The sequence below is a fragment of the Salmonella enterica subsp. arizonae genome, from assembly GCF_008692845.1.
In the GTDB taxonomy this organism is placed as follows: Bacteria; Pseudomonadota; Gammaproteobacteria; order Enterobacterales; family Enterobacteriaceae; genus Salmonella; species Salmonella arizonae.
The window spans coordinates 1-57671 of the sequence record NZ_VXJW01000013.1 but is presented as its reverse complement, the minus strand read 5'-3'; the positions used below and the strand labels follow the sequence as shown (position 1 = coordinate 57671).

Genomic DNA, 57671 nt, shown 5'->3' with positions numbered 1-57671 from the left:
TGATTGAGCGCGCGGAGATCATCCGCGAAAAAGGTACCAACCGCAGCCAGTTCTTCCGTGGTCAGGTGGATAAATACACCTGGCGGGATATCGGCTCCAGCTATTTGATGTCCGATCTGCAGGCTGCCTACCTGTGGGCGCAACTGGAGGCCGCCGATCGTATCAATCAACAGCGTCTGTCGCTGTGGCAGACTTACTATGATGCGTTAACGCCGCTGGCGCGCGCCGGGTGTATTAAGTTGCCTTCTATTCCGGAAAACTGCGGACATAATGCCCACATGTTTTACATCAAACTGCGGGATATCGCCGATCGCAGCGCGCTGATTCATTTCCTGAAAGAGGCGGAAATTATGGCGGTATTCCATTACATTCCGCTGCATGATTGTCCGGCAGGCGATAAATTCGGCAAGTTTATCGGGGACGATATCTACACCACAAAAGAGAGCGAACGTTTGCTGCGCCTGCCGCTGTTTTATAATCTTGCGCCCGTCGATCAACGAACGGTGATTGCTACCTTACTAAATTATTTCTCCTGATATGTCGCTTGCTAAAGCATCCCTGTGGACGGCGGTCAGTACGCTGGTAAAAATTGGCGCCGGACTGCTGGTGGTAAAACTGCTGGCCGTCTCTTTTGGTCCGGCGGGCGTTGGGCTGGCGGGTAACTTCCGCCAGATGATCACCGTGCTGGGCGTATTGGCGGGTGCCGGGATATTTAACGGCGTTACCAAACTTGTCGCGCAGCATCATAATGACCCGGCGCAGTTACGTACCGTGGTGGGAACCTCCTCCGCGATGGTATTGGGTTTCTCTACGTTGCTGGCGCTGATTTTCCTGCTGGCGGCGGCGCCGATTAGCCAGGGACTGTTTGGTCACACGCACTATCAAGGGTTGGTGCGCCTGGTCGCGTTGGTACAAATGGGGATCGCGTGGGCGAACCTGCTGCTGGCGCTGATGAAGGGCTTTCGTGACGCGTCGGGTAATGCTTTATCGTTAATCTTCGGCAGCCTGATCGGCGTAGTCGCTTACTACTTCTGCTACCGTCTGGGCGGTTACGAAGGCGCGCTGTTTGGCCTGGCGCTGGTGCCGGCGCTGGTAGTAGCGCCTGCGGGCATGATGCTGATTAAGCGCGGCGCTATTCCGCTACGCTATCTTAAACCCTCCTGGGATGACGGTCTGGCAGGACAGCTCAGTAAATTTACCCTGATGGCGCTGATTACCTCCGTTACGATGCCGGTCGCCTATGTGATGATGCGAAACCAACTGAAGGCGAATTACAGTTGGGATGAAGTGGGGATTTGGCAGGGCGTAAGCAGTATTTCTGACGCTTATTTGCAATTTATCACCGCCTCCTTCAGCGTTTACCTGTTACCGACGCTCTCACGCCTGACGGAAAAACAGGACATTACGCGTGAAGTAGTGAAAGCGCTGAAATTTGTTCTACCGGCGGTAGCGGCAGCGAGTTTTACCGTCTGGCTACTGCGCGATTTTGCTATCTGGCTGCTTTTTTCCGCCAAATTCACCGCGATGCGCGATCTGTTTGCCTGGCAGTTAGTGGGTGACGTGCTGAAAGTCGGCGCCTATGTTTTCGGTTATCTGGTGATTGCAAAAGCCTCGTTACGGTTTTACATTCTGGCTGAAATTAGCCAGTTTATTCTATTAACGGCGTTCGCTCACTGGCTGATTCCCGCTCACGGCGCGCTGGGCGCGGCACAGGCTTATATGGCCACCTATATTGTCTATTTTTCACTTTGTTGCGGCGTATTTTTACTCTGGCGTAGGCGAGCATGACTGTACTGATTCACGTCCTGGGATCGGATATCCCTCACCATAACCATACCGTGCTGCGGTTTTTTAATGATACGCTGGCCTCCACAAACGAGCACGCGCGCGAATTTATGGTTGCCGGCGAGGATAACGGCTTCACGGAAAGCTGCCCGGCGCTCTCGCTTCGCTTTTATGGCAGTAAGAAAGCGCTGGCGCAGGCGGTGATCGCCAAAGCGAAAGCCAATCGTCGGCAACGCTTCTTTTTTCACGGTCAGTTCAATACCAGCCTGTGGCTGGCGTTGTTAAGCGGCGGTATAAAGCCTGCCCAGTTTTATTGGCATATCTGGGGAGCGGATCTCTACGAAGCGTCCAGCGGGCTGAAATTCCGCTTTTTCTACCCGATTCGCCGTATCGCGCAGGGACGGGTAGGGGGCGTATTCGCGACTCGCGGCGATCTCAGCTATTTTGCGCGCCAGCATCCGGGCGTGCGCGGCGAGCTGCTTTATTTTCCGACGCGCATGGATCCTTCCCTGAATTCACTCGCAATAGAATGCCAACGCGCAGGGAAATTGACTATTCTGGTGGGTAACTCCGGCGATCGCAGTAATGAACACATTACGGCGTTGCGGGCGGTACATCAGCAGTTTGGCGATACGGTGAACGTTGTGGTGCCGATGGGCTATCCTGCCAATAACCAAGCCTATATCGATGAGGTTCGTCAGGAAGGGCTGGCGCTATTTAGCGCTGAAAATCTACAAATTCTTAGCGAAAAAATGGAATTTGATGCCTATCTTGCGCTGCTTCGTCAGTGTGACCTCGGCTATTTTATTTTTGCCCGCCAACAAGGGATTGGGACGTTGTGTCTGCTTATTCAGGCCAATATCCCGTGCGTACTGAATCGCGACAATCCTTTCTGGCAGGATATGGCGGAACAGCATCTGCCTGTCCTGTTTACGACGGACGACCTTAGTGAGCGGGTCGTGCGCGAGGCGCAGCGTCAGCTCGCGTCGGTAGATAAAAGCGGCATCACCTTCTTTAGTCCCAATTACCTGCAACCGTGGCATAATGCGTTGAGAATCGCCGCAGGAGAAGCCGAATGAATTTGATGCAATTCAGCGGGTTGTTGGTGGTCTGGCTGCTCTCTACGCTATTTATCGCCACGCTGACGTGGTTTGAATTCCGCCGCGTGCGTTTTAATTTCAACGTTTTCTTTTCGTTGCTGTTTTTATTGACCTTCTTTTTTGGTTTTCCGTTAACCAGCGTGCTGGTGTTCCGTTTCGATGTCGGCGTCGCGCCGCCGGAAATCTTATTGCAGGCTTTATTATCCGCGGCCTGTTTCTACGGCGTGTATTACGTGACCTATAAAACGCGTTTACGCAAACGCGTTGTGGATGTACCACGCAAGCCGCTATTTACCATGAACCGGGTGGAAACCCACCTTACCTGGGTGATCCTGATGGGCATCGCGCTGGTGAGCGTCGGGATTTTCTTTATGCATAACGGCTTTTTGCTGTTCCGGCTGCACTCCTACAGCCAGATCTTTTCCAGCGAAGTTTCCGGTGTGGCGTTAAAACGGTTCTTCTATTTCTTCATTCCGGCGATGCTGGTGGTCTATTTCCTGCGCCAGGACAGCAAAGCGTGGCTGTTCTTTCTGGTGAGCACCGTCGCGTTTGGTCTGTTGACCTATATGATTGTCGGCGGCACGCGCGCCAACATCATTATTGCGTTTGCTATCTTCCTGTTTATCGGCATTATTCGTGGCTGGATCAGTCTGTGGATGCTGGCGGCGGCAGGCGTGCTGGGGATTGTCGGTATGTTCTGGCTGGCGCTCAAACGCTACGGGTTAAATGTGAGCGGCGATGAGGCGTTCTACACGTTTCTCTATCTGACGCGCGATACCTTTTCGCCGTGGGAGAATCTGGCGCTGTTGTTGCAAAATTACCACAATATTGATTTTCAGGGGCTGGCCCCTATCGTGCGTGATTTCTACGTCTTTATTCCCACTTGGTTATGGCCGGGGCGACCCAGTATCGTACTGAATTCCGCAAATTATTTTACCTGGGAAGTGCTGAATAACCATTCCGGCCTGGCGATATCGCCCACGCTTATCGGATCGCTGGTGGTCATGGGCGGGGCGCTGTTTATTCCGCTCGGCGCGATCGTCGTCGGGCTGATTATCAAATGGTTCGACTGGCTGTATGAGCTGGGAAATCGGGAGCCCAATCGTTATAAGGCAGCGATTCTGCACAGTTTCTGCTTTGGCGCCATCTTTAATATGATTGTACTGGCGCGAGAAGGGCTGGATTCGTTTGTCTCGCGAGTGGTTTTCTTCCTGGTGGTTTTCGGCGCCAGCCTGCTGGTTGCTAAGCTTTTGTTCTGGCTATTTGATAGCGCCGGGCTGATTCATAAACGTACAACTTCGCTCCCTCAGGCACAGGTGGAAAGAAAACTATGACCAATAATGCCGCGGCGCCGCTTTACTCGTTGCGTGGATTACCTCTGATTGGCTGGCGCGATATGCCACATGCGCTGAATTATCTGTTTGCCGACGGCCAACTGAAGCAAGGTACGCTGGTGGCGATCAACGCCGAAAAGCTGCTGACGGCGGAAGATAATCCGGACGTTCGGGCGTTGATAGCGGCGGCGGAATTTAAATATGCCGATGGCATCAGCGTGGTGCGCTCAATACGTAAAAAATTCCCGCAGGCGCAGGTCTCCCGCGTGGCTGGCGCCGACCTCTGGGAAGCGCTAATGGCGCGCGCGGGTAAAGAAGGCACGCCGGTATTTCTTATCGGTGGTAAGCCTGAGGTGCTGGCGCAGACGGAAGAAAAACTGCGGGCGCAGTGGAACGTCAATATTGTGGGTAGCCAGGACGGTTACTTTACGCCGGAGCAGAGCCAGGCGCTGTTTGCGCGTATCCATGCCAGCGGCGCGCAAATTGTCACCGTCGCGATGGGATCGCCGAAACAGGAAATCGTGATGCACGATTGTCGGGAAGTACATCCCCATGCGTTATATATGGGCGTGGGCGGCACCTATGATGTGTTTACTGGTCACGTCAAACGCGCCCCGAAAATATGGCAGAACCTGGGGCTGGAATGGTTATATCGCCTGCTTTCCCAACCGAGTCGTATTACCCGTCAGATGCGGCTGCTGCGCTACCTTCGCTGGCACTATACCGACGACCTCTAATTTTCCCTTCTGATGACTTGAGCAGCGTATTGTGCTTATGGCGTTGCTCATTCACAACATAATCGATGCTTTCTTACTCAATAAATGCATTTTTTTAATGGTTCATTTGCCATTTGTCCAAATTTAAGAAAATATTCGCAACAATCGATGTACCCATAACAATAACCGGTACTACCGGAACCGTTGCAAACACGACATGAGGATTTATGGCAGAGAAAAAAACGGAGCTACAGCGTGGGCTGGAAGCTCGTCATATTGAATTGATTGCCCTTGGGGGCACCATTGGCGTCGGACTCTTTATGGGTGCCGCCAGTACGCTGAAATGGGCGGGCCCGTCAGTGTTGCTGGCGTATATTATCGCCGGATTGTTCGTCTTTTTCATCATGCGCTCAATGGGGGAGATGCTCTTTCTGGAACCCGTCACTGGCTCCTTCGCTGTGTACGCCCACCGGTATATGAGTCCTTTTTTTGGCTATCTCACTGCCTGGTCGTACTGGTTTATGTGGATGGCTGTCGGGATCTCGGAGATCACTGCCATCGGGGTCTACGTCCAGTTCTGGTTTCCAGAGATGGCGCAGTGGATACCAGCGCTGATTGCCGTAGGACTGGTCGCGTTGGCTAACCTGGCGGCGGTGCGTCTGTATGGCGAAATCGAATTCTGGTTTGCGATGATCAAAGTCACCACTATTATTGTGATGATCATCATCGGCCTGGGGGTGATTTTCTTCGGTTTTGGCAATGGTGGCCAGGCGATAGGCTTTGGTAATCTGACCGGGCATGGCGGCTTTTTTGCCGGCGGCTGGAAAGGCTTTCTGACCGCGTTATGTATCGTGGTGGCCTCTTATCAGGGCGTAGAGCTGATCGGTATTACCGCTGGTGAGGCGAAGAATCCGCAGGTGACGTTGCGTAGCGCGGTAGGTAACGTGTTGTGGCGTATTCTGATTTTTTATGTGGGCGCGATTTTTGTTATCGTCACCATTTTCCCGTGGAATGAGATTGGCAGCAACGGCAGCCCATTTGTACTCACCTTCGCGAAAATCGGCATTACCGCAGCGGCAGGCATTATCAACTTTGTCGTGCTGACGGCGGCGCTATCCGGCTGTAACAGCGGAATGTATAGCTGTGGGCGTATGCTCTACGCGCTGGCGAAAAACCGTCAACTACCGGCGGCAGTTGCAAAAGTCTCCCGCCACGGCGTCCCGGTCGCGGGCGTGGCGCTCTCTATTTTGATTTTGCTGGTAGGTTCCTGCCTGAACTACATCATCCCCAATCCGCAGCGCGTTTTTGTTTACGTTTATAGCGCCAGCGTACTGCCGGGGATGGTGCCGTGGTTTGTCATTCTGATTAGCCAGTTGCGTTTTCGCCAGGCGCATAAAGAAGCGATTGCGGATCATCCTTTTCGTTCCATTATGTTCCCGTGGGCGAACTATTTAACGATGGCGTTTCTGGTTTGCGTTTTAATCGGCATGTACTTTAATGAAGATACTCGCATGTCGCTGTTTGTCGGCGTCATCTTTCTGCTGGTCGTGACGCTGGTCTACAAAGTTTTCTGCCTGAATCGTCACGGAACCGCCCATAAGGTGGGGGAATAAGCGACAAAATGCGCAAAGCATAACCAAACGCGCATTTTATTTAAAAAGGCACTGGACAGCGGGGAATGAAGTCCGTATTATCCACCCCCGCAACGGCGCTAAGCGCCCGTAGCTCAGCTGGATAGAGCGCTGCCCTCCGGAGGCAGAGGTCTCAGGTTCGAATCCTGTCGGGCGTACCATTTATTTAGGTGCTTGAGCTGCGGTGGTTTAATACCGCGTAAAAAGTTTCAGTGGTGGCTATAGCTCAGTTGGTAGAGCCCTGGATTGTGATTCCAGTTGTCGTGGGTTCGAATCCCATTAGCCACCCCATTAATAGAGAGTTGTGAAACGCGAAGGTGGCGGAATTGGTAGACGCGCTAGCTTCAGGTGTTAGTGTCCTTACGGACGTGGGGGTTCAAGTCCCCCCCCTCGCACCACGACTCAACGAGTTGAACTAAAAACTCAAAAAGCAGTATATCGGCGAGTAGCGCAGCTTGGTAGCGCAACTGGTTTGGGACCAGTGGGTCGGAGGTTCGAATCCTCTCTCGCCGACCAATTTTGAACCCCGCTTCGGCGGGGTTTTTTGTTTTCTGTTCCTTTTCAAGTAATTATCCCGCACGTGTTGTCATTGTTGACTATTGGCGATACTCCTGTCTTCATTTGTCTCTATTTGGTGACGAATAATACATTGATTTATAATCACTTTATAAAAAATATTCTGTTCTGTCTCCATCGGGCGACACGCTAAAAGCTCGCCTGCGGTGGGGAGATGACAATCGCGTGAATTCTCTACGTTTTTTTAACGCCTGCGCCTGTTTTTTAGCGGTGCAAAGATGGCACGTTATGTGCAATAATATACGGGTAGATGCTCATTCCATCTCTTATGCTCGCCTTTTGGCCTCATAAACTCAGGAATGATGCAGAGCCGTTTACGGTGCTTATCGTCCACTGACAGATGTCGCTTACGCCTCATCAAACACCCTGGACACAACGTTGAGTGAAGCACCCCTTTATGTTGTCATACAGACCTGTTTTGACGCCTGCCCCTTAACCGGGCAGGCGTTTTTTTATGCATCCCGAATGATTTTGTGTAGGCGGTAGGCCCGGTAAGCGAAGCGCCACCGGGCAAGAGGGAATTACTGCGGGGGATTGTTCTGTAATGTCAGCATCAGGCCGTCGCGCCGCATGATGGCGGCCTCTTCCGGTTGATGCAGTCGATCAAGCGCATCGGCAAGCCAGGCATAATCATACGCGTCCGGGCGTTGTTTCAGCGCGGCGCGGAAAGCCAGGGTCGCCTCCTGCCATTCACCATGTTTCATCAGCGACTGGCCGAGCGTGCTCCATAACAGCGGGCGATCGCCTACCGTCTTGATTTGCTGGCGCAGCACTTTCTCCAGTTGTTCCGGATTATTGGTTCTGAGGCGAGGAATGGGCAGCACCAGCCGATCGTCATACTGGCGTTTCAGACCGTCGATGATAATCTGCTGCGCCATATCATGATCGTCACATTCGATCAGATGCTCGGCCATCGCGACCTGAAGCGCCACCTGATGGCGGGTTTTACGGCTTTGGTTTTTCCACCAGGTGCGTAATCCTTCGCTGCCCTGCTCGGCGCGCGCCTGATCCATTAGTCCTATCCACGCCTGTTGTTCGAGCATGGCGCGATGTGCTTCATCGCCGACGTGCGCTTTCGCCATGGACGGGATGATATCCAGTAAAGAACTCCATGCGCTGGTGCGAATATAGGCCTGCTCCGCCAGACGCAGGACTTCCGGGTGACGCGGCGTGACCTCCAGCAGTTTGTCCACGCCGTGACGCGCCGCATGATTTTCATTGCGCGCCAGCTGTAAGCGCACGCGCGTGATCTCGACCGGGATGGTGTCGTTTCCCGCCAACTCTGCCGCACGCTCAAGGTGCTGATTGGCACGGGCTTCATCGCCGCGCTGCTGCGCCGCTTCTGCCGCCAGCAGATAGTTCACCACCGGCTGTTCCGCATGGTCGGCATTTTTTGACATCAGCTTTTCAACCTGCTGATAGTCGCCCTCCGCCAGCTTCAGCAGCGCCTGTTCGGTCTGCTTGCGGGCGCGACGACGTTTCCGTCCGGCAAACCAACCGCGGGTGTGCGCGCCGGTACGAAACAGACGGCGTAGCAACCATTCAATGGCGAATAACACCACCATAGCGACGATGAGAATGATCGCCAGCCCGGTTACGCTGGTTTCAATGTTGTAGTTATCGGTCTGGATTAACACATAGCCCTGGTGACCGGCAAGCATCGGGCCGACCACGATACCCGCGAGCAACAACACAAAGAGCAATAATACTTTTAGCATCATTATTCTCCTTGCGGCGCGGCTGCCGGAGCGTCTGTCTGCGTGGCGGGCGCTTCCGTAGAGGCTGTCGGTTGCGCCAGCAGATTACGCACGCGGGTTTGCATCAATTTTTCAAGTATCGCCTGGCTTTGCAGCGTTTCCGGCAGATCCATGGTGATATTTTGCTGGCTTAATTTATCAACCTCCTCCAGGAAGGCTTTTGTCGCGGCATCGTCAGTATCATAGTAAGCGCGAACCCAGGTTGAAACGTTATCCAGCGCCTGGCGGTAGGTTTCTTCCTGATGGCGTGGGACGGCCTGTGCGGCGACTAACAGGCGGGAGCGAATATTTTCGCGCAAATAGACGTCCTGGTTCGGCGCCAGCAGCGGTACGGCGGTATCATCGCGGCGGCGAATGGTAATAAAGCTGTCCATAAAGTTCTGCCAGCTTTTTTGCAAGTTAACGCGCCATTCGCTTAGCGAACTGGACAGTTCGCTGCTATCTGAATCCATCGGCGAATCATCGGTATCGTTATCCGCCAGACGCAGGTTATCGATTTGGTTAGAGAGCTGATTGAGTTTGAGAATAATGCCGTCGTAGTCGACCTGTGCAACGGATGACAGGCTGGCGATATCGTCAGTAATCGCGCGTCTGGCGGTAATCAGGCTGGGGTCGTTCATGTCCGCCAGGCTAGCGTCAGCGCTTTTGAGCAGCGCAGCGGCGGTAGTGACGTCCTGATCGCTCCACAGCTTGCGTCCGGCGAGTTTTACCAGAAAATCAGCCTGCGCCAGCAGCCAGGTTTTGGCGTCGCTGCCGGAAATGGTGGCGACTTTCTGTTGTAGCTCATCAAGCTGTTTCGCCATCGTTGCCTGTTGGCGATTCGCGTCATCTAACTGCATCGCTTGTTTTTTAATAATCCCTTCCAGCTCCGCTTTTTGGCTCTCTTGGGCCTTTTGCAGGGCGGTCAGTTGATTCGCCAGCGCATCGCTGGTTTCCGTTTGCGTAGTCGCCTGCTGTTTTCCCCAGCCATAAAGCCCAATACCTGCCGCCAGGGCAATCGCGATTGCCACCGCGCTTAATACCAGCGCGGCGCCGTTTTTACTTTTTTTCTCGGTATTCACTGGCTGTGGCGTGGTTTCCACGGTCTCCCTGGTCTCATCAACCACGGCGGAGGATTTTTCTTGTTCCGTCATTATGGCATCCCATTATGAGAGTTATTGTAATGCGCGCAACAGCGCATCGTTGTCGGCGTTATCAGCGACCTTAATATCCTGCCAGCCCAGTTCCCGGGCGAGGTACGCCAGACGCTCACTGACGACCAACAGCCGACAGCGTAGTAACCAGTGCTCACGATACCACTGGGGGATCAGCGACCAGAGCTGTTGCAACATCTCGCCGCTGGTGACAACAAGCGTTGTTACGCCGCGAGCATGCCAGCGCATCGCCTCTTCCGCGCCATCGTAATGTTTTACACATCGTTGATAACATTCACAAAAACTGACTTCGGCTCCGCGAGCTGTCAGGGTTTCGCCCAGCAGCTCGCGACCACCGTTGCCACGCAAAATCAGCGCGCGTTTGCCCGCAATATTTTGTAATTCAGGTAATTGTAGCAAGACTTCGCTGATTTCCCGATCCAATGGATAACGAATATCGAACCCGTTAACGGTATGAAGGGCGAGCGCCGTGGTGCGGCCGATCGCGAAATAGCGCGGCGACGCAGGCCAGTACCGACCCGCTTGCTGGAGTTGGGCGTGGGCGAAGGCGACGGCGTGCTGTGAAAGGGCGAACACCAGATCGTTTTCCGTCAGCGTCGAGAGGCGGTCGGCCAGGGTGGGCAGCTCGCGACCGGCGACAAATTCAATCAGCGGAAAACTCCAGGCCACCTGCCCCAGTGCGCGCAGACGGCTCACTAATGCTTCCCCTGCGGGAGAGGGGCGGGTGACCAGAATACTCATGCGGGCGCCTCGCCGTTATAAACTGCCGTCAGAATCGCGCGCGCGCCGTTTTCCAGCAGTTCTTCCGCAAGCGAGATGCCCATTTGCTCCGCCTGCTCGGGAGAACCACGACGTTCGCCGCGCACCATCACCGAACCGTCCGGCGCGCCAACCAGCGCCCGCAGCCAAATTTCGCCGTTGAAGATTTCCGCATAGCTGCCGATCGGCACCTGACAGCCGCCTTCCAGGCGAGTGTTCATGGCGCGCTCCGCCGTGACGCGCAGCGCGGTTTGCGGGTGGTTCAGTGGCGCGAGTAGTGCGTGTGTGCGCGCGTCGTCAAGACGACACTCAATCCCGATCGCGCCCTGGCCTACGGCAGGAAGCGAAACTTCGGGCGGCAAGGCTGTACGAATGCGCGACGCCAGGCCTAAGCGTTTCAGTCCGGCCACGGCCAGGATAATGGCGTCATAGTCCCCGTTGTCCAGTTTGCCGAGGCGTGTGCCAACGTTGCCGCGCAACGAACGGATAATGAGGTCCGGCCGACGCTCCGCCAGTTGGCACTGACGACGCAGACTGGACGTCCCGACGATACTACCCGCGGGCAGATCGTCCAGACTGTGATATTGATTCGAGACAAACGCGTCGCGCGGATCTTCGCGCTCGCAAATCGTCACCAGCCCGAGACCGTCCGGGAAGGCCACCGGAACGTCTTTCATGGAGTGTACGGCGATATCGGCGCGCTTTTCCAGCAGCGCGATTTCAAGCTCTTTAACAAACAGACCCTTACCGCCCACTTTCGCCAGGGGAGTATCGAGGATCACATCGCCGCGTGTGACCATCGGCACCAGTTCTACCGTCAGTCCCGGATGGGTTGCCATCAATGCGTCTTTGACATAATGTGCCTGCCAAAGCGCAAGGGGACTTTGGCGTGTGGCAATTTTTAAAACATTGTCTAACATGCTTGTTACCGTCATTATCAATCATTGACCATCCTAACATCCTTATAGAGAGGATGTTAGTTTTCCGGTCACCGTGAGTGAGTGGATAAGGCGTTGTGTCGTCAATGGCAGTGAATAATGACGAGAAACCGCCAGCCCGTATTTAAGAATTTACACGCAGCGAACGGTGCTACACTTGTATGTAGCGCATCTTTCTTTACGGTCAATGAGCAAGGTGTTAAATTGATCACGTTTTAGACCATTTTTTCGTCGGTATTAGATAAAAATATGCAGACGAGAAAGGGCAACGGTTATTTTTGACATACGGTTTATCCCGAATGGCGACGGCGAGGTACTGACCTGAACCATGACGGGTAGCAACATCAGGCGATACGTCTTGTACCTCTATATTGAGACTCTGAAACAGAGACTGGATGCCATAAATCAACTGCGCGTGGATCGCGCGCTTGCTGCCATGGGGCCCGCTTTTCAGCAGGTTTACAGTCTTCTGCCGACATTATTGCACTATCATCATCCACTGATGCCGGGTTACCTTGATGGTAACGTTCCCAGCGGTATTTGCTTCTACAAGCCTGATGAAACCCAACGCCACTATCTGAACGAACTTGAGTTATACCGCGGTATGACGCCGGAGGACCCGCCGAAGGGCGAACTGCCGATTACTGGCGTTTACACTATGGGCAGCACCTCTTCCGTCGGGCAGAGCTGCTCGTCTGATTTGGATATCTGGGTGTGTCATCAGGCCTGGCTCGATGGCGAAGAGCGCCAGTTGCTGCAACGTAAATGTAGCTTGCTGGAAAGCTGGGCTGCCTCGCTTGGCGTTGAGGTGAGCTTCTTCCTGATCGACGAAAACCGTTTCCGTCATAATGAAAGCGGCAGTCTGGGCGGGGAAGACTGCGGTTCTACGCAGCATATCCTGTTGCTTGATGAGTTCTATCGTACCGCTGTGCGCTTGGCCGGGAAGCGTATACTGTGGAGTATGGTGCCGTGTGACGAAGAAGAGCATTATGACGACTATGTTATGACGCTCTACGCGCAGGGTGTATTAACGCCAAACGAATGGCTGGATTTGGGGGGCTTAAGTTCGCTCTCCGCCGAAGAGTACTTTGGCGCCAGCCTGTGGCAACTGTATAAAAGTATTGACTCGCCGTACAAAGCGGTGCTGAAAACACTGCTGCTGGAAGCCTACTCATGGGAATACCCCAACCCACGACTGCTGGCGAAAGATATTAAACAACGTCTGCATGACGGTGAAATCGTATCGTTTGGACTCGATCCCTACTGCATGATGCTGGAACGGGTCACTGAATACCTGACGGCGATTGAAGATCCGACTCGGCTGGATTTAGTCCGCCGCTGCTTCTACCTGAAAGTGTGCGAGAAATTAAGTCGCGAGCGTGCCTGCGTAGGCTGGCGTCGGGAAGTATTAAGCCAGTTAGTCAGCGAGTGGGGATGGGGCGACGCGCGTCTGGCCATGCTCGATAATCGCGCGAACTGGAAAATCGATCAGGTGCGGGAAGCTCACAACGAATTGCTCGACGCAATGATGCAGAGCTACCGTAATCTGATTCGCTTTGCGCGGCGCAACAACCTCAGCGTTAGCGCCAGCCCGCAGGATATCGGCGTACTGACGCGTAAGCTGTACGCCGCCTTTGAAGCGTTGCCGGGTAAAGTTACGCTGGTGAACCCGCAGATATCGCCGGATCTGTCCGAGCCGAATTTAACCTTTATCCATGTGCCGCCGGGGCGCGCCAACCGTTCAGGATGGTATCTCTATAATCGCGCGCCGAACATGGATTCCATCATCAGCCATCAGCCGCTGGAATATAACCGTTATCTTAATAAGCTGGTCGCGTGGGCATGGTTTAATGGCCTGCTGACGTCACGGACGCACCTGTTTATTAAGGGCAACGGTATTGTCGACCTGCCTAAGCTACAGGAGATGGTCGCCGATGTTTCGCACCATTTCCCGCTGCGTTTGCCGGCTCCAACGCCGAAAGCGCTCTACAGCCCCTGTGAAATTCGCCATCTGGCGATTATCGTTAACCTCGAATATGACCCGACGGCGGCGTTTCGCAATAAAGTGGTGCATTTTGACTTCCGTAAGCTGGACGTTTTCAGCTTTGGCGAAGAGCAAAACTGTCTGGTAGGCAGTATCGATTTGTTGTATCGCAACTCGTGGAATGAAGTACGTACTCTGCACTTTAACGGCGAGCAGGCGATGATCGAAGCGCTGAAAACTATTCTGGGGAAAATGCACCAGGATGCCGCGCCGCCGGATAGCGTAGAGGTGTTCTGCTACAGTCAGCATCTTCGCGGCCTGATTCGCACCCGCGTCCAGCAACTGGTCTCCGAATGTATTGAGCTACGTCTTTCCAGCACCCGTCAGGAGACCGGTCGCTTCAAGGCGCTGCGGGTTTCCGGGCAGACGTGGGGCCTATTCTTCGAACGCCTGAATGTCTCGGTGCAGAAGCTGGAGAACGCTATCGAATTCTACGGCGCTATTTCGCATAACAAGCTGCACGGGCTGTCGGTACAGGTGGAAACCAACCATGTGAAATTGCCGTCAGTGGTGGATGGCTTCGCCAGCGAAGGGATTATCCAGTTCTTCTTTGAAGAAACGGGCGATGAGAAAGGCTTTAATATTTATATTCTGGATGAAAGTAACCGGGCGGAAGTGTATCACCATTGCGAAGGTAGCAAGGAAGAACTGGTGCGCGACGTCAGTCGCTTCTATTCGTCATCGCACGATCGCTTCACGTATGGCTCCAGCTTTATCAACTTTAACCTGCCGCAGTTCTACCAGATAGTGAAAACCGATGGCCGCGCGCAGGTGATTCCATTCCGTACACAGCCTATCAACACCGTACCGCCCGCAAACCAGGATCATGACGCGCCGCTATTGCAGCAATATTTCTTATAGTTAGCGCGCCGGATGGCGACGCTGGCGCGTCTTATCCGGTCTACGTTCGGCTCCGGTAGGCCCGATAAGCGCAGCGCTACCGGGCAATAAAGCACTTAGCGGAAGCTCACCGCCTCGCCCGCCTGCTGTGTCGCCGCCTGCTCCAGCAGATCCCAGAAGGTTGCGCCGCTGCGGTCGCAAATCCACTCGTCGCCTTTCAAATCGAAATGATAGCCGCCCTGTTTAGTCGCCAGCCACACCTGATGCAGCGGCTCCTGACGGTTGATAATGATCTTACTACCGTTCTCAAAGCTGAGGGTCAGCACGCCGCCGTTGATTTCGCAGTCGATATCGCTGTCGCCGTCCCAGTCATCGAGACGTTCTTCAATGGTTAGCCACAGGGTGTCAGCCAGGCGATGAAATTCACTGTCGTTCATTGTCGTTTCCCGTTTTTTCGTGATGTCGGCAGTATAACCTGGAACAAAAGGCGTTGCAGTTTATCGCCAAACTCTTGCTTTTACGCCTTCTCCTGCGATGATAGAAAACAGAAAGCATGAACTTACAGGCAATCCATAATGAAAAACGTGTTTAAGACACTCGCTGTACTCCTGACTCTGTTCAGCCTGACGGGTTGCGGTTTGAAAGGGCCGCTTTATTTCCCGCCAGCCGATAAAAATACGCCGCCGCCGACGAAAAAAGTCGATTCACAAACGCAGTCCACGCTGCCCGATAAGAACGATCGCGCAACGGGAGATGGCCCATCCCAGGTCAATTACTGAGGATAATTTTCTGTCCCCGCGTGAACGGAGTGAATGATGCAATTCTCTAAAATGCATGGCCTTGGCAACGATTTTATGGTCGTCGACGCGGTAACGCAGAATGTCTTTTTTTCGCCGGAGCTGATTCGTCGATTGTCCGACAGACACCTGGGCGTAGGATTCGATCAGCTACTGGTGGTTGAGCCGCCCTATGATCCTGAGCTGGACTTTCATTACCGCATATTCAACGCCGACGGCAGCGAAGTCTCGCAGTGCGGTAATGGCGCTCGCTGTTTCGCACGATTTGTTCGCCTGAAAGGGCTAACCAATAAACGCGATATTCGGGTCAGTACCACGAATGGCCGGATAGTGCTGAGCGTCACGGAAGATGAACTGGTGCGGGTGAATATGGGAGAGCCAAACTTTGAACCCGCGCAGGTGCCTTTTCGCGCCAACAAAGCGGAAAAGACGTATATTATGCGTGCAGCGGAACAAACCATACTATGCGGCGTGGTTTCAATGGGCAACCCGCACTGTGTCATTCAGGTTGATAACGTCGACACGGCGGCCGTTGACACCCTGGGACCGGTTCTGGAAAGCCATGAGCGTTTTCCTGAACGCGCCAATATCGGCTTTATGCAGGTTGTAAGACGCGAGCATATCCGGCTGCGTGTCTATGAACGCGGCGCAGGGGAGACCCGCGCATGCGGCAGCGGCGCGTGCGCTGCCGTTGCAGTAGGGATTCAGCAAGGACTGTTGGCTGAAGAGGTACGCGTGGAGTTACCGGGCGGTCGACTGGATATCGCCTGGAAAGGTCCGGGTCATCCGTTATACATGACTGGCCCGGCGGCACATGTCTACGACGGATTTATCCATTTATGAAGCAACCAGAGGAAGAACTACAGGAAACGCTCACGGAACTGGACGATCGAGCGGTCCTCGATTACCTGCGCCGTCACCCTGAGTTTTTTGTCCGTAATGCCCATGCCGTGGAAGCGATGCGTGTTCCCCATCCCGTGCGGGGAACGGTTTCGCTCGTTGAGTGGCATATGGCCCGCGCGCGTAATCACATCCATGCGCTTGAAGAAAATATGACGTTGTTGATGGAACAGGCCCATGCCAACGAAAGCCTGTTTTATCGCCTGCTGCATCTACAAAGTCGTCTGGCAGCCGCGGATAGTCTGGATGAGCTGCTGATGCGATTTCACCGCTGGGCGCGCGAGCAGGGGCTTGCCGGCGCGACGCTGCGTCTGTTCCCGGATCGGTGGCGACTTGGCGCGCCATCGCGCTATACGCATCTGGCCTTAAACCGACAGGCTTTCGAGCCGCTGCGTATTCAGCGACTGAGACAGTCGCAGCATTATCTTGGCCCGCTAAATGGCCCGGAACTACTGGTGGTTTTGCCGGAAGCGAAAGCGATTGGTTCAGTCGCGATGTCAATGCTGGGCCGTGACGGCGATCTCGGCGTCGTGCTTTTCAGCAGCCGCGACGTTCATCATTATCAGCCGGGACAGGGGACGCAGTTTTTGCAGGAGATCGCGCTGATGTTGCCGGAATTGCTGGAACGCTGGATTGCACGCGTATGACGGATGTTGCGCTTTCTCAGGATGTCTCGCGGTTTTTACGCTACTTAGGCGTGGAGCGCCAGCTTAGCCCCATTACCCTGCTGAATTACCAGCGTCAGCTTGATGCCATTATCGCTTTAGCCGGAGAAGCCGGGCTGAAAAGCTGGCAACAATGTGACGCTGTGATGGTGCGCGGTTTTGCGGTGCGCAGTCGACGCAAAGGGCTTGGCCCTGCCAGTCTGGCGCTACGTCTCTCGGCATTGCGTAGCTTTTTTGACTGGTTAGTCAGCCAGGGCGAGTTGAAAGCCAACCCGGCGAAGGGCGTCTCCGCACCGAAAGCGCCGCGCCATCTGCCGAAAAATATCGATGTCGACGATGTTAACCGCCTGCTGGACATCGATCTCAACGACCCACTCGCCGTCCGCGATCGGGCGATGCTGGAGGTGATGTACGGCGCGGGGCTGCGTTTATCCGAACTGGTTGGTCTGGACATAAAACACCTCGATCTTGATACCGGCGAAGTGTGGGTAATGGGCAAAGGCAGCAAAGAGCGACGCCTGCCGATTGGCCGTAACGCGGTGACGTGGATTGAGCACTGGCTGGATCTGCGTGGCCTGTTCGCCAGCGATGAAGAGGCGTTATTTCTGTCGAAGCTCGGCAAGCGTATCTCCGCGCGTAATGTCCAAAAACGGTTTGCCGAATGGGGCATAAAGCAGGGGCTGAACAGTCACGTGCATCCGCATAAACTGCGCCACTCGTTCGCGACGCATATGCTGGAATCAAGCGGCGATCTGCGCGGCGTGCAAGAGTTGCTGGGTCATGCCAACCTTTCCACCACCCAAATTTATACTCATCTTGATTTTCAACACCTTGCTTCGGTGTACGACGCGGCGCATCCGCGCGCTAAACGGGGGAAATAATGCGTTTTTACCGGCCTTTGGGGCGTATTGCCGCGCTCACCTTTGACCTGGATGATACCCTTTATGATAACCGTCCGGTGATTTTGCGTACTGAGCAGGAAGCGCTCGCTTTTATGCAAAATTATCACCCGTCGCTACGTTCGTTTCAAAACGTCGATTTACAGCGGATACGGCAGGCGGTGCGTGAAGCGGAGCCGGAAATCTATCATGACGTTACCCGCTGGCGCCATCGCGCGATAGAGCAGGCCATGCGGGATGCGGGATTATCGGCGCAGGAGGCCATTGCCGGCGCGAATGCGGCGATGATGCATTTTGCCAAATGGCGCAGCCAGATTGAGGTTCCGCAGGCTACCCATGAGACGTTACAGCAGCTTGCGAAAAAATGGCCGCTGGTGGCGATCACTAACGGCAACGCCCAGCCGGAACTGTTTGGCCTCGGCGATTACTTTAAGTTTGTACTGCGCGCCGGCCCGGATGGGCGTTCCAAGCCGTTTAGCGACATGTATTTCCTGGCGGCGGAAAAACTGCATGTGCCGATCGGCGAGATCCTACATGTCGGCGACGATCTGACTACCGATGTGGCCGGCGCTATTCGCTGTGGGATGCAGGCCTGCTGGATTAAACCGGAAGATGCCGACCTGATGCGAACGCAGGACAGCCGTTTACTGCCGCATATCGAAATTTCGCGGTTGGCATCTCTCACCTCGCTGATATAATCACCAGTAGTTCTGTATAAATTCCCAGTTATTCTGGCGGATGGCGCTATGCTTATCCGCCCTACGATAAGTAGGCCCGGTAAGCGAAGCGCCACCGGGCGTTTTTAGTTTTCATGTTTTTACGCGGCGGTGCCAATGGACGTTTCTTACCTGCTCGATAGCCTTAATGATAAACAGCGCGAAGCGGTGGCCGCGCCACGTAGCAACATGCTGGTGCTGGCAGGCGCGGGAAGCGGGAAAACCCGTGTGTTGGTGCACCGCATCGCCTGGTTACTGAGCGTAGAAAACAACTCGCCGTATTCCATCATGGCAGTGACCTTTACCAACAAAGCGGCGGCGGAAATGCGCCATCGTATTGGCCAGTTGATGGGGACCAGCCAGGGCGGAATGTGGGTAGGGACGTTCCACGGTCTGGCGCACCGCTTGCTGCGTGCGCATCATATGGACGCTAATTTGCCGCAGGATTTCCAGATTCTCGACAGCGAAGATCAGATGCGTTTGCTTAAACGCCTGATTAAGGCGATGAATCTTGATGAGAAGCAGTGGCCGCCGCGTCAGGCGATGTGGTACATCAATAGCCAGAAAGACGAAGGGCTACGCCCGCACCATATCCAAAGCTATGGCAATCCGGTGGAGCAGACCTGGCAGAAGGTGTATCAGGCCTATCAGGAAGCGTGCGATCGCGCTGGTCTGGTGGATTTCGCCGAGCTACTGCTGCGCGCTCATGAACTATGGCTGAACAAGCCGCACATCCTGCAGCACTACCGCGAGCGGTTTACCAATATCCTGGTGGACGAATTCCAGGATACCAATAACATTCAGTACGCCTGGGTTCGTCTGCTGGCGGGCGATACCGGGAAAGTGATGATTGTCGGCGACGATGACCAGTCGATCTACGGCTGGCGCGGAGCGCAGGTAGAGAACATCCAGCGTTTCCTCAATGATTTTCCCGGCGCGCAGACCATTCGTCTGGAGCAGAACTACCGCTCGACCAGCAACATCCTCAGCGCGGCGAACGCTCTGATTGAGAATAATAATGGGCGTTTGGGTAAAAAGCTGTGGACTGACGGCGTTGACGGCGAACCGATATCGCTGTACTGCGCTTTCAACGAACTGGATGAAGCGCGCTTTGTGGTTAACCGCATCAAAACCTGGCAGGACAACGGCGGCGCGCTTGCGCAATGTGCCATCCTCTATCGCAGCAACGCCCAGTCGCGCGTGCTGGAAGAAGCTTTATTACAGGCCAGTATGCCGTACCGGATTTACGGCGGTATGCGCTTCTTCGAACGTCAGGAGATCAAAGATGCGCTCTCTTATCTACGTTTGATTGCCAATCGCAACGATGATGCCGCGTTTGAACGCGTGGTGAATACCCCGACGCGCGGTATCGGCGACCGCACGCTGGACGTGGTGCGCCAGACCTCGCGCGATCGCCAGCTAACATTGTGGCAGGCGTGCCGTGAATTGTTACAGGAAAAAGCCCTGGCCGGGCGTGCGGCCAGCGCGCTACAACGCTTTATGGAACTGATCGACGCCCTGGCGCAGGAAACCGCCGACATGCCGCTGCATGTGCAGACTGACCGGGTGATCAAAGATTCCGGTCTGCGCACCATGTATGAGCAAGAAAAAGGCGAGAAAGGCCAGACGCGCATCGAAAACTTAGAGGAACTGGTGACGGCGACGCGGCAGTTCAGCTACAACGACGAAGATGAAGATTTGATGCCGTTGCAGGCCTTCCTCTCTCACGCGGCGCTGGAAGCGGGCGAGGGGCAGGCGGATACCTGGCAGGATGCGGTACAACTGATGACGCTGCACTCGGCCAAAGGCCTGGAGTTTCCACAGGTGTTTATTGTCGGCATGGAAGAAGGGATGTTCCCCAGCCAGATGTCGCTGGATGAGGGCGGGCGTCTGGAAGAGGAGCGTCGTCTGGCCTACGTCGGGGTTACTCGCGCCATGCAGAAACTAACGTTAACTTATGCCGAAACGCGTCGTCTGTACGGTAAAGAGGTCTACCATCGCCCGTCGCGTTTTATCGGCGAGTTGCCGGAGGAGTGCGTGGAGGAGGTACGTCTGCGCGCCACCGTCAGTCGTCCGGTGAGCCATCAACGAATGGGAACGCCGCTGGCGGAAAACGACACAGGCTATAAACTCGGCCAACGCGTGCGCCATGCGAAGTTCGGCGAGGGAACTATTGTCAACCTGGAGGGCAGCGGTGAGCATAGCCGGTTGCAGGTGGCTTTTCAGGGGCAAGGGATCAAATGGCTGGTGGCCGCGTATGCGAAGTTGGAAACGGTTTGACCGACTCTCATATTGCCGGATGACGCGTCTTATCCGGCCTACGCGCGGGCTAACATTTTGATTTGTAGGCCGGATAAGGCGAAGCCGCCATCCGGCGATATTGTGATGTTAATGTTCTGAAATCATAGATAAATACCCTCTCTCTGCTAACCTTTCTGCATAAGGGGAAATTATTGCTTTTTCGCGTTTCGTTGCGTGTTGACGGCAAATTTTTGCTGGCGTAACATGCGCCCACGATTACGCTAAGAGGACATTCGCCTTGGACACACCCAGTAGATACTGGCTCATTATCCTGTCATCCAGGATCAACTCCTAAGGCTATCCCTTTTTGCTGATAGCCTTAGCGGTTGTCAGCGACCTTTCATTTTTCCCGTCGCGTTGAGTCAGGCTGTTTAATGGTCTGAAACCCAATTTGTTTCTGTGTGCCCATCTGAGCTGTCCGATATTTTTACGCATTGGGAGTCCCGGTCATGCTGAGCGCATTTCAACTGGAAAAAAACCGACTGACCCGGCTGGAAGTCGAGGAGTCACAAACCCTGATTGATGCCGTATGGATCGATTTGGTCGAACCGGACGACGACGAGCGATTGCGCGTACAATCTGAGCTGGGCCAGAGTCTGGCAACGCGTCCTGAACTGGAAGATATCGAAGCATCCGCGCGCTTCTTTGAAGACGAAGACGGACTGCATATCCACTCCTTCTTCTTCTTCGAAGATGCGGAAGATCATGCCGGTAACTCTACGGTGGCATTCACTATTCGCGATGGCCGTCTGTTTACGCTGCGTGAACGCGAGCTGCCCGCCTTCCGTTTGTATCGTATGCGCGCCCGCAGCCAGGCGATGGTCGACGGTAATGCTTATGAATTACTGCTCGATCTGTTCGAAACCAAAATTGAACAGCTGGCGGATGAAATCGAAAACATCTACAGCGATCTGGAAAAACTGAGCCGCGTCATTATGGAAGGGCATCAGGGCGATGAATACGACGAAGCGCTCTCCACGCTGGCGGAGCTGGAAGATATCGGCTGGAAGGTACGCCTGTGTCTGATGGATACCCAGCGCGCGCTGAACTTCCTGGTGCGCAAGGCGCGCTTACCGGGCGGGCAACTGGAGCAGGCACGCGAGATTCTACGCGATATCGAATCTCTGCTGCCGCACAATGAATCGCTGTTCCAGAAGGTGAACTTCCTGATGCAGGCGGCGATGGGGTTCATCAACATCGAGCAGAACCGCATCATCAAAATCTTCTCGGTGGTTTCCGTGGTGTTCCTGCCGCCGACGCTGGTCGCTTCCAGCTATGGGATGAACTTCGAATTTATGCCGGAACTGAAATGGAGCTTTGGCTATCCTGGCGCGATTATCTTCATGATCCTCGCCGGGCTGGCACCGTATCTCTACTTTAAGCGTAAGAACTGGCTGTGATTTTAATGCCGGATGGCGCTTCGCTTATCCGGCCAGCAGTTCCAGCGGAACGCCGAGTCATAGCGGTGGTTCAGTTCAGCTACCGCTATACTTTATGGATAGAAAACTCTCTCTATTTGTTTCTCGGGCGTTAACTGGTACTCAAGCTCGCCATCAATAACGGTTACACCAAAACGAGTGTTCCTATCAGGATACTCATCAACGGTTAATAAGTAATCTTTCACGATACAATCAGCATCATCCTTAATGGTTGGAAAGCAATATAAATCTTCATATAGCCCATCGTGATAATCTTTAGCATTAGTAAAGCCGTTGCCAATATCTATCACAAGATAGGTAGACCAGTCCTGATCCAATAAAGGATATTTCCTCTTAAATTCTTCCCGGTGCGTCAGGTACCACCTGATTTTATCTTTGTCAGTCCATGGCAGATGATCCACAACCAGAAAAACTGTCGAGCCAAAATCTGAATAGGCATACAGAACTTTAACCGGACGCAGGGTCCATAAATTATAAGCGCCAGCCAACAAAAATAAATACAGCGCTATTTTTCCGCATTTATTCTTCATCAGTAACTGCCGATTCTGGTGATAGTGTTAAAATTTGTGAAAAAAGGTTTAAAGGCAAAATCTCTGTGCCGCTGTAAAAAGCACCATATGCGGAAAAAACGAAATTCGCGATAAAGCTTATTCTTAATATCAGCAACGTCCAGCCCAAAATGATCCTGCGCAACGAAATGTAATGTAGCGCTCCAGCCTATGGCGTACTTTTGAAAATTCGTGAGAGTTATCTTTTGCGCAGCGATATCGTGAACGCAGATCTCCAGTCCATTGATTCTGTCTTCCAGATTATTAAATTTAGCGAGTTTTGATCTAAGTAATTTTGTTTGAATTTTATGTAATAAAGCAGGGATATAAACTTCCCTTTTATGATTTTTAAATTCATCTTCAATACATTTTTTAATTATTAAAAGAGGGCTGTTATGTGTTTTTATATTTATTCTTTTATGAAAGGCGGAATTCAATTGCTGGCTGTAAAAAAGGCTACCATTTCCATATCTGAAATGCCCGATAAGCTCTTCAATCAAGAATCTATATTCACCATAAAATGAAAACATCCCTGCAAGTTCTTTCATTTCCGTAAATAAAATATCAACGCACTCACTGTGCGATATTTTTATTCCGGAGGTGGATGAGCCAAAATATCCATCTATCCCTACAGGATGAGGAAAAGGGTAACGAATAAGGCGATAAGGATCGACTTTTTCTGATATGTCATTCAGGCCGAGCGCCAGAAGCTCTTCTTCTCCCATGTCGCCACATTGCATGTCACCGGCAGAGTCATCGTTGAAGCGTGTGACGGATTCAAAGAGGGTATAAGGGAGATACATTGATGAATTGAACATATGAGTAATTTCCATTTACCTAATTAATAATCAGTAACTTATCGCTTGCTGCGGATGAATATTACAAGGAAGGGATGGCAGAAAAGTGGCTTCGCTTCACACATCTTTATGAACTATTAAATCATGCTTGTTACTTCAAGTGAGGTTAAAAAGCAGGCGCTACGCCTTATCAGGCCTACGGAATTTATAGGCCTGATAAGCAAACCGCAATCACAATCCTTTACGCGTTCTGCGCTGCGTATAAATCGCATCCATCACGAAAATCGCCAGCGCGACCCAGATAAACGCAAATGTCACCATCTTATCCGCGCCCGGCACTTCGCCATAAAACGTCACCGCCAGTAAAAACATCAGCGTTGGGCCGATATACTGGAAAAAGCCCAATGTAGAAAGACGCAGACGCGTAGCGGCCCCGGTAAAGCACAGCAGCGGAATCGTAGTGACCACACCTGCTGCCATTAACAGCAAGTTCAGCGAGAGTGCGTTTTGCCCCATATGGCTGGTGGCGCTATCGGCGATGCCAAACAGATAAATCGCGGCGACCGGCAACAGCCATAGCGTTTCGACCAGCATACCGGTCTGCGCTTCAACGGCGATCTTCTTACGCACCAGGCCGTAAAACGCAAAACTAAACGCCAGCCCCAGCGCGATAATCGGCAGCGAGCCAAAGGTCCAGAGTTGTACCAGCACGCCGCACACCGCCAGAATCACCGCCAGCCACTGCATTCGACGGAAGCGTTCGCCAAGAAAAATCATCCCCAGCAAGATGTTAACCAGCGGATTAATGAAATAACCCAGGCTGGCCTCCAGCATATGGTGATTATTTACCGCCCAAATGAACAATAGCCAGTTACCGCCGACCAGTACGGCGGACAGGGCCAGCAGGAAAATCTTCTTTGGCGTTTTCAGTAAGCGCTTAACCTGTCGCCACTGCCGGCTGATGCTAAGCAGCGCCACCATAAAGAAAAAAGACCAAATCACGCGGTGCGTCAGGATCTCATCTGCGGGAACGTAATAGATCAGCTTGAAATACGCGGGGGCGATCCCCCAAATAAAATAGGCGGCAAGAGCGAGTAATACGCCCTGCCGTGTTTGTTTTGCGTCCATCCGGAAAACTCGTATCTGAAGTGTAACAACAGTTTACCTGCTTTTATCCCACCATATAAGTAGCGGTGGCGCTGGCGATGTACAGCTGATCTTCATTGTGTAATTCCACGCGGGCGACGGCCACTTTATTCCCTGCGCGCAGCAGGCTACTGGTGGCCGTAAAGCGGTTGCCTCTGCCCGGACGCAGGTAATCGACGCGCAGGTCAATCGTTCCCATCCGCGACAGGCGCTGGCGTAGTTCATCTTCGCTGATGGTTTCGTGGCGAGTTAGCGTGCTGCCGACGCATACCAGTCCGGCGGCGACATCCAGCGCAGAGGCGATCACGCCGCCGTGTAAAATGCTTTGCGCCCAGTTGCCGACCATCATCGGCTGGTTGTTAAAGGCCAGCTGGGCGAACGCTTTCTCATAGCGTTCCAGCTCCAGACCTAACGCCCGATTAAACGGCATGTGGTAGACAAACATTTCACCCACTAATTTCAGAGCTTGTTCAGCGGTAAGTACAGCGGACATAGATTCCTGTCACTTTATTAGTTAATAAAATGTTGATTTTATGCTTCTTGATTGTTGTTTTCTACTTTAAGAAGGGATAACTAACGGCTATGTGTGTAAATATGTAAAAATGGTTGGTAGAGAATAATTCAAGCTGAAAATATTTCGTCAGGAGAACACCAAGAATGCGGGCGATTTTGAGTTGGTTGTTGCCAGCCACGCTATTGCCACTCGCGGCATATGCACAAGAAGCTACGGTGAAAGAGGTTCATGATGCGCCTGCGGTGCAGGGTAGTATTATCGCTAACATGCTACAGGAGCATGATAACCCTTTTACGCTTTACCCTTATGACACGAACTACTTGATCTACACGAACACCAGTGATCTGAACAAAGAGGCTATTCGTACCTATAACTGGTCTGAAAACGCACGCAAAGATGAAGTGAAGTTTCAACTGAGCCTGGCGTTTCCGCTGTGGCGTGGGATACTCGGTCCAGACTCGGTACTTGGTGCCTCTTATACGCAAAAATCCTGGTGGCAGCTATCTAACAGTAAAGAGTCTTCGCCGTTTCGTGAAACCAACTACGAACCGCAGCTTTTTCTCGGTTTTGCAACGGATTATCGTTTTGCCGGCTGGACGTTGCGCGACGTGGAGATGGGCTACAACCATGACTCTAACGGACGATCGGACCCCACCTCGCGTAGTTGGAACCGTCTGTATACCCGTCTGATGGCCGAAAACGGCAACTGGCTGGTAGAGGTCAAACCGTGGTACGTGATTGGTAGTACCGACGATAATCCGGACATTACCAAATATATGGGTTATTACCAGCTTAAAATCGGTTATCACCTGGGCGAGGCGGTGTTAAGCGCCAAAGGCCAGTACAACTGGAATACGGGCTACGGCGGCGCGGAGCTTGGATTAAGCTATCCCGTCACCAAACATGTCCGGCTTTATACCCAGGTGTACAGCGGCTATGGCGAATCGCTGATCGATTATAATTTTAATCAGACTCGTGTCGGCGTCGGCGTGATGCTTAACGATATCTTCTGATCGATGATTGTGTTTTAAACATTGCAGTTTCTCTCGCAGGCGCTGAAAATAGCGCCTGTTTTGATTTATGGTGAACGGGGTTAATGTGGCGCAGGCGGAAGTGTTGAATCTGGAATCAGGGGCCAAACAGGTTTTGCAGGAAACCTTTGGCTACCAACAGTTTCGCCCAGGCCAGGAAGCGATTATTGATACTGCGCTCTCCGGGCGCGACTGTCTGGTCGTCATGCCCACTGGCGGCGGCAAATCCCTGTGCTATCAAATCCCCGCCCTGTTGCTGGACGGTTTGACCGTCGTCGTTTCGCCGTTGATCTCGTTGATGAAAGACCAGGTCGATCAGCTACTGGCGAACGGCGTGGCGGCGGCGTGTCTGAACTCCACCCAAAGCCGCGAGCAGCAGCTTGAGGTAATGACAGGATGCCGTACCGGACAGATTCGTCTGCTGTACATTGCGCCGGAACGCCTGATGCTGGACAACTTTCTCGATCATCTGGCGCACTGGAATCCGGTATTATTAGCGGTGGATGAAGCGCACTGTATCTCGCAGTGGGGACATGATTTCCGTCCGGAATATGCGGCTCTCGGCCAGCTTCGCCAGCGCTTTCCCGCTTTGCCGTTTATGGCATTGACCGCCACCGCCGACGACACCACGCGTCTGGATATTATTCGTCTGCTTGGTCTTAACGATCCGTTAATTCAGATCAGTAGCTTTGACCGACCGAATATCCGCTACATGCTGATGGAGAAGTTTAAGCCGCTCGACCAGCTAATGCGCTATGTTCAGGAGCAACGCGGCAAGTCGGGTATCATCTACTGTAACAGCCGGGCGAAAGTGGAAGATACCGCTGCGCGCTTGCAAAGCCGTGGCATTAGCGCGGCGGCCTATCATGCGGGACTGGAAAACGCTATTCGCGCTGATGTGCAGGAAAAATTTCAGCGCGACGATCTGCAAATCGTGGTGGCGACTGTCGCTTTCGGGATGGGCATTAATAAACCTAACGTTCGTTTCGTGGTGCATTTCGATATCCCGCGCAATATTGAATCCTACTATCAGGAAACGGGCCGCGCCGGGCGTGACGGACTGCCTGCGGAAGCCATGCTATTTTACGATCCGGCGGATATGGCCTGGCTACGTCGTTGTCTGGAAGAGAAACCTGCCGGGCAACTTCAGGATATTGAACGGCATAAACTGAATGCGATGGGCGCCTTCGCCGAAGCGCAAACCTGCCGTCGCCTGGTATTGCTTAATTACTTTGGCGAAGGCCGACAAGAACCGTGCGGCAATTGCGATATTTGTCTCGATCCGCCCAAACAATATGACGGTTTAAACGATGCCCAGATTGCGCTTTCTACCATTGGTCGGGTTAACCAGCGTTTTGGCATGGGCTATGTCGTCGAGGTGATTCGAGGCGCGAATAACCAGCGCATCCGCGATTTCGGTCATGACAAACTCAAGGTTTATGGCATGGGCCGCGAAAAGAGCCATGAGCACTGGGTGAGCGTGATTCGCCAGCTTATTCATCTGGGGCTGGTAATGCAAAATATTGCGCAGCACTCCGCATTACAGTTGACGGATGCCGCGCGGCCGGTACTCCGTGGAGACGTTCCGCTGAAGCTTGCTGTGCCGCGCATCGTCGCCCTTAAACCCCGCGTAATGCAGAAATCGTTCGGCGGTAATTACGATCGCAAATTGTTCGCTAAGTTGCGCAAACTGCGTAAAGCTATCGCTGATGAAGAGAATATCCCGCCATATGTGGTCTTTAACGACGCCACGCTAATAGAGATGGCGGAACAGATGCCGATTACCGCCAGTGAGATGCTGAGCGTTAACGGGGTTGGGATGCGCAAACTGGAGCGCTTCGGCAAAGAATTCATGGCGCTCATCCGCGCGCATGTCGATGGTGATGACGGAGAGTAGTCAGCCCGGCAAAAAAGTGCCAGGATGGTGACTCACTAAACTATTTTCATGCGAGTCATTTTTATGATGATGCTATTTTTCACCGTGGCAATGGTGCACATCGTTGCGCTAATGAGTCCTGGTCCCGACTTTTTCTTCGTGTCCCAAACTGCCGTCAGTCGCTCGCGTAAAGAAGCGATGATGGGCGTACTGGGTATTACCTGCGGCGTGATGGTATGGGCGGGCGTGGCGCTGCTTGGCCTACATCTTATTATCGAAAAAATGGCTTGGCTACATACGATCATTATGGTAGGCGGCGGCCTGTACCTGTGCTGGATGGGCTATCAGATGCTGCGCAGCGCGCTGAAAAAACAGGATGCGACGGTGCCTTCTCCACACGTTGAACTGGCGCAGAGCGGGCGCAGTTTTTTCAAAGGGCTGTTGACCAATCTGTCGAATCCGAAAGCGATTATCTATTTTGGTTCCGTTTTTTCACTGTTCGTCGGCGATAACGTCGGCGCTGCGGCGCGCTGGGGTATTTTCGCGTTAATCACCCTGGAAACGCTGGCCTGGTTTACCGTAGTCGCCAGCCTGTTCGCGCTGCCGAAAATGCGCCGCGGCTATCAGCGTCTGGCGAAATGGATTGATGGCTTTGCCGGCGCTCTGTTTGCGGGCTTTGGCATTCACCTGATTATTTCGCGTTAATTTACCTCCTGGCCGGATAAACATCATCCGGCACTACTATCACGCGTGTCTTGCCGATGCCAGGAGCGCGCCTACCAGCATAAATAACGAACCAAATGCTTTATTCAGCGCCTTCATCTGCTTTGATCCTTTGATCCAGGCGGCGATGCGTTGCGCCAGTGTGGCGTAACCGGTCATCACAATCATATCGACCATAATAGTGGTGACGCCGAGAATGAGGTACTGCGCCAGTTGCGGTTGCTGCGGCATGATGAATTGCGGAAACAGGGCGGCAAGAAAGACAATGCTCTTGGGATTGGTCAGATTGACAAAGACCGCACGTTTGAACAACCGGCCCCGCGATTGCGTCTTGGCTAGGGTATGCAGATCGATAGCGCCTGCGGCGCGCCACTGCTGGATACCCAGCCAGATAAGATAAGCCGCGCCAGCCCATTTCAGAATATCAAAAGCGATAAGCGAGCGCGAAAAGAGCGTACCCAGTCCGACGCCCACCAGTACGATATTTATACTCAGCCCGGTCTGGAGTCCGGCGATAGAAGCCGCTGCGCCAGGATATCCATGGTTGATGGACGTCGTCATGGTATTGATGGCGCCGGAACCCGGAGAAAGACTCAACAGAGTTGAGGTCAGCAGATAGGCGAACCACCATTCAAAGGTCATGTGAAACTCCCTGGTTGTCTGTTTTTGTGCCACAATACGCTACTGCCGCAGTGTTGTGTCAGGCACGACACAGAAAACGATTTTACCTGGTAAACGAGGCCGGATACCCGATGTTTCAGCAGCAAAAGGACTGGGAAACAAGAGAAAATGCGTTCGCTGCTTTTGCCATGGGGCCGCTGACCGATTTCTGGCGGCAGCGGGAAGAGGCGGAGTTTATCGGCGTGGGCGACATTCCGGTACGTTTCGTCCGTTTTCGGACTGATTCCAACGACCGGGCGATCGTCATTTGTCCTGGCCGCATTGAGAGTTACGTAAAATACGCTGAACTGGCGTATGACCTCTTTCATCTCGGTTTTGATATCTTCATCATCGACCACCGTGGGCAAGGGCGCTCCGGGCGTATACTATCGGACCCGCATCGGGGCCATGTCGATCATTTTAACGATTATGTTGAGGACTTAGCGGCGTTCTGGCAACAGGAAATTGAGCCGGGACCGTGGCGTAAGCGTTATATTCTGGCGCACTCCATGGGGGGCGCGATAGCCACCTTGTTTCTGCAACGCCACCGCGTGCGGTGCGACGCTATTGCGCTCACCGCGCCGATGTTTGGTATTGTGATACGCTTGCCTTCTTTTATGGTGCGCCATATTCTCGACTGGGCCGAAGGGCACCAACGTATCCGTGAAGATTACGCCATTGGTACAGGTCAGTGGCGGGCGTTGCCGTTTGGAATGAATGCGTTGACCCATAGCCGCCAGCGTTATCAGCGCAACTTACGTTTTTATGCCGATGAGCCGCAACTGCGCGTCGGCGGCCCCACCTGGCATTGGGTGCGCGAAGGCATTCTGGCGGGTGAGCAGGTACTGGCGGGGGCGAGCGATGATGCGACGCCTACGCTACTGATCCAGGCGGAAGAAGAGCGGGTAGTGGATAACCGCACCCACGATCGTTTTTGTGAAATTCGCGCTGCGGCGGGACACCCTTGTGAAGGGGGAAAACCGTTGGTTATTAAAGGCGCGTACCATGAGATCCTTTTTGAAAAGGACGCCATGCGCTCAGTCGCGCTTAACGCCATTGTTGAATTTTTCAACAAGCCTAATTTATCCAGCGGAAATCGCTTTGCTTAGAGGTTAAATTTTATTATGTATCAGGTTGTTGCGTCTGATTTAGATGGCACGCTGCTCTCCCCCGACCATACGTTGTCCCCTTATGCCAAAGAGACGTTGAAGCTGTTGACCGCACGCGGCATCCATTTTGTCTTTGCCACTGGTCGTCACCATGTCGATGTAGGACAAATCCGCGATAGCCTTGAAATCAAGTCTTACATGATCACCTCCAACGGTGCGCGTGTGCATGATACCGACGGGAATTTGGTGTTTACGCACAATCTGGACAGCGACATTGCCAGCGACCTGTTCGGGGTGGTGAATGCGAACCCGGATATTGTTACTAACGTTTATCGCGATGACGAATGGTTCATGAACCGTCATCGTCCGGATGAAATGCGTTTTTTCAAAGAGGCGGTATTTAACTACTCGCTGTTTGAGCCTGCGCTGCTGGAGCCGGAGGGCGTCAGTAAAGTGTTTTTCACATGCGACACCCATGAAAAGTTGTTGCCGCTGGAACAGGCGATTAACGCGCGCTGGGGCGATCGGGTAAACGTGAGTTTCTCCACGCTGACCTGTCTGGAAGTGATGGCGGGCGGGGTGTCGAAAGGCCACGCGCTGGAAGCGGTCGCTAATGCGATGGGTTACAGCCTGAAAGAGTGTATCGCCTTTGGCGACGGGATGAACGACGCTGAAATGCTTACGATGGCGGGTAAAGGCTGCATCATGGGTAATGCGCACCAGCGTCTGAAAGACCTGTATCCCGAACTTGAGGTGATCGGTATCAACGCGGATAACGCCGTTCCGCATTACCTGCGCGATCTCTTCTTACGCTGATGTGACTGTTTGTTAGTTAACCAGTTGTCAACTTCACTCTTCGCTACAATGGGTGCTTCCTGGTTTAAGAGACATCCATTGTGGCGCTACTCATCATTACCACTATCCTGTGGGCTTTCTCCTTCAGTCTATTTGGCGAGTACCTTGCTGGGCATGTCGATAGCTATTTCGCGGTGCTGATACGCGTTGGGCTGGCGGCGCTCGTTTTTCTGCCGTTTTTGCGTACTCGCGGATACAGCCTAAAAACCATCAGCCTGTACATGCTGGTGGGGGCGATGCAGCTTGGCATCATGTATATGTTGAGCTTCCATGCCTACCTCTACCTGACGGTATCCGAATTGCTGCTATTTACCGTTCTGACGCCTCTCTATATCACGCTAATTTACGATGTGATGAGTAAGCGTCGTTTGCGCTGGGGCTATGCATTTAGCGCGTTGCTGGCGGTCATTGGCGCCGGGATTATTCGCTACGATCGCGTGACCGACCATTTCTGGATTGGCTTGCTTCTGGTACAGCTTTCTAATATCAGTTTCGCCATCGGGATGGTGGGGTATAAACGTCTGATGGAGACCTGCCCCATGCCGCAGCACAACGCCTTTGCGTGGTTCTATCTGGGGGCGTTTTTGGTGGCGGCGGTGGCGTGGTCGCTGCTGGGTAATGCGCAGAAGATACCGGAAACAACCCTACAGTGGAGCATTTTAATCTTTCTTGGCGTGGTGGCGTCCGGCATTGGCTACTTTATGTGGAACTACGGCGCCACCCAGGTGGATGCCGGAACGCTGGGCATTATGAATAATATGCATGTTCCCGCAGGGCTGCTGGTTAATCTCGCAATCTGGCATCAGCAACCCCACTGGCCAAGCTTTATTACAGGCGCGGCTGTGATCCTGGCTTCGCTGTGGGTGCATCGAAAATGGGTCGCTCCGCGCTCCGCACAAATGGCAGATGATCGCAGGCGTGGTTCCGCGTCGAGCGAATAAACGCCTCGGTCACCGCCTGGCGCTGGTCGCCGTCGCGCACGGCGGCATACAGGCGGCTCCACAGGCCATCGCCCAGGGTTTTGGTCACCACCAGACCCTGGCGCTCAACGCTTTCCACCACCCAGTGCGGTAGGGCGGCAATGCCCATCCTGGCCGCCACCATCTGAATCAGTAGCAGCGTATTATCCACGCTTTTCAACGGCGGACTGATACCCGCCGGTTGCAGAAAATGCCGCCAGACATCCAGTCGGCTACGCTGTACCGGGTAGATCAGCAGCGTTTCGCTGGCTAAATCTTCCGGCGTAATCTGCGTTTTGCTGGCCAGCGGATGGTCGGGCGCCAGTACCAGTCGGACTTCAAAATCGAACATTGGCGAATAGTGCAACCCGCTGCGCGGCAAAATATCCGAAGTCATCACCAGGTCCAGCTCGCCTTGTTGCAGTGCCGGTTGCGGATCAAAAGTGACGCCGGATTTGAAATCCATCTCTACCTGCGGCCAGCTTACACGGAAGTTTTCCAGCGCCGGGGTCAACCACTGAATACAACTATGACATTCAATAGCGATGCGCAGACGGGTTTGCTGCGGTTCGTTGCACGCCTGTAGCGCCCGGCTGATTTGCGGCAGTACCTGGTTTGCCAGTTGCAGCAGGATCTCCCCCTGCGGTGTAAAGCGTAGCGGCTGGCTTTTACGCACGAACAGGCGGAAGCCAAGGCGTTGTTCCAGATCGCTGAACTGGTGAGACAAAGCGGATTGTGTCTGGTGCAGCACCGTCGCAGCGGCTGCCAGCGATCCACTATTCCGCAATGCCTGGAGTGTTTTCAGGTGCTTAATCTCGATCATGAAAGTCCTTCACTTCGGCATGAACAAATTGCGCTTGAGGAATATACAGTACCTTTACATTATGGATGTGTAAACATCCAGACGTCCAAAACTCGTCATATTTCGACTTGCAGATGCGTTGGCTTCCTTGCTTACCCCAGTCACTTACTTCAGTAAGCTCCTGGGGATGCGCTGTGTCGCCGCCTTCCTGCAAGCCGAACTATTTAGAGTTTTACTTTCAGATTCAATAAAATAAGAGAGGAAGTAAAATGACAATATTGACTCATACCCTCGGTTTTCCTCGTGTTGGCCTGCGTCGCGAGTTGAAAAAAGCGCAAGAGAGCTACTGGGCGGGGAACGCTACCCGTGAAGAGCTGCTGGCGGTTGGACGGGAACTGCGCGCGCGTCACTGGCAGCAACAGAAACAAGCGGGCATTGACCTGCTACCAGTAGGCGACTTTGCCTGGTACGACCATGTTCTGACCACCAGCCTGCTGTTAGGCAATGTGCCGGCTCGTCATCAGAACAACGACGGTTCCGTGGATATCGACACTTTGTTCCGCATTGGCCGCGGTCGCGCGCCGACCGGCGAACCGGCGGCGGCAGCGGAAATGACCAAATGGTTTAATACTAACTATCACTACATGGTGCCGGAGTTCAGCAAAGACCAGCAGTTCAGGCTAACCTGGACACAATTGCTGGAGGAAGTGGATGAAGCACTGGCGCTGGGCCATAAGATCAAACCCGTACTGCTGGGGCCTGTCACATATCTGTGGCTGGGCAAAGTGAAAGGCGAGTCGTTTGACCGTCTGACGCTGCTGAAAGACATTCTGTCGGTGTATCAGCAAGTGCTGGCTGAACTGGCGAAGCGTGGTATCGAGTGGGTACAAATTGATGAGCCAGCGCTGGTGCTGGAACTGCCGCAGGCGTGGCTGGATGCCTTCAAACCGGCTTACGACGCGCTCGCTGGCGAGGTGAAGCTGCTGCTGACGACCTATTTTGAAGGCGTGACGCCAAACCTCGACACTATTATCACACTGCCGGTACAGGGGCTGCATGTTGACCTTATTTATGGCAAAGATGATATAGCGGAACTGCATCAACGTCTGCCTGCCGACTGGCTGCTCTCTGCGGGCTTGATTAACGGGCGTAACGTCTGGCGTGCCGATTTGACCGAGAAATACGCGCAGATTAACGATATCGTAGGCAAACGCGCGCTGTGGGTATCATCCTCCTGCTCTTTGCTACACAGCCCAATCGATCTTAGCGTCGAAACGCGTCTGGATGCGGAAGTAAAAAGCTGGTTTGCCTTTGCGCTGCAGAAATGCGGTGAACTGGCGCTGCTGCGCGATGCGCTGAATAGCGGCGACACCGCGGCGATTACCGAGTGGAGCGCGCCGATTCAGGCCCGTCGCTATTCAACCCGCGTACATAACGTCGGGGTAGAAAAACGCCTGGCGGCGATCACCGCACAGGATAGCCAGCGTGAGAACTCGTATGAGGTGCGCGCTGAAGCGCAACGCGCCCGCTTTAAACTTCCCGCCTGGCCGACGACGACTATCGGTTCGTTCCCGCAAACCACGGAAATTCGCGGCCTGCGGCTGGACTTCAAAAAGGGCAATCTCGACGCGAATCACTACCGCACCGGCATCGCCGAACATATCAGGCAGGCGATCATCGAGCAGGAACGTTTAGGGCTGGACGTGCTAGTACACGGCGAAGCCGAGCGTAACGATATGGTGGAATACTTCGGCGAGCATCTGAACGGCTTCATCTTTACCCAGAATGGCTGGGTGCAAAGCTATGGTTCCCGCTGCGTGAAGCCGCCGGTGGTGATTGGCGATATCAGCCGTCCGGCGCCAATCACCGTGGAGTGGGCGAAATATGCCCAGTCGCTGACCGACAAGCCGGTAAAAGGAATGCTGACCGGTCCGGTGACTATTCTTTGCTGGTCGTTTCCCCGCGAAGACGTGACCCGCGAAACTATTGCGAAACAGATTGCGCTGGCGCTGCGTGATGAAGTGGCGGATCTGGAGGCGGCGGGTATCGGGATTATTCAGATCGATGAACCGGCGCTACGCGAAGGTTTACCATTGCGTCGCAGCGACTGGGATGCCTATCTGGAATGGGGCGTGGAAGCCTTTCGCATCAACGCGGCGGTAGCGAAAGACGACACCCAGATTCACACCCACATGTGCTACTGCGAGTTTAATGACATCATGGACTCCATTGCGGCGCTGGACGCGGACGTGATCACCATCGAAACCTCCCGCTCGGACATGGAGTTGCTGGAGTCGTTCGAAGCGTTCGACTACCCGAACGAAATTGGGCCGGGCGTGTATGATATTCACTCGCCTAATGTCCCCAGCGTCGAGTGGATTGAAGCTTTGCTGAAGAAGGCGGCGCAGCGTATTCCGGCACAACGCCTGTGGGTGAATCCGGACTGCGGTCTGAAAACTCGCGGTTGGCCTGAAACCCGCGCGGCGTTGGCAAACATGGTCAAAGCGGCGCACAATTTGCGACAGGCGGAATAGTCCATCCTGGCCACTGTGTTTCTCAGGCTGGCGGGCGATGGTAGGTTGGATAAGGCATCATCCGGCACCAATGCGGCGCTACCCTTCGACGGGTAGCGCCCGAGCCTTACCTGACCAACAGTTGTCGCTATCTACCCTTTCTTCTCATTTCCCGCTCTTTCTTTTTCAGAAGCCGACTGTTTGGCACTCATGATAATAAAAATATCCACTGTATGAATAGCAACCAGGCGGATAGCGTAACTGGAAAGCATCGCGATGGGTTATCGGCAGCCCTTGTTGCCACGCAGAGCGTTTTTCCTGCCATGTTCGAATAGCGCTCTCACAGCACAGAACGAAGTTTTCAATTCTGTTATGTTCCCTGACGACGATAAAGTCGTCTTTTCTCGTGGCGCTGTCGGCGTTGGTGAACCTTATTTTTTAACGGAGATGTCTGACATGGCGGTAGCAGGTTGTCACGTAATGGCCAAACCCGGCGGCGCGATTTGCAATATTGATTGCACGTACTGTTTTTATCTTGAAAAAGAGGCGCTGTATCCGGAACGCAATAAAAACTGGCGGATGTCGGACGAGACGCTGGAACAGTTTATACGCCAGCATATTGCCGCGCAGAGCGGCGACCGCGTTGACTTTGCCTGGCAGGGCGGCGAACCAACCATGATGGGCCTGCCCTTTTTCCGCCGCGCGATCGCATTATGTGAAAAGTATGCCGATGGTCGAAAAATCAGTCACGCGTTGCAAACCAACGGCATCTTAATCAACGATGAATGGGCGCGCTTTTTCGCTGAACATCATTTCCTGATTGGTCTATCCATCGATGGCCCGGCGCATCTGCATAATCAGTACAGGCTTAATCGCGCCGGAAAGGGCACGCATGAACAGGTTGTCGCAGCAATGGCGCGGCTTAAAGCGCATCATGTCGACTTTAATACTTTAACCGTCGTAGGAAAACATAACGTCGGTCATGCAGCAGACGTATACGAGTTTCTGCTGGCGGCGGGGTCGCGTTTTATCCAGTTTATTCCGCTGGTAGAGCGAATGAGCACCGATAGCTCATCGGTACTTAATCTGGTGATGCCCGGCGAAAGCGCGGCGACACTGGCGCCGTGGACGGTACCCTCGTGGCAATATGGCGAGTTTCTCAACCAGATCTTTGATATTTGGGTTCGTCGTGATGTAGACCGCGTGTATGTACAGATGTTTGACGTGGCCCTGTCTGCCTGGACGGGGCGATACCCGGTGCTATGCGTGCATTCCGAAACTTGTGGACATGCATTCGCGCTGGAGTCGAACGGCGATCTCTATAACTGCGACCATTTTGTCTACCCGGAGCATTTGCTGGGGAATATTCATCAGCACAGCATCAAAGCTTTAAATAATAGTGAGCGGGCTATTGCGTTTGGCGAGGCCAAGCGGGAGACCCTTACCCCAGACTGTCGCCGCTGCGATTATCGCTTTGCGTGTCATGGCGGCTGTCCGAAACATCGTTTTGCCGTCTCGCCGTCCGGTTATCCTGCGCACAATTACCTGTGTGCGGGCTATAAACACTTTTTTAAGCACGTTACGCCGTATATGAATGTCTGGCGGGAGTTGCTGGCGCAAGGCTATCCGATGGCGTCGATCATGCGCTGGCTGGCGCAGGACGCGCGCAAAGATACCGGGGCCGTCAGTCGTAACGATCCCTGCCCCTGCGGCAGCGGCAAAAAATATAAAAAATGCTGCGGTAAAGCATAGCTAGCGTGACTATGACGCTTTGTTGGGCCAACACCGATTCCGTCGTAGGCCCAACAAACATCGTAACGCGCTGTTATTAGCCTTTTTTTCCACCGTACTGCGCGAACCATTCCAGCATTCTTTGCCAGCCGTCTTTCGCTGAGGCTTCGTGGTAACCCGGACGATAGTCGGCATTGAACGCGTGCCCTGCGTCGTGGTAGACCACGATTTCCGCCTTCGCGTTAGCGGCGCGTAGCGCCTGACGCATGGTTTCCACGCTCTCCTGTGGAATACTGGTATCCTGCCCTCCGTATAAACCCAGTACCGGCGTGTTAAGATCGGTGGCAATGTCAACGGGATGCTTCGGCGAGTTGAGCGACGTGTCGCCCACCAGTTTGCCGTACCACGCTACCGCCGCTTTTAACTGTGGATTGTGCGCGGCGTAAAGCCAGGTAATCCGGCCTCCCCAACAAAAACCGGTAATCATCAGCCGATGCGCATCCCCGCCGTTGCGCGAGGCCCAACTGGCGACGTGATCCAGGTCGGCAAGGACTTGCGAATCCGGTACTTTAGTCACCAGACCGCTCAATAATGTCGGTATATCGGCGAAATCATTGGGGTCGCCTTCCCGAAAATAGAGCTCCGGCGCGATGGCGAGATAGCCTTCCAGCGCCAGTCGGCGGCAAATATCGCAAATGTGTTCGTGTACGCCAAAAATTTCCTGCACCACAATGACCACAGGCAGCGCGCCGTCGCTCGCTTTTGGTCTGGCGCAATAGGCAGGCATGTCGTCGCCCTGAGAAGGAATTGACGTTATTCCCGCGCTAATGGCTTCAGCAGGGGTATGAATCATCGTAGGGGCCTGCGGGGAGGCGGCAGGTGCAAAGCCGGATGGATGTGTCGTTGTCATGGTATTCTCCGTACCCTTAAAAAAATAGCGCAATATTAACTATAGCCAGTGTGTAACAAACCACATTGCCTGAAAGCGACTATCTTTTGTGCAATGGTTGGCGATGTTGATTATTTAATGTGATAATCATCACCTTTTAACAGTAAATCAGTGCAATTGCTTTACGCCATAGTGATTGTCGTCACGAAAATATCTTTATGCCTTAGGTAAAGTGTCTTTTTGCTTCTTCTGACAAACCCGATTCACAGAGGAGTTTTATATGTCCAGGTCTGATGTTTTTCATCTCGGCCTCACCAAAAACGATTTACAAGGGGCCCAGCTCGCCATCGTCCCTGGTGATCCTGAGCGTGTGGAAAAGATCGCCGCGCTGATGGATAAGCCGGTTAAGCTGGCATCTCATCGCGAGTTCACTTCCTGGCGCGCTGAGCTGGATGGCAAAGCAGTTATCGTTTGCTCTACCGGTATCGGCGGCCCGTCTACCTCTATTGCCGTGGAAGAACTGGCGCAACTGGGTATTCGTACCTTCTTGCGTATTGGCACCACAGGGGCTATTCAGCCGCACATCAACGTCGGCGACGTTCTGGTAACGACCGCATCTGTGCGTCTGGATGGGGCGAGCCTACACTTTGCGCCGATGGAGTTCCCGGCCGTTGCCGACTTTGCCTGCACCACTGCGCTGGTTGAAGCCGCAAAATCGATTGGCGCCACGACGCACGTTGGCGTAACCGCCTCTTCCGACACCTTCTATCCCGGTCAGGAACGTTACGACACCTACTCTGGTCGCGTTGTTCGTCGCTTCAAAGGCTCGATGGAAGAGTGGCAGGCGATGGGCGTTATGAATTACGAAATGGAATCCGCTACGCTGTTGACCATGTGCGCAAGCCAGGGTCTGCGCGCAGGTATGGTGGCGGGCGTTATCGTCAACCGCACTCAACAAGAGATTCCGAATGCGGAAACGATGAAACAAACTGAAAGCCACGCGGTGAAAATCGTAGTGGAAGCGGCCCGTCGTCTGCTGTAATTTTCCTCTCTTTTGCAAAGGCCGACGCGTTCGGCCTTTTCTTTTTGCGTGGCGCCTCGCAGGAAATTCCTTTTAAACTGGACGTTTATACAGCACAATTCTATTTTGTGCAGGACAGTGTGGTACCAGGGGAGGTGTTGTGGATATTACTCTTATGATAAGTGCCGTCGTGGCGCTGGCGATTGGGGCAGTCATTGGCTGGCTGGCGACGAAAGCGCACGCCGATCAAATCCGCGCCGACCTTATCGAAGAACGGCGGGAGCTGGATATCGAACTGAGCGCGGCCCGGCAGCAGTTAGCGCAAGAAGCACACTGGCGCAGTGAATGCGAGTTACTTAATAACGAACTACGTAGCCTGCACAGTATTAATACCTCTCTGGAAGCCGATCTGCGTGAAGTCACGACCCGTCTGGAAGCGACTCAGCAGCACGCGGAAGACAAAATCCGTCAGATGATCAACAGCGAACAGCGTTTAAGCGAACAGTTTGAAAATCTGGCGAACCGTATCTTTGAACACAGTAATCGTCGTGTAGACGAACAAAACCGACAAAGCCTGAATAGCTTGCTGACGCCGCTGCGTGAGCAACTGGACGGTTTTCGCCGTCAGGTTCAGGAGAGTTTTGGCAAAGAAGCGCAGGAGCGGCATACGCTGGCGCACGAAATTCGTAACTTGCAGCAGCTTAATGCGCAGATGGCGCAGGAAGCAATCAACCTGACGCGCGCCCTGAAAGGGGACAATAAGGCGCAGGGAAACTGGGGCGAAGTTGTGCTGGCGCGGGTACTGGAGGCATCCGGACTGCGTGAAGGCTACGAATACGAAACCCAGGTCAGTATTGAGAACGATGCGCGCTCGCGGATGCAGCCGGATGTCATCGTCCGCTTGCCGCAGGGCAAAGATGTCGTCATCGACGCTAAAATGACGTTAGTCGCCTATGAGCGTTACTTTAATGCTGAAGATGACTATACGCGCGAGGCTGCTTTACAGGAGCACATCGCCTCGGTGCGCAATCACATTCGCTTACTGGGGCGTAAAGACTATCAGCAGCTTCCCGGGCTCCGCTCGCTGGACTATGTTCTGATGTTTATCCCTGTAGAACCCGCTTTCCTGCTGGCGTTAGATAAACAGCCCGAACTGATAACCGAGGCGCTGAAAAATAACATTATGCTGGTAAGTCCCACGACGCTACTGGTGGCATTACGGACAATCGCCAACCTGTGGCGCTATGAACACCAGAGCCGCAATGCGCAGCACATCGCGGACAGAGCCAGTAAGCTCTACGATAAAATGCGGCTGTTCGTTGATGATATGTCAGCGATCGGCCAGAGTCTGGATAAAGCGCAGGATAACTACCGCCAGGCGATGAAAAAACTCGCGTCGGGGCGTGGCAACGTTTTGGCGCAGGCGGAGGCCTTCCGGGGGTTAGGCGTGGAAATCAAACGCGAGATTAATCCGGATTTAGCGGAACAGGCCGTTACGCAAGATGAAGAATATCGTTTACGATCGATCCCTGAAGGGCGGCAGGACGAACATTATCCCAATGATGAACGGGTGAAGCAGCAGTTAAGTTAACCCATACGGAGTAGTTTAGTCCTGGCGCAGAGTAGGGCAAATTGGCCCAATCTGTTACACTTCTTGAACATTTTTATCGATAAGCAGGCACTGAGATGGTGGAAGATTCACAAGAAACGACGCACTTTGGCTTTCAGACCGTCGCTAAAGAGCAGAAAGCTGACATGGTGGCCCACGTTTTTCATTCTGTGGCGTCAAAGTACGATGTGATGAATGACTTAATGTCATTTGGCATTCATCGTTTGTGGAAGCGCTTCACCATTGATTGCAGTGGCGTGCGCCGTGGACAAACCGTTCTCGATTTAGCGGGCGGTACGGGCGATCTTACCGCGAAATTTTCACGTATGGTTGGGGAAACAGGAAAGGTTATCCTGGCGGATATTAATGATTCTATGCTCAAAATGGGGCGTGAGAAGCTGCGTAATATCGGCGTGATCGGCAACGTAGAGTATGTGCAGGCGAATGCCGAAGCTCTGCCTTTCCCTGACAATACGTTTGATTGCATTACCATTTCGTTTGGTTTACGCAATGTAACGGAAAAAGAAAAAGCGCTGCGGTCAATGTTCCGTGTGTTGAAACCCGGCGGACGTTTACTGGTGCTTGAATTTTCCAAGCCTATCATTGAGCCGCTGAGTAAAGCGTATGACGCCTATTCTTTCCATATCTTACCGCGTATTGGCTTGATGGTTGCAAACGATGCGGATAGCTATCGGTATCTCGCTGAATCCATCCGTATGCATCCCGATCAGGATACCTTAAAAGTAATGATGCAGGACGCCGGATTTGAGAGCGTTGATTATTACAATCTGACGGCAGGCGTTGTTGCGTTGCACCGTGGTTATAAATTCTAGGAGGGTGGAATGCCTTTTAAACCCTTAGTAACCGCAGGAATTGAACGTCTCCTTAATACGTTTCTGTATCGTTCGCCAGCGCTGAAATCAGCCAGAACGCGTTTACAGGGAAAAGTACTGCGTGTGGAGCTAAAGGGATTTTCGACGCCATTAGTCCTGGTATTCAGCGAGCGCCAGATTGATGTGCTGGGGGCATGGGAAGGCGAAGCGGACTGTACGGTAATCACCCAAGCCGGCGTTCTGCCAAAACTACGCGATCGTCAGCAGTTGGCCGCGCTTATTCGCAGCGGCGAACTGGAAGTGCAAGGCGATATTCAGGTCGTGCAAAATTTTGTGGCGCTCGCCGATCTCGCCGAATTCGATCCTGCGGAGCTGTTGGCGCCGTACACAGGCGATATTGCGGCGGAAGGTATCAGCAAGGTCGTGCGTGGCGGGGCTAAATTCCTGCGCCACGGGTTTCAACGCCAGCAGCGTTATGCCGCTGAAGCGATCACTGAAGAGTGGCGTATGGCGCCAGGCCCGCTGGAAGTCGCATGGTTTGCAGAAGAAACCGCGGCCATTGAGAGCGCCGTAGATGCGCTGAATACACGGCTGGAAAAACTGGAGGCCAAATGACGCCAGGTGAAGTACGGCGCCTATATTGCATCATCCGCACATTTTTAAGTTACGGCCTTGATGAACTCATTCCTCGAATGCGTTTTACACTGCCACTTCGGTTATGGCGCTATTCGCTATTCTGGATGCCAAACCGGCACAAAGATAAATTGCTGGGTGAACGGTTAAGACTGGCGTTGCAAGAGCTGGGGCCGGTCTGGATAAAATTTGGTCAGATGCTCTCCACGCGCCGTGACCTGTTCCCGCCGCAAATCGCCGATCAGCTCGCTTTGCTCCAGGATAAAGTCGCGCCGTTTGATGGCCGGCTGGCGAAAGCCCAGATCGAAGAAGCGATGGGGGGATTACCTGTCGAAGCCTGGTTTGACGACTTTGACATCCAGCCTTTGGCGTCGGCGTCAATCGCCCAAGTGCATACCGCGCGATTAAAATCAAACGGTAAAGACGTGGTCATTAAAGTCATTCGTCCGGATATTTTGCCGGTAATTCAGGCCGACCTGAAACTGATTTATCGCCTTGCCCGCTGGGTACCGCGCCTGTTGCCGGATGGACGTCGTCTGCGTCCGACTGAAGTGGTGCGCGAGTATGAGAAGACGTTGATCGATGAGTTGAATCTGCTGCGGGAATCGGCCAACGCGATTCAACTGCGCCGCAATTTTGAAAATAGTCCCATGCTGTATATTCCGGAGGTGTACTCCGATTACTGTAGCCAAAACATGATGGTAATGGAGCGGATATACGGCATTCCGGTTTCGGATGTGGCGGCGCTGGAAAAGAACGGCACCAATATGAAACTGCTGGCGGAACGCGGAGTCAAAGTTTTCTTCACCCAGGTTTTCCGCGACAGCTTTTTCCATGCGGATATGCATCCGGGAAATATTTTTGTCAGCTATGAACACCCTGAAAACCCGCAATATATCGGCATTGACTGCGGTATCGTCGGGTCGCTAAACAAAGAAGATAAGCGTTATCTGGCAGAGAACTTTATCGCGTTCTTTAATCGTGATTACCGTAAGGTGGCGGAGCTTCATGTGGACTCAGGATGGGTTCCGCCAGATACTAATGTTGAAGATTTTGAGTTTGCCATCCGTACCGTCTGTGAACCTATCTTCGAAAAGCCGCTCGCGGAAATCTCGTTTGGTCATGTGTTATTAAACCTTTTCAATACAGCACGTCGATTTAATATGGAAGTCCAGCCGCAACTGGTGTTGTTGCAGAAGACATTATTGTATGTTGAAGGGGTTGGGCGGCAACTTTATCCTCAGTTGGATTTGTGGAAAACGGCGAAGCCGTTTCTTGAGTCCTGGATCAAAGAGCAGGTGGGCATTCCGGCCCTCACTCGTGCTCTTAAAGAAAAAGCGCCGTTCTGGATCGAAAAAATGCCAGAAATACCTGAACTGGTGTACGACAGTTTGCGCCAGGGCAAATATTTACAGCACAGTGTTGATAAGATTGCGCGCGAGTTACAGTTAAACCATGTGCGTCAAAGTCAGTCTCGTTATTTATTGGGAATTGGCGCAACGCTGTTACTGAGCGGGTCATTCTTACTCGTCAACCGCCCTGAATGGGGATTGATGCCTGGCTGGCTCATGGTCGGCGGCGTAATTGTCTGGCTGGTTGGCTGGCGTAAAACGCATTGAGATTTTTTATCGCTTAACGCCGGTTATGTCACGCAGGTATATATTATCACTCAAGGCAGTACTCAGGCCACAAGTCAATGTCATCCCGGTCGTATGTAAAAGTATGTGAATAGGGCGGACGAAAGCGGCTAACAAAGAGGCAGCACGAAGGATAATGTGTATAATGCGGCCTTAATAATTCATCATCTATCACAGAGGAACATGTATGGGTGGTATCAGTATTTGGCAGTTGTTGATTGTTGCCGTCATCGTCGTACTGCTGTTTGGCACCAAAAAACTCGGTTCCATCGGTTCCGATCTTGGCGCGTCTATCAAAGGCTTTAAAAAGGCCATGAGCGATGATGATGCCAAACAGGATAAAACCAGTCAGGACGCTGATTTTACCGCTAAATCTATCGCGGATAAGCAAGGCGAAGCGAAAAAGGAAGACGCTAAAAGCCAAGATAAAGAGCAGGTATAATCCGTGTTTGATATCGGTTTTAGCGAACTGCTGTTAGTGTTCGTTATCGGCCTCATTGTGTTGGGGCCGCAACGATTACCAGTAGCGGTAAAAACGGTAGCGGGCTGGATTCGCGCGTTGCGGTCCCTTGCGACAACGGTTCAGAATGAACTGACTCAGGAGCTGAAACTTCAGGAGTTCCAGGACAGTCTGAAAAAAGTCGAAAAGGCGAGCCTGGAAAACCTGACTCCCGAACTGAAAGCATCTATGGATGAACTGCGTCAGGCTGCAGAGTCGATGAAACGCACCTACAGCGCTAACGATCCCGAACAAGCGAGCGATGAAGCGCATACCATCCATAATCCGGTAGTAAAAGGGAATGAAACGCAGCATGAGGGCGTCACCCCTGCCGCCGCTGAAACACAGGCGAGCGCGCCGGAACAAAAGCCGGAGTCCGTTAAAGCTAACGCGCCTGAGTCGACGGAAACCGCTTCCGTAGCCACGATAGACGCCGAGAAGAAATCCGCCGCGCCTGTTGTCGAATCTTCCCCCTCGTCAAGTGATAAACCGTAAACATGGCTGTAGAAGATACTCAACCGCTTATTACGCATCTGATCGAGCTGCGTAAGCGTCTGCTAAACTGCATCGTCGCAGTACTTCTGATTTTTCTGGCGCTGGTTTATTTCGCCAATGATATTTATCATTTAGTCGCTGCGCCGCTGATTAAACAGATGCCACAAGGGGCGACAATGATTGCGACGGATGTGGCGTCGCCGTTTTTTACCCCTATCAAACTCACCTTCATGGTGTCTTTGATCTTATCCGCGCCTGTCATCTTGTACCAGGTTTGGGCCTTTATCGCCCCGGCGCTGTATAAGCATGAACGCCGTCTGGTCGTGCCGCTGCTGGTGTCCAGCTCGCTGCTTTTCTACATTGGAATGGCTTTCGCCTATTTTGTCGTATTCCCTTTGGCCTTTGGCTTCCTGACGCATACTGCGCCTGAAGGAGTACAAGTTTCGACGGATATCGCCAGCTATCTTAGCTTTGTCATGGCGCTATTTATGGCCTTTGGCGTAGCTTTTGAAGTGCCGGTAGCGATTGTATTGCTATGCTGGATGGGTATTACCACGCCGGAAGATTTGCGTAAAAAACGGCCTTATATCCTGGTCGGGGCATTCATTGTGGGAATGCTGCTTACGCCGCCGGATGTTTTCTCGCAAACGTTGCTGGCGATACCGATGTACTGCTTGTTTGAAATTGGCGTTTTCTGCTCACGCTTTTATGTCGGTAAGCGACGGACGCGCGATGAAGATAACGAGGCCGAGACTGAAAAGGCCGAGCACACTGAAGACTAAACACAACCGCCCGTCAGGGCGGTTGTCATATGGGGGCAAGCATGTTTGATATTGGCGTTAATTTAACCAGTAGCCAGTTTGCGAAAGATCGTGATGATGTGGTTGTCCGTGCGTTTGCGGCAGGAGTAAAAGGTATGCTACTGACCGGAACGAACATCCATGAAAGTCAGCAGGCGTTAAAACTGGCGCGGCGCTACCCTCATTGTTGGTCGACGGCAGGCGTCCATCCCCATGACAGCAGCCAGTGGTCATCCGCGTCTGAAGACGCCATTATTACGCTGGCAAACCAGCCAGAGGTCGTCGCTATCGGTGAGTGCGGGCTGGATTTCAATCGCAATTTTTCCACGCCGCAGGAGCAGGAGCGTGCCTTTCAGGCGCAGCTACAAATTGCCGCCGAATTACAGATGCCAATCTTTATGCACTGCCGGGACGCGCATGAGCGATTTCTGGCATTGCTTGATCCCTGGCTGGATAGCCTTCCCGGCGCAATACTGCACTGCTTTACCGGTTCACGCCAGCAAATGCAGGCCTGTGTGGACAGAGGAATCTATATCGGTATTACCGGGTGGATTTGCGACGAACGACGCGGGCTTGAGCTACGTGAGCTATTACCGTTTATCCCAGCGGAAAAGCTACTGATAGAAACTGACGCGCCGTATCTGTTGCCTCGCGACCTTACGCCGAAACCGACGTCACGACGCAACGAGCCCGCTTATCTGCCCCACATCCTGGAGCGCATCGCGCTATGGCGTGATGAAGATCCGCAATGGTTAGCGGCGATGACAGATGCCAACGCCAGAACCTTATTTGAGGTCGTATTCTGAACGATCGCTAAATCTTACGAAAACCGGTGTTTTTTACGCTCTGCTTCACTTCTTTATTGAGTAAATTAAGCAGTAACATTGAACGCGTTTCGCCATCCGGTTCGGTAAAAATCGCTTTCAGCCCTTCAAATGCGCCTTCCGTGATAATGACGCTATCACCGGGATAGGGGGTTTCGGGATCGACAACCCCTTCGGGTTTGTAGATAGAAAGCTGATGAATAACGCTGGAAGGCACGATCGCAGGGTGCGCGCCAAAGCGCACGAAATGGCTGACGCCGCGCGTGGCGTTGATTGTAGTGGTATGTATCACTTCTGGATCGAATTCAACGAACAGATAATTAGGAAAGAGCGGCTCGCTAACAGAGGTACGTTTTCCGCGCACCATTTTTTCCAGGGTGATCATCGGCGTCAGGCAACTTACCGCCTGTCTTTCGAGGTGTTCCTGGGCACGCTGAAGTTGCCCGCGCTTGCAGTACAGTAAATACCAGGATTGCATAATGACTCTTATCCGCTTGTTCGGGGCGCAAGCATAGCAAAAGTCATGCGCTAAGTTAATTATACCCTTCATATTTCAGTCTGCATCTGTGTTGGTGCTGGCTGCCAGAGTTCACGCTAATTTAACAAAAATACAGCATCCCAATGATGAACGCCGTATAATGATGCGCTTACAAAGAGGCTACTATGGACGCCATGAAATATCACGATTTACGCGACTTCCTGACGCTACTTGAGCAGCAGGGGGAATTAAAACGCATCACTCTGCCTGTGGATCCTCATCTGGAAATCACGGAAATCGCTGACCGCACGTTGCGTGCCGGCGGGCCTGCGCTGCTGTTTGAAAACCCTAAGGGTTACTCAATGCCAGTGCTGTGCAATCTTTTTGGCACGCCCAAGCGTGTGGCAATGGGCATGGGGCAGGATGATGTTTCCGCATTGCGGGACGTCGGTAAATTATTAGCGTTCCTGAAAGAACCAGAGCCGCCGAAAGGCTTTCGCGATCTGTTTGACAAACTGCCGCAGTTTAAGCAAGTGTTGAACATGCCGACGAAACGGTTACGCGGCGCGCCTTGCCAGCAGAAGATCGCTTCTGGCGATGACGTTGATTTAACGCGACTTCCTATCATGACTTGTTGGCCAGACGATGCCGCGCCGCTGATTACCTGGGGACTGACGGTAACGCGCGGCCCGCACAAAGAACGGCAAAATCTGGGCATTTATCGTCAGCAGCTGATAGATAAAAATAAGCTGATTATGCGCTGGCTGTCCCATCGCGGCGGCGCGCTGGATTTTCAGGAATGGTTAGCCGCGCATCCGGGAGAGCGTTTTCCGATCTCCGTCGCGTTGGGCGCCGATCCGGCGACCATTCTTGGCGCCGTGACTCCCGTTCCCGATACCCTGTCGGAATATGCTTTTGCGGGCCTGTTGCGCGGCACGAAGACTGAAGTGGTTAAATGCCTTTCTAACGATCTTGAAGTGCCTGCCAGCGCCGAGATTATCCTTGAAGGTTACATTGAGCCGGGAGAGATGGCGCCGGAAGGACCGTATGGCGATCATACGGGCTATTATAATGAAGTGGATAACTTCCCGGTCTTTACCGTCACGCATATTACGCAGCGTGAAGATGCCATCTATCATTCCACCTATACCGGACGTCCACCCGATGAGCCTGCGGTATTGGGGGTGGCGCTAAATGAAGTCTTCGTGCCTATCCTGCAAAAACAGTTTCCGGAAATCGTCGACTTTTATCTGCCGCCGGAAGGGTGCTCTTATCGGCTGGCGGTGGTGACAATGAAAAAGCAGTACGCCGGTCATGCGAAACGCGTCATGATGGGAGTCTGGTCGTTTTTACGTCAATTTATGTATACGAAATTTGTTATCGTTTGCGATGATGACGTTAACGCACGCGACTGGAATGATGTGATTTGGGCTATTACCACCCGTATGGATCCTGCGCGGGATACGGTACTGGTTGATAATACGCCGATTGATTACCTGGATTTTGCCTCGCCGGTCTCCGGGCTGGGTTCAAAAATGGGGCTGGATGCCACAAACAAATGGCCGGGCGAAACCCAACGCGAGTGGGGGCGTCCTATTGTTAAAGATCCTGAAGTTACCGCGCGTATTGATGCGATTTGGGATGAGCTGGCTATCTTTAAATAATTGAAAGCGAACACCGACATTTTAGGCTGCGGCGACGCGGCTTGAAAAATGTCGGTATTGACTCGACACCCGACAGAGGGAGCGCATGACAACCTTAAGCTGTAAAGTGACCTCGGTAGAAGCTATCACCGATACCGTATATCGGGTTCGTTTAGTGCCGGACGCGGCGTTTTCATTCCGCGCTGGTCAGTATTTGATGGTCGTAATGGACGAGCGTGATAAACGCCCGTTTTCGATGGCCTCAACGCCGGACGAGAAAGGGTTTATTGAATTACACATTGGCGCTTCCGAGCTCAATCTATATGCGATGGCGGTAATGGACCGGATTCTGAAAGACCGGGAGGTCGTCGTCGATATTCCGCATGGCGACGCCTGGCTGCGTGACGATGAAGAGCGCCCGTTGATTCTGATCGCGGGCGGTACGGGTTTTTCTTATGTGCGCTCCATCCTGTTGACGGCGTTGGCGCGTAACCCGGACCGTGATGTTACCATTTACTGGGGAGGTCGCGAAGAAAAGCATCTCTATGATCTCTCTGAGCTGGAAGCGCTCTCTGTTAACCATCCGAATTTGCGTATTGAACCTGTGGTCGAGCAGCCGGAGGAAGGTTGGCGTGGGCGTACAGGAACGGTACTCACCGCGGTATTGCAGGATCACGGTACTCTGGCGGGGCACGATATTTATATTGCAGGACGTTTTGAGATGGCGAAAATTGCCCGCGATCTGTTCTGTAACGAGCGTAACGCGCAAGAAGAGCGTCTGTTTGGCGATGCGTTTGCATTTATTTAAGCCATAAAAAACCCGCCCCTGACAGGCGGGAAGAACGGCAACTAAACCTTTCCCCGTCCTAATTCACACTGTCTCTTTGTTGGCTGCCTTCGCTCACTCCGGTCACATAGTTATCTATGCTCCCGGGGACTCGCTCAGTTGCCGCCGCGATGCAGCGCGAATTATTTAGGGGAATTTATCTTTGATTAAACCCGCTCAAACACTGTTGCGATGCCCTGACCCAGACCAATACACATCGTCGCCAGACCAAACTGCGCGTCTTTGCGCTCCATCAGGTTGATAAGCGTGGTGCTGATACGTGCTCCGGAGCAGCCGAGCGGATGACCAAGCGCGATCGCGCCGCCGTTGAGGTTGATCTTCTCATCTATCTGCTCCATCAATCCCAGATCCTTAATGCATGGCAGGATCTGTGCGGCAAACGCTTCGTTCATCTCAAACACATCGATATCGCTGGCCGACAGTCCCGCTTTTTTCAACGCCAGTTTTGACGCCGGAACCGGCCCGTAACCCATAATTGACGGATCACAACCAACCACGGCCATTGAGCGAATACGGGCGCGAGGTTTCAGGCCCAGCTCACGGGCACGACTTTCGCTCATTACCAGCATGGCGGCTGCGCCATCGGAAAGCGCGGATGAGGTGCCCGCCGTGACCGTGCCACTAACCGGATCAAATGCCGGACGCAGCGTTGATAGCGCTTCGACCGTGGTTTCCGGGCGGATCACTTCATCGTAATTAAACTGCTTCAACACGCCGTCAGCATCATGACCGCCAGTCGGGATAATCTCCGTTTTGAATGCGCCAGACTGCGTGGCGGCCCAGGCGCGGGCGTGAGAACGCGCGGCGAACTGGTCCTGCATTTCCCGGCTAATGCCGTGCAGGCGGGAGAGCATTTCCGCCGTTAGCCCCATCATCCCTGCCGCTTTGGCGACGTTGCGACTCAGACCCGGGTGAAAATCCACGCCGTGACTCATCGGCACGTGCCCCATATGCTCCACGCCGCCAACCAGACAAACCTGCGCATCGCCGGTCATGATCATTCGCGCTGCATCGTGTAACGCCTGCATCGAGGAACCACACAGACGGTTGACGGTGACCGCCGGTACCGAATGGGGAATTTCTGCCAGCAGCGCGGCGTTACGGGCAATGTTGAAGCCTTGCTCCAGCGTTTGTTGTACGCAGCCCCAGTAAATATCATCGAGAGTCGCCGCTTCCAGCGCCGGATTACGCGCCAGCAGGCTACGCATTAAGTGGGCGGAGAGATCTTCTGCCCGCACGTTGCGAAACGCGCCGCCCTTCGAACGGCCCATCGGGGTGCGAATAGCATCGACAATGACAACCTGTTCCATTGTGACTCCTTAAGCCGTTTTCAGAGAACCAACCGGACGGGCTGGTTCAACCGGGGGATAATACGGTTCGTTATGGCGCGCTTTATTACGCAGCCCTTCCGGCACCTCATACAGCGGGCCGAGGTGTTGATACTGCTGCGCCATATCAAGATACTTCGCGCTGCCCTGTGTATCCAGCCAGCGGAATGCGCCGCCGTGGAACGGAGGGAAGCCCAGGCCGTAGACCAGCGCCATATCGGCTTCCGCCGGGCTTGCGATAATGCCTTCTTCCAGACAGCGAACCACTTCGTTAATCATCGGGATCATCATACGGGCGATTATCTCGTCGTCGCTGAAGTCGCGTTTCGGCTGATTGACGCTTGCCAGCAGGTCATCCACAGCGGCATCTTCTTCTTTCTTCGGCTTACCCTTGCTGTCTTCTTTATAGCGCCAGAAGCCCAGACCGTTTTTTTGCCCAAAACGGCTGGCGTCAAACAATGCGTCGATCGCGTCGCGATACTCTTTCTGCATCCGTTGCGGGAAGCCTGCCGCCATTACCGCCTGCGCGTGATGCGCGGTGTCAATGCCGACAACATCCAGCAGATAGGCCGGGCCCATCGGCCAGCCGAACTGTTTTTCCATCACTTTATCGACTTTGCGGAAATCCGCGCCGTCGCGCAGCAGTTGACTGAAACCGGCGAAATAGGGGAACAGCACGCGGTTAACAAAGAAGCCGGGGCAGTCGTTGACTACAATCGGCGTCTTGCCCATTTTGCTTGCCCAGGCGACGACTTTGGCAATGGTTTCGTCTGAACTCTTCTCGCCGCGAATGATTTCAACCAGCGGCATCCGGTGTACCGGGTTGAAAAAGTGCATTCCGCAAAAGTTTTCCGGACGTTCCAGGGCGCTTGCCAGTTCGCCAATCGGGATGGTGGAGGTATTTGAGGCCAGCACGGTTTCCGGGCGCACTTTCTGCTCGGTTTCCGCCAGTACCGCTTTTTTGACTTTCGGATTTTCGACCACCGCTTCGACAACAACATCTACGCGATCGAAACCGGCATAATCGAGAGTCGGGTGGATGGTCGAAATGACGCCCGCCAGCTTCAGACCGTCGATCTTGCCGCGCTCCAGTTGTTTGTTCAGCAGCTTAGCCGCTTCGGTCATGCCGAGGTTCAACGATTTATCGTTGATATCTTTCATGATGACCGGTACGCCTTTCCAGGCCGACTGGTAAGCGATACCGCCGCCCATAATGCCCGCGCCCAGTACGGCTGCCTGTTTCGGCGTCTCAATATCTTTGGTCAGCTTTTTGGCTTTGCCTTTTACATACTGATCGTTGAGGAAGATGCCGACCAGAGCGCGAGCCTCGTTGGTATGCGCCAGCGGGACAAAACTTTTGTTTTCCAGGTTGAGCGCTTCGTCACGGCCAAAACGCGCGGCCGCTTCAATGGTTTTCACTGCGGTCATCGGCGCCGGATAGTGTTTGCCTGCCGTTTGAGCGACCATGCCTTTGGCAATGGTGAAGCTCATCGCCGCTTCAATCTTACTGAGCTTCAACGGTTCCAGCTTCGGTTGACGTTTGGCTTTCCAGTCAAGGTCGCCGACAATGGCCTGACGTAACACCGCCATCGCGCCTTCAATCAGCTTCTCTTGTTTGACCACACCATCAACCAGGCCGATTTTCAGAGCTTGTTCAGCACCGACATCTTTACCCGCCGCGATAATTTCCAGCGCGCTGTCGGCGCCCAGCATGCGCGGCAGACGAACGGAACCGCCAAAGCCCGGCATGATGCCCAGTTTGGTTTCCGGCAGACCAATACGAAGGTCTGGCGTTGCCAGACGGTAATCGGTCGCCAGCACGCATTCGCACCCGCCGCCCAGCGCATAGCCGTTTACGGCGGCAAGGGTCGGTACGGGTAAATCTTCCAGACGGTTAAAGACGCTGTTAGCGAAATGTAGCCATTGGCTTAACTGCTCTTCGGGTACGAGGAACAGTGAAAGGAATTCGGTGATGTCCGCGCCGACAATAAAGGCCGCTTTATTGGAACGTAGCAGCAGCCCTTTTAAATCGTGTTGCTTTTCCAGCACATCAAGCGCTTGGCCGAGGCTGGCGACGGTCGCAGTGTCGAGTTTATTGACCGAGCCGGGAGCATCGAACACCAGTTCGGCGATGCCATCTTCCAGCCAGTCGAGGTACAGGGTGTCGCCTTTGTAAAGCATGTCAGTCTCCTGAATCCACAAGGTGATCTGGTCGTACCAGATGAAACGAAGTGTGTATTTTGTGTTAAAAAAATGCAAATTAATGATTAAAGAAATGCCGATTTGATCACGCTAGGGAGAAATCACGCTCTCCTGAAGCGATGTGCTAAGATGCGGGGACTTGAGGTCAAAAAAAACAGAAGGGTAAAAAATGGAATCACTGGCCGCGCTCTATAAAAATCATATCGTTACCTTACAAGAGCGGACGCGAGATGTCCTGGCGCGCTTTAAGCTGGATGCGTTACTTATTCACTCAGGCGAGCTATTCAATGTCTTTCTCGACGATCATCCTTATCCGTTTAAGGTCAATCCGCAGTTTAAAGCGTGGGTACCGGTGACTCAGGTTCCCAATTGCTGGTTGCTGGTCGATGGCGTCAACAAACCTAAACTGTGGTTTTATCTGCCGGTCGATTACTGGCATAACGTTGAACCGCTGCCAACGTCCTTCTGGACGGAAGAAATCGAGGTTGTCGCCCTACCGAAAGCGGATGGCATCGGCAGTCAACTGCCTGCCGCGCGTGGCAATATCGGCTATATCGGCCCGGCTCCGGAGCGCGCGCTACAACTGGATATCGCCGCCAACAACATCAACCCGAAAGGCGTCATCGACTATCTGCATTACTACCGCGCCTATAAAACGGATTATGAACTGGCCTGTATGCGCGAAGCGCAGAAAATGGCAGTAAGCGGCCATCATGCGGCGGAAGAAGCATTTCGTTCCGGCATGAGCGAGTTTGATATCAATCTGGCGTACCTGACCGCCACGGGACATCGCGATACCGATGTTCCGTACAGTAACATTGTGGCGCTGAACGAACATGCTGCCGTTCTGCACTACACTAAACTGGATCATCAAGCGCCGTCTGAAATGCGCAGCTTCCTGCTGGATGCAGGCGCGGAATACAATGGCTACGCGGCGGATCTGACGCGGACCTGGTCGGCGAAAAATGATAACGACTACGCCCAACTGGTAAAAGATGTTAATGACGAACAGTTGGCGCTGATCGCTACCATGAAGGCGGGCATCAGCTATGTGGATTACCATATTCAGTTCCATCAGCGTATCGCGAAGCTGCTGCGTAAACATCAAATCATCACCGACATGAGTGAAGAGGCGATGGTGGAAAATGATCTCACCGGGCCGTTTATGCCGCACGGTATTGGTCATCCGTTGGGTCTGCAGGTACACGATGTGGCCGGTTTTATGCAGGATGATTCCGGTACGCATCTCGCCGCGCCGTCCAAATACCCGTATTTGCGCTGCACGCGTGTGTTACAGCCGCGAATGGTGTTGACCATCGAACCAGGGATTTACTTCATCGAATCGCTGTTAGCGCCGTGGCGCGAAGGGCCGTTCAGCAAGCATTTCAACTGGCAGAAAATTGAAGCGCTCAAGCCTTTCGGCGGTATTCGCATTGAAGACAACGTGGTGATCCACGAAAACGGCGTGGAAAACATGACGCGGGATTTAAAACTAGCGTAATGGACAGTTGGTTAATCCCTGCAGCGCCGGTCACCGTTGTTGAAGAGATCAAAAAAAGCCGCTTTATTACGCTATTGGCGCATACCGATGGCGTAGACGCGGCGAAAGCGTTTGTTGAGTCAGTCAGAGCTGAGCATCCTGATGCGCGCCACCATTGTGTGGCGTGGGTGGCGGGTGCGCCGGACGACTCACAGCAACTGGGCTTTTCAGACGACGGCGAACCGGCGGGAACGGCAGGCAAGCCGATGCTTGCGCAATTGATGGGCAGCGGCGTCGGAGAAATTACTGCCGTCGTCGTGCGCTACTATGGTGGTATTCTGCTGGGTACAGGCGGGCTGGTAAAAGCCTATGGCGGCGGTGTGAATCAGGCATTACGTCAGCTTGCCACACAGCGCAAGACGCCATTAACCGAATATACTTTGCAGTGTGAGTACGGTCAGTTGGCCGGAATCGAAGCATTATTAGGACAGTTTGCCGGGAAGATCGTTTCCAGCGATTATCAGGCGTCTGTTCGGCTCAGGGTGGCGCTTCCTTTTGCTCATGTGAATGCATTTTCCACAAAACTGGCGGATTTTAGCCGTGGTTCATTGCAATTGTTAGCGATTGAAGAATAATCCCCACCTCATTTTTAAGAATAAAGGAAGCGGCAGAGATGCATTTTCGCGCCATTACCCGAATCGTTGGACTACTGGTTATCTTATTTTCGGGAACAATGATACTCCCGGGACTGGTAGCGCTAATATATCGCGATGGCGCGGGAAGAGCATTCACGCAGACCTTTTTTGTCGCGCTGGCGATCGGCTCCATACTGTGGTGGCCGAACCGCCGGGAAAAGGGCGAACTGAAATCCCGCGAAGGATTTCTTATCGTGGTGCTGTTCTGGACCGTGCTGGGCAGCGTGGGTGCGCTACCGTTTATTTTCTCGGAAAGCCCTAATCTCACCATTACCGATGCGTTTTTTGAGTCGTTCTCCGGGTTAACCACAACTGGTGCCACCACGCTGGTGGGGCTGGATTCATTACCGCATGCCATTCTCTTTTATCGTCAGATGCTGCAATGGTTTGGCGGTATGGGAATCATTGTGTTGGCGGTAGCGATTCTCCCCATCCTTGGCGTTGGGGGAATGCAGCTCTATCGGGCGGAAATGCCGGGGCCGCTGAAAGATAACAAAATGCGCCCGCGTATTGCGGAGACGGCGAAAACGCTGTGGCTTATCTATGTCTTACTGACGGTGGCCTGCGCGCTGGCGCTGTGGTTTGCCGGGATGTCTGCGTTTGACGCTATCGGACACAGTTTTGCCACTATCGCCATCGGCGGCTTCTCAATGCATGACGCCAGCATAGGTTATTTTGATAGTCCCACTATTAATACCATCATCGCTATTTTCCTGCTGATCTCCGGTTGTAACTATGGTCTGCATTTCTCTTTATTAAGCGGGCGTAGCCTGAAAGTATACTGGCGCGATCCGGAATTCCGCATGTTCATCGGCGTACAGTTGACGCTGGTGGTGATCTGCACGATGGTACTGTGGTTCCATAATATCTACGATTCGGCGCTTACGACGCTAAATCAGGCATTCTTCCAGGTCGTGTCGATGGCGACCACGGCAGGGTTTACTACGGACAGCATTGCGCGCTGGCCGCTGTTTTTGCCGGTCTTGCTGCTATGTTCCGCGTTTATTGGCGGTTGCGCCGGGTCAACGGGCGGGGGGTTAAAGGTCATCCGTATTCTGTTGTTGTTTAAACAGGGGAACCGCGAACTCAAACGGCTGGTGCATCCAAATGCCGTTTACAGTATTAAGCTGGGGAACCGGGCGCTGCCAGAACGTATTCTGGAAGCGGTCTGGGGATTCTTCTCCGCCTACGCGCTGGTATTTATCGTCAGTATGCTAGCCATTATTGCTACAGGCGTAGATGATTTCTCGGCTTTCGCCTCGGTAGCAGCTACGCTTAATAACCTGGGGCCGGGGCTGGGGGTTGTTGCTGATAACTTCGCCAGTATGAATCCGGTTGCGAAATGGATACTCATTGCCAACATGCTATTTGGCCGTCTGGAAGTATTCACTTTGCTGGTACTTTTTACCCCGACTTTCTGGCGTGAATAATGGAGTAACACGTGAAGACATTGATTCTTTTCTCTACCCGGGACGGACAAACGCGCGAAATCGCCTCTTATCTGGCTTCTGAACTCAAAGAGATGGGGATCTGGGCCGATGTCGTTAATTTGCATCGCGCCGAAGAGCCGGACTGGGATAGCTATGATCGTGTAGTGATTGGCGCATCTATTCGTTATGGTCATTACCACAGCGCCTTCCAGGAGTTCGTAAAGAAATACGCCACGCGGCTGAACGGCATGCCGAGCGCCTTTTATTCCGTTAACCTGGTGGCGCGTAAAGCAGAAAAACGTACACCGCAGACTAACAGCTACGCGCGTAAATTTTTGATGAGCTCTCCGTGGCGGCCTGACCACTGCGCCGTTATTGCAGGCGCGCTTCGCTATCCTCGCTATCGCTGGTATGACCGTCTGATGATCAAGCTTATTATGAAGATGTCGGGCGGCGAAACGGATACCAGTAAAGAAGTGGTGTACACCGACTGGGAGCAGGTTGCGAACTTTGCCCGTGAAATAGCCCATTTAACCAACAAATCGTCGGCAAAATAAACGCAAAGAGTAAAAAGTGCGCACTCAGAAAATTATTTTAAATTTCCTCTTGTCAGGCAGAAATAACTCCCTATAATGCGCCACCACTGACACGGAACAACGGCACACAGGCCGCCGGGTCAGCGGGGTTCAGACCAGAACCTCACGGAGAAAAGC

General features: G+C 53.3%; 53 protein-coding genes and 4 tRNA genes (1 of these 57 running past the window's edge). 42 read left to right on the top strand and 15 right to left on the bottom strand.

Annotation, left to right across the window (positions count from 1 at the left end; translation table 11 throughout):
- The 10 genes from rffA to F4V61_RS19095 form a co-directional block, all read left to right on the top strand.
- Positions 1-536 carry the end of a dTDP-4-amino-4,6-dideoxygalactose transaminase gene (gene rffA, locus F4V61_RS19140; protein ID WP_000612086.1) on the top strand. It extends 595 nt beyond the left edge of the window, so the window shows 536 of its 1131 coding nt (coding positions 596-1131); the start codon falls outside the window, past its left edge; it ends in the stop codon at positions 534-536.
- A gap of 1 nt (position 537) precedes the next feature.
- A complete protein-coding gene (wzxE, locus tag F4V61_RS19135) occupies positions 538-1788 on the top strand; it encodes a lipid III flippase WzxE (RefSeq protein WP_000050281.1) in 1251 nt (416 codons plus the stop codon).
- Entirely contained in the window at positions 1785-2864 is a 1080-nt protein-coding gene (locus F4V61_RS19130) for a TDP-N-acetylfucosamine:lipid II N-acetylfucosaminyltransferase (protein WP_000217204.1), read from the top strand. Before wzxE ends, F4V61_RS19130 begins: the two co-directional genes overlap by 4 nt.
- A complete protein-coding gene (wzyE, locus tag F4V61_RS19125; RefSeq protein ID WP_038397327.1) occupies positions 2861-4219 on the top strand; it encodes an ECA oligosaccharide polymerase in 1359 nt (452 codons plus the stop codon). The genes F4V61_RS19130 and wzyE overlap by 4 nt, the downstream gene beginning before the upstream one ends.
- Positions 4216-4956 carry a lipopolysaccharide N-acetylmannosaminouronosyltransferase gene (wecG, locus tag F4V61_RS19120; RefSeq protein ID WP_000183611.1) on the top strand — a complete coding sequence of 247 codons (741 nt, stop codon included), beginning with the start codon at positions 4216-4218 and terminating at the stop codon, positions 4954-4956. Before wzyE ends, wecG begins: the two co-directional genes overlap by 4 nt.
- A gap of 206 nt (positions 4957-5162) precedes the next feature.
- Positions 5163-6548 (top strand): bifunctional threonine/serine APC transporter ThrP, encoded by a 1386-nt coding sequence (thrP, locus tag F4V61_RS19115; RefSeq protein WP_038397326.1) that lies wholly within the window; start codon positions 5163-5165, stop codon positions 6546-6548.
- A gap of 102 nt (positions 6549-6650) precedes the next feature.
- Positions 6651-6727 (top strand) — tRNA-Arg (locus F4V61_RS19110).
- A gap of 54 nt (positions 6728-6781) precedes the next feature.
- Positions 6782-6857, top strand: a tRNA-His gene (locus tag F4V61_RS19105).
- A gap of 20 nt (positions 6858-6877) precedes the next feature.
- Positions 6878-6964 (top strand) — tRNA-Leu (locus F4V61_RS19100).
- A 41-nt stretch (positions 6965-7005) separates the two neighbouring features.
- A tRNA-Pro gene (locus F4V61_RS19095) sits at positions 7006-7082 on the top strand.
- 581 nt (positions 7083-7663) lie between these two features.
- Here F4V61_RS19095 and hemY read toward each other — a convergent pair.
- From hemY to hemC, 4 genes are read right to left on the bottom strand one after another with little or no spacing between them, the layout of a single operon-like run.
- Positions 7664-8860 carry a protoheme IX biogenesis protein HemY gene (gene hemY, locus F4V61_RS19090; protein ID WP_038397325.1) on the bottom strand — a complete coding sequence of 399 codons (1197 nt, stop codon included), beginning with the start codon at positions 8858-8860 and terminating at the stop codon, positions 7664-7666.
- A gap of 2 nt (positions 8861-8862) precedes the next feature.
- Complete coding sequence (hemX, locus tag F4V61_RS19085) at positions 8863-10032, bottom strand: uroporphyrinogen-III C-methyltransferase (RefSeq protein WP_038397324.1); 1170 nt, start codon at positions 10030-10032, stop codon at positions 8863-8865.
- 21 nt (positions 10033-10053) lie between these two features.
- A complete protein-coding gene (hemD, locus tag F4V61_RS19080; protein ID WP_000026032.1) occupies positions 10054-10794 on the bottom strand; it encodes a uroporphyrinogen-III synthase in 741 nt (246 codons plus the stop codon).
- Positions 10791-11732, bottom strand: a complete 942-nt coding sequence (gene hemC, locus F4V61_RS19075) for a hydroxymethylbilane synthase (RefSeq protein WP_000886610.1) — start codon at positions 11730-11732, stop codon at positions 10791-10793. The genes hemD and hemC overlap by 4 nt, the downstream gene beginning before the upstream one ends.
- Positions 11733-12108: 376 nt before the next feature.
- Here hemC and cyaA point away from each other — a divergent pair, with 376 nt between their 5' ends.
- Positions 12109-14655, top strand: a complete 2547-nt coding sequence (gene cyaA / locus F4V61_RS19065; RefSeq protein WP_000281707.1) for a class I adenylate cyclase — start codon at positions 12109-12111, stop codon at positions 14653-14655.
- A 95-nt stretch (positions 14656-14750) separates the two neighbouring features.
- Here cyaA and cyaY read toward each other — a convergent pair whose 3' ends face one another.
- Positions 14751-15071 (bottom strand): iron donor protein CyaY, encoded by a 321-nt coding sequence (gene cyaY / locus F4V61_RS19060; RefSeq protein ID WP_058115566.1) that lies wholly within the window; start codon positions 15069-15071, stop codon positions 14751-14753.
- A gap of 138 nt (positions 15072-15209) precedes the next feature.
- On the opposite strand from cyaY, the gene lptM reads away from it, so the two are divergent.
- From lptM to corA, 8 genes are all read left to right on the top strand, one after another.
- Positions 15210-15413, top strand: a complete 204-nt coding sequence (lptM, locus tag F4V61_RS19055; RefSeq protein ID WP_000799904.1) for an LPS translocon maturation chaperone LptM — start codon at positions 15210-15212, stop codon at positions 15411-15413.
- A 36-nt stretch (positions 15414-15449) separates the two neighbouring features.
- Positions 15450-16274, top strand: a complete 825-nt coding sequence (gene dapF / locus F4V61_RS19050; protein WP_001160675.1) for a diaminopimelate epimerase — start codon at positions 15450-15452, stop codon at positions 16272-16274.
- Positions 16271-16978 (top strand): DUF484 domain-containing protein, encoded by a 708-nt coding sequence (locus F4V61_RS19045; protein WP_000812753.1) that lies wholly within the window; start codon positions 16271-16273, stop codon positions 16976-16978. Before dapF ends, F4V61_RS19045 begins: the two co-directional genes overlap by 4 nt.
- Entirely contained in the window at positions 16975-17877 is a 903-nt protein-coding gene (xerC, locus tag F4V61_RS19040; RefSeq protein WP_000132873.1) for a tyrosine recombinase XerC, read from the top strand. Before F4V61_RS19045 ends, xerC begins: the two co-directional genes overlap by 4 nt.
- On the top strand, positions 17877-18593 hold the full coding sequence (gene yigB, locus F4V61_RS19035) for a 5-amino-6-(5-phospho-D-ribitylamino)uracil phosphatase YigB (RefSeq protein ID WP_038397321.1): 717 nt from the start codon (positions 17877-17879) through the stop codon (positions 18591-18593). The genes xerC and yigB overlap by 1 nt, the downstream gene beginning before the upstream one ends.
- A 135-nt stretch (positions 18594-18728) precedes the next feature.
- On the top strand, positions 18729-20891 hold the full coding sequence (gene uvrD, locus F4V61_RS19030) for a DNA helicase II (RefSeq protein WP_000383436.1): 2163 nt from the start codon (positions 18729-18731) through the stop codon (positions 20889-20891).
- Positions 20892-21150: 259 nt separating this feature from the next.
- Positions 21151-21207 carry a YsgD/CorL family protein gene (gene ysgD, locus F4V61_RS22525; protein WP_212723238.1) on the top strand — a complete coding sequence of 19 codons (57 nt, stop codon included), beginning with the start codon at positions 21151-21153 and terminating at the stop codon, positions 21205-21207.
- A 154-nt stretch (positions 21208-21361) separates the two neighbouring features.
- Positions 21362-22312 carry a magnesium/cobalt transporter CorA gene (corA, locus tag F4V61_RS19025; protein WP_000947142.1) on the top strand — a complete coding sequence of 317 codons (951 nt, stop codon included), beginning with the start codon at positions 21362-21364 and terminating at the stop codon, positions 22310-22312.
- A 92-nt stretch (positions 22313-22404) separates the two neighbouring features.
- On the opposite strand, the gene F4V61_RS19020 is transcribed toward corA, so the two are convergent.
- The 4 genes from F4V61_RS19020 to yigI form a co-directional block, all read right to left on the bottom strand.
- Positions 22405-22881 carry a DUF943 family protein gene (locus F4V61_RS19020; RefSeq protein ID WP_080161286.1) on the bottom strand — a complete coding sequence of 159 codons (477 nt, stop codon included), beginning with the start codon at positions 22879-22881 and terminating at the stop codon, positions 22405-22407.
- Complete coding sequence (locus F4V61_RS19015) at positions 22881-23726, bottom strand: YPO3983 family protein (RefSeq protein ID WP_416378266.1); 846 nt, start codon at positions 23724-23726, stop codon at positions 22881-22883. Before F4V61_RS19015 ends, F4V61_RS19020 begins: the two co-directional genes overlap by 1 nt.
- 201 nt (positions 23727-23927) lie before the next feature.
- The gene (rarD, locus tag F4V61_RS19010) at positions 23928-24824 is read right to left on the bottom strand and encodes an EamA family transporter RarD (protein WP_080161284.1); all 897 of its coding nucleotides are present in this window, start codon (positions 24822-24824) and stop codon (positions 23928-23930) included.
- Positions 24825-24867: 43 nt separating this feature from the next.
- A complete protein-coding gene (yigI, locus tag F4V61_RS19005) occupies positions 24868-25335 on the bottom strand; it encodes an acyl-CoA thioesterase YigI (protein ID WP_001277136.1) in 468 nt (155 codons plus the stop codon).
- A gap of 164 nt (positions 25336-25499) precedes the next feature.
- Between yigI and pldA the strand changes: the two genes are divergently transcribed.
- From pldA to rhtC, 3 genes are all read left to right on the top strand, one after another.
- Positions 25500-26369 (top strand): phospholipase A, encoded by an 870-nt coding sequence (pldA, locus tag F4V61_RS19000; protein ID WP_001201696.1) that lies wholly within the window; start codon positions 25500-25502, stop codon positions 26367-26369.
- Between the two features lie 85 nt (positions 26370-26454).
- On the top strand, positions 26455-28284 hold the full coding sequence (gene recQ, locus F4V61_RS18995) for an ATP-dependent DNA helicase RecQ (RefSeq protein ID WP_024132071.1): 1830 nt from the start codon (positions 26455-26457) through the stop codon (positions 28282-28284).
- 63 nt (positions 28285-28347) lie between these two features.
- Positions 28348-28968 carry a threonine export protein RhtC gene (rhtC, locus tag F4V61_RS18990; RefSeq protein ID WP_024132070.1) on the top strand — a complete coding sequence of 207 codons (621 nt, stop codon included), beginning with the start codon at positions 28348-28350 and terminating at the stop codon, positions 28966-28968.
- Between the two features lie 39 nt (positions 28969-29007).
- Here the strand turns inward: rhtC and rhtB are convergent, their stop codons facing one another.
- The gene (rhtB, locus tag F4V61_RS18985) at positions 29008-29628 is read right to left on the bottom strand and encodes a homoserine/homoserine lactone efflux protein (RefSeq protein ID WP_000142515.1); all 621 of its coding nucleotides are present in this window, start codon (positions 29626-29628) and stop codon (positions 29008-29010) included.
- Between the two features lie 110 nt (positions 29629-29738).
- Here rhtB and pldB point away from each other — a divergent pair, with 110 nt between their 5' ends.
- From pldB to F4V61_RS18970, 3 genes are all read left to right on the top strand, one after another.
- The gene (pldB, locus tag F4V61_RS18980) at positions 29739-30755 is read left to right on the top strand and encodes a lysophospholipase L2 (protein ID WP_058346024.1); all 1017 of its coding nucleotides are present in this window, start codon (positions 29739-29741) and stop codon (positions 30753-30755) included.
- Positions 30756-30770: 15 nt separating this feature from the next.
- A complete protein-coding gene (gene yigL, locus F4V61_RS18975) occupies positions 30771-31571 on the top strand; it encodes a sugar/pyridoxal phosphate phosphatase YigL (protein WP_000285342.1) in 801 nt (266 codons plus the stop codon).
- 80 nt (positions 31572-31651) lie between these two features.
- Positions 31652-32551, top strand: coding sequence for a carboxylate/amino acid/amine transporter (locus tag F4V61_RS18970; RefSeq protein WP_038397315.1), 900 nt, complete (start codon positions 31652-31654; stop codon positions 32549-32551).
- Here F4V61_RS18970 and metR read toward each other — a convergent pair.
- On the bottom strand, positions 32439-33392 hold the full coding sequence (metR, locus tag F4V61_RS18965) for an HTH-type transcriptional regulator MetR (protein WP_000569792.1): 954 nt from the start codon (positions 33390-33392) through the stop codon (positions 32439-32441). The two genes, F4V61_RS18970 and metR, sit on opposite strands and share 113 nt — an antisense overlap.
- 248 nt (positions 33393-33640) lie before the next feature.
- Between metR and metE the strand changes: the two genes are divergently transcribed.
- Positions 33641-35905, top strand: coding sequence for a 5-methyltetrahydropteroyltriglutamate--homocysteine S-methyltransferase (gene metE, locus F4V61_RS18960; RefSeq protein ID WP_080161283.1), 2265 nt, complete (start codon positions 33641-33643; stop codon positions 35903-35905).
- 351 nt (positions 35906-36256) lie between these two features.
- Positions 36257-37636 (top strand): anaerobic sulfatase maturase, encoded by a 1380-nt coding sequence (locus tag F4V61_RS18955; protein WP_012210762.1) that lies wholly within the window; start codon positions 36257-36259, stop codon positions 37634-37636.
- A gap of 76 nt (positions 37637-37712) precedes the next feature.
- On the opposite strand, the gene F4V61_RS18950 is transcribed toward F4V61_RS18955, so the two are convergent.
- Positions 37713-38525, bottom strand: a complete 813-nt coding sequence (locus F4V61_RS18950; RefSeq protein ID WP_000213966.1) for a dienelactone hydrolase family protein — start codon at positions 38523-38525, stop codon at positions 37713-37715.
- A gap of 259 nt (positions 38526-38784) precedes the next feature.
- On the opposite strand from F4V61_RS18950, the gene udp reads away from it, so the two are divergent.
- The 9 genes from udp to tatD all read left to right on the top strand — a co-directional run bounded on the left by udp (position 38785) and on the right by tatD (position 46837).
- Positions 38785-39546, top strand: coding sequence for a uridine phosphorylase (gene udp / locus F4V61_RS18945; protein ID WP_038397311.1), 762 nt, complete (start codon positions 38785-38787; stop codon positions 39544-39546).
- A 139-nt stretch (positions 39547-39685) separates the two neighbouring features.
- Positions 39686-41116 (top strand): DNA recombination protein RmuC, encoded by a 1431-nt coding sequence (rmuC, locus tag F4V61_RS18940; RefSeq protein ID WP_000355568.1) that lies wholly within the window; start codon positions 39686-39688, stop codon positions 41114-41116.
- Between the two features lie 95 nt (positions 41117-41211).
- Positions 41212-41967, top strand: coding sequence for a bifunctional demethylmenaquinone methyltransferase/2-methoxy-6-polyprenyl-1,4-benzoquinol methylase UbiE (gene ubiE / locus F4V61_RS18935; RefSeq protein ID WP_000229008.1), 756 nt, complete (start codon positions 41212-41214; stop codon positions 41965-41967).
- A gap of 9 nt (positions 41968-41976) precedes the next feature.
- Positions 41977-42582 carry a ubiquinone biosynthesis protein UbiJ gene (gene ubiJ / locus F4V61_RS18930; protein ID WP_001116102.1) on the top strand — a complete coding sequence of 202 codons (606 nt, stop codon included), beginning with the start codon at positions 41977-41979 and terminating at the stop codon, positions 42580-42582.
- A complete protein-coding gene (gene ubiB, locus F4V61_RS18925) occupies positions 42579-44219 on the top strand; it encodes a ubiquinone biosynthesis regulatory protein kinase UbiB (protein ID WP_000187525.1) in 1641 nt (546 codons plus the stop codon). The genes ubiJ and ubiB overlap by 4 nt, the downstream gene beginning before the upstream one ends.
- 205 nt (positions 44220-44424) lie before the next feature.
- Positions 44425-44679: a Sec-independent protein translocase subunit TatA gene (tatA, locus tag F4V61_RS18920; RefSeq protein WP_000508972.1), complete on the top strand. Its 255-nt coding sequence runs from the start codon at positions 44425-44427 to the stop codon at positions 44677-44679.
- 3 nt (positions 44680-44682) lie between these two features.
- Positions 44683-45231, top strand: coding sequence for a Sec-independent protein translocase protein TatB (tatB, locus tag F4V61_RS18915; protein WP_000459614.1), 549 nt, complete (start codon positions 44683-44685; stop codon positions 45229-45231).
- A gap of 2 nt (positions 45232-45233) precedes the next feature.
- A complete protein-coding gene (gene tatC, locus F4V61_RS18910) occupies positions 45234-46013 on the top strand; it encodes a Sec-independent protein translocase subunit TatC (protein WP_000257557.1) in 780 nt (259 codons plus the stop codon).
- 41 nt (positions 46014-46054) lie between these two features.
- Positions 46055-46837, top strand: coding sequence for a 3'-5' ssDNA/RNA exonuclease TatD (tatD, locus tag F4V61_RS18905; protein WP_038397308.1), 783 nt, complete (start codon positions 46055-46057; stop codon positions 46835-46837).
- A 7-nt stretch (positions 46838-46844) separates the two neighbouring features.
- On the opposite strand, the gene rfaH is transcribed toward tatD, so the two are convergent.
- Complete coding sequence (gene rfaH, locus F4V61_RS18900) at positions 46845-47333, bottom strand: transcription/translation regulatory transformer protein RfaH (protein WP_001192410.1); 489 nt, start codon at positions 47331-47333, stop codon at positions 46845-46847.
- 185 nt (positions 47334-47518) lie between these two features.
- Between rfaH and ubiD the strand changes: the two genes are divergently transcribed.
- The gene (gene ubiD / locus F4V61_RS18895) at positions 47519-48997 is read left to right on the top strand and encodes a 4-hydroxy-3-polyprenylbenzoate decarboxylase (RefSeq protein WP_000339766.1); all 1479 of its coding nucleotides are present in this window, start codon (positions 47519-47521) and stop codon (positions 48995-48997) included.
- Positions 48998-49082: 85 nt separating this feature from the next.
- Positions 49083-49784 carry an NAD(P)H-flavin reductase gene (gene fre / locus F4V61_RS18890; RefSeq protein WP_000209834.1) on the top strand — a complete coding sequence of 234 codons (702 nt, stop codon included), beginning with the start codon at positions 49083-49085 and terminating at the stop codon, positions 49782-49784.
- Positions 49785-49969: 185 nt separating this feature from the next.
- On the opposite strand, the gene fadA is transcribed toward fre, so the two are convergent.
- Both fadA and fadB read right to left on the bottom strand, forming a co-directional pair.
- Positions 49970-51133 (bottom strand): acetyl-CoA C-acyltransferase FadA, encoded by a 1164-nt coding sequence (gene fadA / locus F4V61_RS18885; RefSeq protein WP_023180363.1) that lies wholly within the window; start codon positions 51131-51133, stop codon positions 49970-49972.
- Positions 51134-51142: 9 nt separating this feature from the next.
- Positions 51143-53332 (bottom strand): fatty acid oxidation complex subunit alpha FadB, encoded by a 2190-nt coding sequence (fadB, locus tag F4V61_RS18880; protein ID WP_038397307.1) that lies wholly within the window; start codon positions 53330-53332, stop codon positions 51143-51145.
- Between the two features lie 190 nt (positions 53333-53522).
- Between fadB and pepQ the strand changes: the two genes are divergently transcribed.
- Genes pepQ through hemG form a run of 4 tightly spaced genes read left to right on the top strand, consistent with a single transcriptional unit; the run spans position 53523 to position 57515 of the window.
- Positions 53523-54854, top strand: a complete 1332-nt coding sequence (pepQ, locus tag F4V61_RS18875) for a Xaa-Pro dipeptidase (protein ID WP_038397306.1) — start codon at positions 53523-53525, stop codon at positions 54852-54854.
- Positions 54854-55468 carry an IMPACT family protein gene (locus F4V61_RS18870; protein ID WP_000378897.1) on the top strand — a complete coding sequence of 205 codons (615 nt, stop codon included), beginning with the start codon at positions 54854-54856 and terminating at the stop codon, positions 55466-55468. The genes pepQ and F4V61_RS18870 overlap by 1 nt, the downstream gene beginning before the upstream one ends.
- Before the next feature lie 38 nt (positions 55469-55506).
- Entirely contained in the window at positions 55507-56958 is a 1452-nt protein-coding gene (gene trkH, locus F4V61_RS18865) for a Trk system potassium transporter TrkH (protein WP_000545691.1), read from the top strand.
- Positions 56959-56969: 11 nt separating this feature from the next.
- The gene (hemG, locus tag F4V61_RS18860; protein ID WP_000853981.1) at positions 56970-57515 is read left to right on the top strand and encodes a menaquinone-dependent protoporphyrinogen IX dehydrogenase; all 546 of its coding nucleotides are present in this window, start codon (positions 56970-56972) and stop codon (positions 57513-57515) included.
- Positions 57516-57671 lie beyond the last annotated feature (156 nt).

Coding starts and splice junctions, on each gene's coding strand:
- wzxE (WP_000050281.1), top strand. CDS start 538: ATGTCGCTTGCTAAAGCATCCCTGTGGACGGCGGTCAGTACGCTGGTA.
- F4V61_RS19130 (WP_000217204.1), top strand. CDS start 1,785: ATGACTGTACTGATTCACGTCCTGGGATCGGATATCCCTCACCATAAC.
- wzyE (WP_038397327.1), top strand. CDS start 2,861: ATGAATTTGATGCAATTCAGCGGGTTGTTGGTGGTCTGGCTGCTCTCT.
- wecG (WP_000183611.1), top strand. CDS start 4,216: ATGACCAATAATGCCGCGGCGCCGCTTTACTCGTTGCGTGGATTACCT.
- thrP (WP_038397326.1), top strand. CDS start 5,163: ATGGCAGAGAAAAAAACGGAGCTACAGCGTGGGCTGGAAGCTCGTCAT.
- hemY (WP_038397325.1), bottom strand. CDS start 8,860: ATGCTAAAAGTATTATTGCTCTTTGTGTTGTTGCTCGCGGGTATCGTG.
- hemX (WP_038397324.1), bottom strand. CDS start 10,032: ATGACGGAACAAGAAAAATCCTCCGCCGTGGTTGATGAGACCAGGGAG.
- hemD (WP_000026032.1), bottom strand. CDS start 10,794: ATGAGTATTCTGGTCACCCGCCCCTCTCCCGCAGGGGAAGCATTAGTG.
- hemC (WP_000886610.1), bottom strand. CDS start 11,732: ATGTTAGACAATGTTTTAAAAATTGCCACACGCCAAAGTCCCCTTGCG.
- cyaY (WP_058115566.1), bottom strand. CDS start 15,071: ATGAACGACAGTGAATTTCATCGCCTGGCTGACACCCTGTGGCTAACC.
- lptM (WP_000799904.1), top strand. CDS start 15,210: ATGAAAAACGTGTTTAAGACACTCGCTGTACTCCTGACTCTGTTCAGC.
- dapF (WP_001160675.1), top strand. CDS start 15,450: ATGCAATTCTCTAAAATGCATGGCCTTGGCAACGATTTTATGGTCGTC.
- F4V61_RS19045 (WP_000812753.1), top strand. CDS start 16,271: ATGAAGCAACCAGAGGAAGAACTACAGGAAACGCTCACGGAACTGGAC.
- xerC (WP_000132873.1), top strand. CDS start 16,975: ATGACGGATGTTGCGCTTTCTCAGGATGTCTCGCGGTTTTTACGCTAC.
- yigB (WP_038397321.1), top strand. CDS start 17,877: ATGCGTTTTTACCGGCCTTTGGGGCGTATTGCCGCGCTCACCTTTGAC.
- uvrD (WP_000383436.1), top strand. CDS start 18,729: ATGGACGTTTCTTACCTGCTCGATAGCCTTAATGATAAACAGCGCGAA.
- corA (WP_000947142.1), top strand. CDS start 21,362: ATGCTGAGCGCATTTCAACTGGAAAAAAACCGACTGACCCGGCTGGAA.
- F4V61_RS19020 (WP_080161286.1), bottom strand. CDS start 22,881: ATGAAGAATAAATGCGGAAAAATAGCGCTGTATTTATTTTTGTTGGCT.
- rarD (WP_080161284.1), bottom strand. CDS start 24,824: ATGGACGCAAAACAAACACGGCAGGGCGTATTACTCGCTCTTGCCGCC.
- yigI (WP_001277136.1), bottom strand. CDS start 25,335: ATGTCCGCTGTACTTACCGCTGAACAAGCTCTGAAATTAGTGGGTGAA.
- pldA (WP_001201696.1), top strand. CDS start 25,500: ATGCGGGCGATTTTGAGTTGGTTGTTGCCAGCCACGCTATTGCCACTC.
- rhtC (WP_024132070.1), top strand. CDS start 28,348: ATGATGATGCTATTTTTCACCGTGGCAATGGTGCACATCGTTGCGCTA.
- rhtB (WP_000142515.1), bottom strand. CDS start 29,628: ATGACCTTTGAATGGTGGTTCGCCTATCTGCTGACCTCAACTCTGTTG.
- pldB (WP_058346024.1), top strand. CDS start 29,739: ATGTTTCAGCAGCAAAAGGACTGGGAAACAAGAGAAAATGCGTTCGCT.
- yigL (WP_000285342.1), top strand. CDS start 30,771: ATGTATCAGGTTGTTGCGTCTGATTTAGATGGCACGCTGCTCTCCCCC.
- metR (WP_000569792.1), bottom strand. CDS start 33,392: ATGATCGAGATTAAGCACCTGAAAACACTCCAGGCATTGCGGAATAGT.
- metE (WP_080161283.1), top strand. CDS start 33,641: ATGACAATATTGACTCATACCCTCGGTTTTCCTCGTGTTGGCCTGCGT.
- F4V61_RS18955 (WP_012210762.1), top strand. CDS start 36,257: ATGTTCCCTGACGACGATAAAGTCGTCTTTTCTCGTGGCGCTGTCGGC.
- F4V61_RS18950 (WP_000213966.1), bottom strand. CDS start 38,525: ATGACAACGACACATCCATCCGGCTTTGCACCTGCCGCCTCCCCGCAG.
- udp (WP_038397311.1), top strand. CDS start 38,785: ATGTCCAGGTCTGATGTTTTTCATCTCGGCCTCACCAAAAACGATTTA.
- ubiE (WP_000229008.1), top strand. CDS start 41,212: ATGGTGGAAGATTCACAAGAAACGACGCACTTTGGCTTTCAGACCGTC.
- ubiJ (WP_001116102.1), top strand. CDS start 41,977: ATGCCTTTTAAACCCTTAGTAACCGCAGGAATTGAACGTCTCCTTAAT.
- ubiB (WP_000187525.1), top strand. CDS start 42,579: ATGACGCCAGGTGAAGTACGGCGCCTATATTGCATCATCCGCACATTT.
- tatA (WP_000508972.1), top strand. CDS start 44,425: ATGGGTGGTATCAGTATTTGGCAGTTGTTGATTGTTGCCGTCATCGTC.
- tatC (WP_000257557.1), top strand. CDS start 45,234: ATGGCTGTAGAAGATACTCAACCGCTTATTACGCATCTGATCGAGCTG.
- tatD (WP_038397308.1), top strand. CDS start 46,055: ATGTTTGATATTGGCGTTAATTTAACCAGTAGCCAGTTTGCGAAAGAT.
- rfaH (WP_001192410.1), bottom strand. CDS start 47,333: ATGCAATCCTGGTATTTACTGTACTGCAAGCGCGGGCAACTTCAGCGT.
- ubiD (WP_000339766.1), top strand. CDS start 47,519: ATGGACGCCATGAAATATCACGATTTACGCGACTTCCTGACGCTACTT.
- fre (WP_000209834.1), top strand. CDS start 49,083: ATGACAACCTTAAGCTGTAAAGTGACCTCGGTAGAAGCTATCACCGAT.
- fadA (WP_023180363.1), bottom strand. CDS start 51,133: ATGGAACAGGTTGTCATTGTCGATGCTATTCGCACCCCGATGGGCCGT.
- fadB (WP_038397307.1), bottom strand. CDS start 53,332: ATGCTTTACAAAGGCGACACCCTGTACCTCGACTGGCTGGAAGATGGC.
- pepQ (WP_038397306.1), top strand. CDS start 53,523: ATGGAATCACTGGCCGCGCTCTATAAAAATCATATCGTTACCTTACAA.
- F4V61_RS18870 (WP_000378897.1), top strand. CDS start 54,854: ATGGACAGTTGGTTAATCCCTGCAGCGCCGGTCACCGTTGTTGAAGAG.
- trkH (WP_000545691.1), top strand. CDS start 55,507: ATGCATTTTCGCGCCATTACCCGAATCGTTGGACTACTGGTTATCTTA.